General features: G+C 72.4%; 52 protein-coding genes, 2 tRNA genes and 1 pseudogene (1 of these 55 cut by a window edge). 31 read left to right on the forward strand and 24 right to left on the reverse strand.

The features are described from left to right. Positions 1-580: 580 nt before the first annotated feature. Complete coding sequence (locus tag ACZ470_RS14700; protein WP_468427263.1) at positions 581-1123, reverse strand: ATP-binding protein; 543 nt, start codon at positions 1121-1123, stop codon at positions 581-583. A gap of 183 nt (positions 1124-1306) precedes the next feature. Further along, positions 1307-1630, reverse strand: coding sequence for a hypothetical protein (locus tag ACZ470_RS14705; RefSeq protein ID WP_468427264.1), 324 nt, complete (start codon positions 1628-1630; stop codon positions 1307-1309). A gap of 333 nt (positions 1631-1963) precedes the next feature. Here ACZ470_RS14705 and cds1 point away from each other — a divergent pair, with 333 nt between their 5' ends. Beyond that, positions 1964-3118 carry an L-cysteine desulfhydrase Cds1 gene (cds1, locus tag ACZ470_RS14710; RefSeq protein WP_468427265.1) on the forward strand — a complete coding sequence of 385 codons (1155 nt, stop codon included), beginning with the start codon at positions 1964-1966 and terminating at the stop codon, positions 3116-3118. A gap of 43 nt (positions 3119-3161) precedes the next feature. On the opposite strand, the gene ACZ470_RS14715 is transcribed toward cds1, so the two are convergent. Continuing rightward, positions 3162-4001 carry a DeoR/GlpR family DNA-binding transcription regulator gene (locus ACZ470_RS14715; protein ID WP_468427266.1) on the reverse strand — a complete coding sequence of 280 codons (840 nt, stop codon included), beginning with the start codon at positions 3999-4001 and terminating at the stop codon, positions 3162-3164. 290 nt (positions 4002-4291) lie between these two features. Here ACZ470_RS14715 and ACZ470_RS14720 point away from each other — a divergent pair, with 290 nt between their 5' ends. Then, positions 4292-6643, forward strand: coding sequence for a hypothetical protein (locus ACZ470_RS14720; protein WP_468427267.1), 2352 nt, complete (start codon positions 4292-4294; stop codon positions 6641-6643). Positions 6644-6653: 10 nt separating this feature from the next. Here ACZ470_RS14720 and ACZ470_RS14725 read toward each other — a convergent pair whose 3' ends face one another. From ACZ470_RS14725 to ACZ470_RS14735, 3 genes are all read right to left on the reverse strand, one after another. Further along, entirely contained in the window at positions 6654-9092 is a 2439-nt protein-coding gene (locus ACZ470_RS14725; RefSeq protein WP_468427268.1) for a right-handed parallel beta-helix repeat-containing protein, read from the reverse strand. Positions 9093-9215: 123 nt separating this feature from the next. Beyond that, entirely contained in the window at positions 9216-9821 is a 606-nt protein-coding gene (locus tag ACZ470_RS14730) for an Rv1733c family protein (RefSeq protein WP_468427269.1), read from the reverse strand. A gap of 372 nt (positions 9822-10193) precedes the next feature. Then, positions 10194-10622, reverse strand: coding sequence for a DUF6643 family protein (locus tag ACZ470_RS14735; protein ID WP_468427270.1), 429 nt, complete (start codon positions 10620-10622; stop codon positions 10194-10196). Positions 10623-10917: 295 nt separating this feature from the next. On the opposite strand from ACZ470_RS14735, the gene ACZ470_RS14740 reads away from it, so the two are divergent. Continuing rightward, positions 10918-12216, forward strand: a complete 1299-nt coding sequence (locus ACZ470_RS14740) for a TerD family protein (RefSeq protein ID WP_468427603.1) — start codon at positions 10918-10920, stop codon at positions 12214-12216. A gap of 24 nt (positions 12217-12240) precedes the next feature. Here the strand turns inward: ACZ470_RS14740 and ACZ470_RS14745 are convergent, their stop codons facing one another. Further along, positions 12241-13458, reverse strand: a complete 1218-nt coding sequence (locus tag ACZ470_RS14745; protein ID WP_468427271.1) for a glycosyltransferase — start codon at positions 13456-13458, stop codon at positions 12241-12243. 16 nt (positions 13459-13474) lie between these two features. Here ACZ470_RS14745 and ACZ470_RS14750 point away from each other — a divergent pair, with 16 nt between their 5' ends. Continuing rightward, positions 13475-14269 carry a glutamate racemase gene (locus ACZ470_RS14750; RefSeq protein ID WP_468427272.1) on the forward strand — a complete coding sequence of 265 codons (795 nt, stop codon included), beginning with the start codon at positions 13475-13477 and terminating at the stop codon, positions 14267-14269. Positions 14270-14319: 50 nt separating this feature from the next. Further along, positions 14320-14865, forward strand: coding sequence for a phage holin family protein (locus ACZ470_RS14755; protein ID WP_468427273.1), 546 nt, complete (start codon positions 14320-14322; stop codon positions 14863-14865). Between the two features lie 124 nt (positions 14866-14989). Here the strand turns inward: ACZ470_RS14755 and ACZ470_RS14760 are convergent, their stop codons facing one another. Further along, positions 14990-16018 (reverse strand): O-antigen ligase family protein, encoded by a 1029-nt coding sequence (locus ACZ470_RS14760; RefSeq protein WP_468427274.1) that lies wholly within the window; start codon positions 16016-16018, stop codon positions 14990-14992. A 267-nt stretch (positions 16019-16285) separates the two neighbouring features. Between ACZ470_RS14760 and lnt the strand changes: the two genes are divergently transcribed. The 4 genes from lnt (at position 16286) to ACZ470_RS14780 (ending at position 21387) form a co-directional block, all read left to right on the forward strand. Next, complete coding sequence (gene lnt / locus ACZ470_RS14765) at positions 16286-17899, forward strand: apolipoprotein N-acyltransferase (RefSeq protein WP_468427275.1); 1614 nt, start codon at positions 16286-16288, stop codon at positions 17897-17899. A gap of 65 nt (positions 17900-17964) precedes the next feature. Continuing rightward, a complete protein-coding gene (locus ACZ470_RS14770; protein ID WP_468427276.1) occupies positions 17965-18444 on the forward strand; it encodes an NUDIX hydrolase in 480 nt (159 codons plus the stop codon). A gap of 54 nt (positions 18445-18498) precedes the next feature. Beyond that, positions 18499-19299: a 3-hydroxybutyrate dehydrogenase gene (locus tag ACZ470_RS14775; protein ID WP_468427277.1), complete on the forward strand. Its 801-nt coding sequence runs from the start codon at positions 18499-18501 to the stop codon at positions 19297-19299. 87 nt (positions 19300-19386) lie between these two features. Further along, the gene (locus ACZ470_RS14780) at positions 19387-21387 is read left to right on the forward strand and encodes a helix-turn-helix domain-containing protein (RefSeq protein WP_468427278.1); all 2001 of its coding nucleotides are present in this window, start codon (positions 19387-19389) and stop codon (positions 21385-21387) included. Between the two features lie 43 nt (positions 21388-21430). Here the strand turns inward: ACZ470_RS14780 and ACZ470_RS14785 are convergent, their stop codons facing one another. Next, positions 21431-22819, reverse strand: coding sequence for an MFS transporter (locus ACZ470_RS14785; RefSeq protein WP_468427279.1), 1389 nt, complete (start codon positions 22817-22819; stop codon positions 21431-21433). A 311-nt stretch (positions 22820-23130) separates the two neighbouring features. On the opposite strand from ACZ470_RS14785, the gene ACZ470_RS14790 reads away from it, so the two are divergent. Then, entirely contained in the window at positions 23131-23613 is a 483-nt protein-coding gene (locus ACZ470_RS14790) for a hypothetical protein (RefSeq protein WP_468427280.1), read from the forward strand. Between the two features lie 401 nt (positions 23614-24014). Here ACZ470_RS14790 and ACZ470_RS14795 read toward each other — a convergent pair whose 3' ends face one another. Next, positions 24015-25493: an aldehyde dehydrogenase family protein gene (locus tag ACZ470_RS14795; protein WP_468427281.1), complete on the reverse strand. Its 1479-nt coding sequence runs from the start codon at positions 25491-25493 to the stop codon at positions 24015-24017. Positions 25494-25570: 77 nt separating this feature from the next. Here ACZ470_RS14795 and ACZ470_RS14800 point away from each other — a divergent pair, with 77 nt between their 5' ends. Further along, complete coding sequence (locus ACZ470_RS14800) at positions 25571-26173, forward strand: TetR/AcrR family transcriptional regulator (protein ID WP_468427282.1); 603 nt, start codon at positions 25571-25573, stop codon at positions 26171-26173. A gap of 49 nt (positions 26174-26222) precedes the next feature. On the opposite strand, the pseudogene ACZ470_RS14805 reads toward ACZ470_RS14800, so the two are convergent. Both ACZ470_RS14805 and ACZ470_RS14810 read right to left on the reverse strand, forming a co-directional pair. Continuing rightward, a pseudogene (locus ACZ470_RS14805) lies at positions 26223-26537 on the reverse strand (helix-turn-helix domain-containing protein); the annotation flags it as partial. 197 nt (positions 26538-26734) lie between these two features. Further along, entirely contained in the window at positions 26735-27562 is an 828-nt protein-coding gene (locus ACZ470_RS14810; protein WP_468427283.1) for a helix-turn-helix transcriptional regulator, read from the reverse strand. A 121-nt stretch (positions 27563-27683) separates the two neighbouring features. On the opposite strand from ACZ470_RS14810, the gene ACZ470_RS14815 reads away from it, so the two are divergent. From ACZ470_RS14815 to ACZ470_RS14845, 7 genes are all read left to right on the forward strand, one after another. Then, positions 27684-28448, forward strand: coding sequence for an SDR family NAD(P)-dependent oxidoreductase (locus ACZ470_RS14815; RefSeq protein WP_468427284.1), 765 nt, complete (start codon positions 27684-27686; stop codon positions 28446-28448). A gap of 32 nt (positions 28449-28480) precedes the next feature. Continuing rightward, entirely contained in the window at positions 28481-29479 is a 999-nt protein-coding gene (locus ACZ470_RS14820) for an SDR family NAD(P)-dependent oxidoreductase (protein ID WP_468427285.1), read from the forward strand. An 11-nt stretch (positions 29480-29490) separates the two neighbouring features. Next, on the forward strand, positions 29491-30783 hold the full coding sequence (locus tag ACZ470_RS14825; RefSeq protein WP_468427286.1) for a M24 family metallopeptidase: 1293 nt from the start codon (positions 29491-29493) through the stop codon (positions 30781-30783). A gap of 41 nt (positions 30784-30824) precedes the next feature. Then, the gene (locus tag ACZ470_RS14830) at positions 30825-31112 is read left to right on the forward strand and encodes a hypothetical protein (RefSeq protein ID WP_468427287.1); all 288 of its coding nucleotides are present in this window, start codon (positions 30825-30827) and stop codon (positions 31110-31112) included. Between the two features lie 260 nt (positions 31113-31372). Beyond that, the gene (locus tag ACZ470_RS14835; RefSeq protein WP_468427288.1) at positions 31373-32746 is read left to right on the forward strand and encodes a cellulase family glycosylhydrolase; all 1374 of its coding nucleotides are present in this window, start codon (positions 31373-31375) and stop codon (positions 32744-32746) included. A 307-nt stretch (positions 32747-33053) separates the two neighbouring features. Beyond that, positions 33054-35195, forward strand: coding sequence for a cellulose binding domain-containing protein (locus ACZ470_RS14840; protein ID WP_468427289.1), 2142 nt, complete (start codon positions 33054-33056; stop codon positions 35193-35195). A 178-nt stretch (positions 35196-35373) separates the two neighbouring features. Continuing rightward, positions 35374-35766, forward strand: a complete 393-nt coding sequence (locus ACZ470_RS14845) for a VOC family protein (RefSeq protein WP_468427290.1) — start codon at positions 35374-35376, stop codon at positions 35764-35766. Between the two features lie 14 nt (positions 35767-35780). On the opposite strand, the gene ACZ470_RS14850 is transcribed toward ACZ470_RS14845, so the two are convergent. Next, a complete protein-coding gene (locus ACZ470_RS14850) occupies positions 35781-36782 on the reverse strand; it encodes a HEAT repeat domain-containing protein (protein WP_468427291.1) in 1002 nt (333 codons plus the stop codon). Next, positions 36769-37425, reverse strand: coding sequence for a HEAT repeat domain-containing protein (locus ACZ470_RS14855; RefSeq protein ID WP_468427292.1), 657 nt, complete (start codon positions 37423-37425; stop codon positions 36769-36771). Before ACZ470_RS14855 ends, ACZ470_RS14850 begins: the two co-directional genes overlap by 14 nt. Positions 37426-37581: 156 nt before the next feature. Between ACZ470_RS14855 and ACZ470_RS14860 the strand changes: the two genes are divergently transcribed. The 8 genes from ACZ470_RS14860 to ACZ470_RS14895 all read left to right on the forward strand — a co-directional run bounded on the left by ACZ470_RS14860 (position 37582) and on the right by ACZ470_RS14895 (position 43802). After that, on the forward strand, positions 37582-38166 hold the full coding sequence (locus ACZ470_RS14860) for a helix-turn-helix domain-containing protein (protein WP_468427293.1): 585 nt from the start codon (positions 37582-37584) through the stop codon (positions 38164-38166). Beyond that, a complete protein-coding gene (locus ACZ470_RS14865; protein ID WP_468427294.1) occupies positions 38163-38708 on the forward strand; it encodes a GNAT family N-acetyltransferase in 546 nt (181 codons plus the stop codon). Before ACZ470_RS14860 ends, ACZ470_RS14865 begins: the two co-directional genes overlap by 4 nt. Positions 38709-38738: 30 nt before the next feature. Continuing rightward, positions 38739-39098 (forward strand): MmcQ/YjbR family DNA-binding protein, encoded by a 360-nt coding sequence (locus ACZ470_RS14870; protein ID WP_468427295.1) that lies wholly within the window; start codon positions 38739-38741, stop codon positions 39096-39098. 187 nt (positions 39099-39285) lie between these two features. Beyond that, a tRNA-Pro gene (locus ACZ470_RS14875) sits at positions 39286-39359 on the forward strand. 226 nt (positions 39360-39585) lie between these two features. Beyond that, positions 39586-40851 (forward strand): ABC transporter substrate-binding protein, encoded by a 1266-nt coding sequence (locus ACZ470_RS14880; protein ID WP_468427296.1) that lies wholly within the window; start codon positions 39586-39588, stop codon positions 40849-40851. Continuing rightward, positions 40848-41765 (forward strand): carbohydrate ABC transporter permease, encoded by a 918-nt coding sequence (locus ACZ470_RS14885; protein WP_468427297.1) that lies wholly within the window; start codon positions 40848-40850, stop codon positions 41763-41765. The genes ACZ470_RS14880 and ACZ470_RS14885 overlap by 4 nt, the downstream gene beginning before the upstream one ends. Continuing rightward, positions 41765-42598: a carbohydrate ABC transporter permease gene (locus tag ACZ470_RS14890; protein WP_468427298.1), complete on the forward strand. Its 834-nt coding sequence runs from the start codon at positions 41765-41767 to the stop codon at positions 42596-42598. The genes ACZ470_RS14885 and ACZ470_RS14890 overlap by 1 nt, the downstream gene beginning before the upstream one ends. Positions 42599-42623: 25 nt before the next feature. After that, positions 42624-43802, forward strand: a complete 1179-nt coding sequence (locus ACZ470_RS14895) for an ABC transporter ATP-binding protein (RefSeq protein ID WP_468427299.1) — start codon at positions 42624-42626, stop codon at positions 43800-43802. Positions 43803-43815: 13 nt separating this feature from the next. Here the strand turns inward: ACZ470_RS14895 and ACZ470_RS14900 are convergent, their stop codons facing one another. From ACZ470_RS14900 to ACZ470_RS14915, 4 genes are all read right to left on the reverse strand, one after another. Further along, positions 43816-44352 carry an NUDIX hydrolase family protein gene (locus ACZ470_RS14900; RefSeq protein ID WP_468427300.1) on the reverse strand — a complete coding sequence of 179 codons (537 nt, stop codon included), beginning with the start codon at positions 44350-44352 and terminating at the stop codon, positions 43816-43818. A gap of 239 nt (positions 44353-44591) precedes the next feature. Next, positions 44592-45248 (reverse strand): HhH-GDP family DNA glycosylase, encoded by a 657-nt coding sequence (locus ACZ470_RS14905; RefSeq protein WP_468427301.1) that lies wholly within the window; start codon positions 45246-45248, stop codon positions 44592-44594. Between the two features lie 2 nt (positions 45249-45250). Then, positions 45251-45583, reverse strand: a complete 333-nt coding sequence (locus ACZ470_RS14910; protein ID WP_468427302.1) for a DUF3140 domain-containing protein — start codon at positions 45581-45583, stop codon at positions 45251-45253. A 42-nt stretch (positions 45584-45625) separates the two neighbouring features. Beyond that, complete coding sequence (locus ACZ470_RS14915; RefSeq protein WP_468427303.1) at positions 45626-46117, reverse strand: Dps family protein; 492 nt, start codon at positions 46115-46117, stop codon at positions 45626-45628. 189 nt (positions 46118-46306) lie between these two features. Between ACZ470_RS14915 and ACZ470_RS14920 the strand changes: the two genes are divergently transcribed. Both ACZ470_RS14920 and ACZ470_RS14925 read left to right on the forward strand, forming a co-directional pair. Then, positions 46307-47494 carry a thiolase family protein gene (locus ACZ470_RS14920; protein ID WP_468427304.1) on the forward strand — a complete coding sequence of 396 codons (1188 nt, stop codon included), beginning with the start codon at positions 46307-46309 and terminating at the stop codon, positions 47492-47494. 78 nt (positions 47495-47572) lie between these two features. Then, the gene (locus tag ACZ470_RS14925) at positions 47573-48346 is read left to right on the forward strand and encodes a sulfite exporter TauE/SafE family protein (RefSeq protein WP_468427305.1); all 774 of its coding nucleotides are present in this window, start codon (positions 47573-47575) and stop codon (positions 48344-48346) included. Here ACZ470_RS14925 and ACZ470_RS14930 read toward each other — a convergent pair. Next, on the reverse strand, positions 48332-49804 hold the full coding sequence (locus ACZ470_RS14930; RefSeq protein ID WP_468427306.1) for a diacylglycerol/lipid kinase family protein: 1473 nt from the start codon (positions 49802-49804) through the stop codon (positions 48332-48334). The two genes, ACZ470_RS14925 and ACZ470_RS14930, sit on opposite strands and share 15 nt — an antisense overlap. 121 nt (positions 49805-49925) lie before the next feature. On the opposite strand from ACZ470_RS14930, the gene ACZ470_RS14935 reads away from it, so the two are divergent. Beyond that, positions 49926-50675: a cobalt-precorrin-6A reductase gene (locus tag ACZ470_RS14935; RefSeq protein ID WP_468427307.1), complete on the forward strand. Its 750-nt coding sequence runs from the start codon at positions 49926-49928 to the stop codon at positions 50673-50675. A 104-nt stretch (positions 50676-50779) separates the two neighbouring features. Here ACZ470_RS14935 and cobF read toward each other — a convergent pair whose 3' ends face one another. Next, positions 50780-51553, reverse strand: a complete 774-nt coding sequence (cobF, locus tag ACZ470_RS14940) for a precorrin-6A synthase (deacetylating) (protein WP_468427308.1) — start codon at positions 51551-51553, stop codon at positions 50780-50782. A 55-nt stretch (positions 51554-51608) separates the two neighbouring features. Then, positions 51609-52136 (reverse strand): DUF309 domain-containing protein, encoded by a 528-nt coding sequence (locus ACZ470_RS14945; RefSeq protein WP_468427309.1) that lies wholly within the window; start codon positions 52134-52136, stop codon positions 51609-51611. A 100-nt stretch (positions 52137-52236) separates the two neighbouring features. Here ACZ470_RS14945 and ACZ470_RS14950 point away from each other — a divergent pair. Beyond that, a tRNA-Pro gene (locus tag ACZ470_RS14950) sits at positions 52237-52310 on the forward strand. 70 nt (positions 52311-52380) lie between these two features. Here ACZ470_RS14950 and ACZ470_RS14955 read toward each other — a convergent pair. Further along, the gene (locus ACZ470_RS14955; protein WP_468427310.1) at positions 52381-53394 is read right to left on the reverse strand and encodes an endonuclease/exonuclease/phosphatase family protein; all 1014 of its coding nucleotides are present in this window, start codon (positions 53392-53394) and stop codon (positions 52381-52383) included. Positions 53395-53544: 150 nt separating this feature from the next. Here ACZ470_RS14955 and ACZ470_RS14960 point away from each other — a divergent pair, with 150 nt between their 5' ends. Beyond that, complete coding sequence (locus tag ACZ470_RS14960) at positions 53545-54525, forward strand: aldo/keto reductase (protein WP_468427311.1); 981 nt, start codon at positions 53545-53547, stop codon at positions 54523-54525. Between the two features lie 17 nt (positions 54526-54542). Here ACZ470_RS14960 and ACZ470_RS14965 read toward each other — a convergent pair whose 3' ends face one another. After that, on the reverse strand, positions 54543-55328 hold the full coding sequence (locus tag ACZ470_RS14965) for a GntR family transcriptional regulator (protein ID WP_468427312.1): 786 nt from the start codon (positions 55326-55328) through the stop codon (positions 54543-54545). Between the two features lie 42 nt (positions 55329-55370). Continuing rightward, positions 55371-56321 carry the 3' portion of a 3D-(3,5/4)-trihydroxycyclohexane-1,2-dione acylhydrolase (decyclizing) gene (gene iolD, locus ACZ470_RS14970; protein ID WP_468427313.1) on the reverse strand. 921 nt of this gene lie beyond the right edge of the window, so 951 of the gene's 1872 nt are visible here — the last part of the coding sequence; the start codon falls outside the window, past its right edge; the stop codon is at positions 55371-55373.

Consider the following 56321-nt stretch of genomic DNA (forward strand, 5'->3'; position numbering starts at 1 on the left):
AGCCGCGCCGCGGGGCGGCGGCGCGGGACGGCGTGACGCTCCTCCGTGGTCGCCTCGGGGTAACCGCTGCCCCGGCTCGGTGTGCCGCTCTCCGCGGGCAGTCGTGCCGCAGGGCGGCGGCGCCGGACGGCGCGACGCTCCTCCGTGGTCGCCTGGGAGTAGCCGCCGCCCCGGCTCGGTGTGCCGCTCTCCGTGGGCAGTGGTGCCGCGGGGCGGCAGCGCGGGACGGCGCGACACCCCTGGCTCTCCGCGGGCAGTCGTGCCGCAGGGCGGCACGGGTGGGCGCGACGGCACCCCGCTGGCGCCGGGTTGCGCAACGCCCTCCGGTCCACTCGCGCACGGGTGCGGTCCGTGGGGCGGTACGGCCCGCACTCGGCTGGTGCCGGGGCGGCAACGCCCTCCGGTCCACTCGCGCACGGGTGCGGTCCGTGGGGCGGCAACGCCCTCCGGCCCACTCCCGCACGGGTGCGGTCCATCGGGCGGCACGGCCGCACCCGGCAGGCGCCGGGCCGGGGCCGTGCAACGCCCCCGCCCCGCGCACGCACAGGTGCCCTGGAGAGCCGCCGCCACGGCGTGACGCTCAGCCGGGAACGGCGGACCGCGCCGGCGCCGGCTCGGCCCGGTGGTCCTCGGTGGCGTGTTCCACCAGGGCGACCTCCGCGAACCGATCCACGTATTCACCGTCCGTGAGCCGGGGCCGCCGGTCCCGGACGGGCGACGCCGTCACGGACGGCGCCGGCAGCGTGAACCACACGACCTTGCCGGACTCACCGTCCGGCACCGCGCCCCAGCTCTCACTCATCGCGGCCACCATCGCCAGCCCGCGCCCACAGGTGGCGAGCGGGCCCGCGTCCGCCACGACCGGCAACCGCGGGTCGTGGTCGTGCACCGAGACCTTGAGCCGGTCGAGCAGCAGCTCGATCTCGACGGTGCACGTCTTGTCGGGCCGGGCGTGCCGGTGGACGTTGGACAACAACTCCGTCACACCGAGCGAGGCCCGGTCTATCAACGGGTCCATATGCCAGTAGCGCAACTGCGCAGATACGATTCTGCGGACCTGGCCGATCCGCGACGGCAGGGCTTGGAGCTCCACCGTGCAGTGCCTGCTTGGGTGACTGATCACGGCTGCGACTCCCCGACGTGAGGTCCGGAAGAACACGGAAGACGGATCCAGCAGGGCGCCCGCGTGACGCCGGCGCCCGCTGTCGTGGCCGGCGGGCTGGTTCGCAGCGTTATCGCCGGTAAACCCAGAGTTACGTGAGACCAGCGTGACGTAAGAGGTGAAGTGACGCAAGTCACGGACATCTCAGGCGCCGCGCCCCGAAGCCCGGCGTACGGCCTCGATGAAACGGCGGGCGGCCGGCGGGCCGGGTTCACCCGGCGCGGGGTCGTGGTCGCCCAGGGTCAGCAGGTAGCGCGTGCCGTTGAGGTCCGCCAGCGCCCGGTCCTCGGGCGCGAACCAGGGCCTGGACGCCCGTACGGCCTGCACCGGCGCGCTGTCGATCTCACTGCCGTAACTCGTGAGCAGCTCCAGCCGGCCGCCGCTGATCCGGACCTGGCCGGCCCGGGTGAGCGAACGCAGCCGCTTGCCGATCCGCACGCCCGTGGCCGTGAACTCGGGCTCCGCCATGCCACCCGCCCCCTTGTGCGCGTCGGTGTGCCGGACCGTGCTCCACGGGCCGGCTCCTGCCCAGCTCCAGTGTGCCCCCGTACGGGGCGCTGCTCACGCCGGTGCAGTCTGCCCCCACCCGCCGCCGAGCACCAGTACGCGCGCCCTCGTTCCCCGGTGCGCGGGGAGCACTCGCGCCAATGCGCCCCCATGTCGCCACCACGCGCGCCCCAGGGGTGCCTTTGAGCCGCTCAAAGGTGTGTTTATGCAGGTGAGAGGCGGTGTGGATGGTGCTTATGATCGGGGTACCGGCCGCGCGGGACGCCGTCGGCGCTCAGCGTAAGGAGCCCTGCCGTGAGCACCCCACCACAGACCCTGACCGGCGCCACCCTCGACGTCGACCACAGCGACGCCGCCTACCGGGCCTGGCTGAAAGAGGCCGTCCGCAGGGTGCAGGCCGACGCCAACCGCTCGGCCGACACCCATCTGCTGCGCTTCCCGCTGCCGGATCGGTGGGGAATCGACCTCTACCTCAAGGACGAGTCGACCCACCCGACCGGCAGCCTCAAGCACCGGCTGGCCCGTTCGCTCTTCCTCTACGGGCTGTGCAATGGCTGGATCCGCCCGGGCCGCCCGGTGATCGAGGCGTCCAGCGGCTCCACCGCCGTGTCCGAGGCGTACTTCGCGAAGCTGATCGGCGTGCCCTTCATCGCCGTCATGCCGCGCACGACGAGCGCCGAGAAGTGCCGCCTGATCGAGTTCCACGGCGGACGGTGTCACTTCGTGGACGACCCCCGCACGATGTACGAGGCGTCGGCCGCCCTCGCGGCGGAGACCGGCGGCCACTACATGGACCAGTTCACCTACGCGGAACGGGCCACGGACTGGCGGGGCAACAACAACATCGCCGAATCCATCTTCCGCCAGCTGGAGTTGGAGCGGTTCCCGGAGCCGGCGTGGATCGTCGCCACGGCCGGCACCGGCGGCACCTCCGCGACCCTCGCGCGCTACGTCCACTACATGCAGTACGACACCCGCATCTGTGTGGCCGACCCGGAGAACTCGTGCTTCTTCCAGGGCTGGACCACCGGCGATCCGGACGTCGCCTGTGACCGCGGTTCCCGGATCGAGGGCATCGGCCGGCCCCGTATGGAACCGAGCTTCGTGCCCGGCGCGATCGACAGGATGATGAAGGTGCCCGACGCGGCCAGTGTCGCCGCGGTGCGCGCCCTGGAGGGAGTCATCGGCCGCAAGGCGGGCGGCTCCACCGGCACCGGGCTGTGGAGCGCGCTGAAGCTCGTCGCGGAGATGGTCGCGGAGGGACGGCACGGGAGCGTGGTGACGCTGCTGTGCGACCCGGGGGACCGCTATCTGGACAAGTACTACTCGGACGCCTGGCTGGCCGGACAGGGCCTGGACATCGCGCCGTACACGGCGGCGATCGAGTCCCTGCTGCGGACCGGCGTCTGGCCCGACGGAGGGCCGCCCCGCGAGCCGGCGGTCCCGTGAGGTCACCGCGACGCGGAACGCGCGTCAGCGTGCCGACGTCCGGTCAGACGTCGGCGGCCTCCGCGGAGTCCTCGGGTTCGCCCGCCACCACCAGGCGCCGCAGATGCTCCGACACCTCCGCGCGGGCCCCCTCGGGCAGCCCGGAGTCCGTCACCAGGGTGTCGACCTGATCCAGGGAGGCGAACGAACTCAGCCCCACCGTGCCCCACTTGGTGTGGTCGGCGACCACGACCACCCGCCGGGCCGACTGCACCAGCCTGCGGTTGGTCTCGGCCTCCGCGAGGTTCGGCGTCGACAGCCCCGCCTCGACCGATATCCCGTGCACGCCGAGGAACAGCAGATCGAAGTGGAGCGCCGCGATCGCCTGGTCGGCCACCGGCCCCACCAGCGAGTCGGACGGCGTGCGCACCCCGCCGGTCAGCACGACCGTGGCCGTGCCCTGTCGGTTCCCCGAGGTGCGCTGCGCCGCGTGGAAGACATCGGCCACCCGCACCGAGTTGGTGACCACCGTGAGGTCGGGGACGTCGAGCAGTCGGTGCGCCAGCGCGAAGGTCGTCGTACCGCCCGAGAGCGCGATCGCCGCGCCGGGGGAGACCAGCTCGGCCGCCGCCCGGGCGATGTCCTCCTTGGCGGTGGGCTCCAGACCCGACTTGGCCTCGAACCCGGGTTCGTGCGTGCTCGCCTCGACCACCGGGACCGCGCCGCCGTGGACCTTCTCCAGCACGCCCTGCCGGGCCAGCGCGTCGAGGTCGCGGCGGACCGTCATGTCCGACACGCCGAGCTTGCGGGTCAGCTCGTTGACCCGGACCCCGCCCCGGCGCCGGACCTCGTCGAGGATCAGGGTGCGCCGCTGCTCCGCGAGGAGGTTCTGATTCTCGCTCACGTACGCTCCGGTCCTTTCGCCGCAAAGCCGTCCGACACACCTCGCGCACCCACCGCGACAAGCGGGTTCACGCCCGTCATCGGTGCGCGGAGGTCCCATCCTCGCATGCCGCGCCCCCGGCGGCGCCACCGGTGGTTCGTCGCGCTCATGTCACTGATCTCCCGTATGTTGCTTGCTTGTCACACGGATCGGGGAGATTACGTGACGAGAGGTGCGGGCCGTCCCGTCACGGGAGATCCTGTGCCCGCACGGACGGAGCCGACGGGGCGTCACGGGGGAAGTGCGAATCAGTGGAGAGCGCGCAGCAGCACAGGCCGGCCGAGGGCGCCGAAGGCCCCGGCACACCGGGCGGGGAGCCGGGGACCGCCCTGGAACTCCTGGTGCACGGGGTGGGCGGCACCACCCCCGAGGAGATGCTCGACGACCCGCGCACGGTCCGGGTCACCGGTGACGACACCGCCGCCGTGTTCCGCCGCGCCGACGACGTCGACGCGGAGCGGGAGCCCGCCGGCCGCCGCGAGGGGCCCGTCCCCGAGGCCTACGTCTGGTGCAACCTCACCTCCGGGAACGGCTCCCGCGCCCTGTGGCTGCTGCTCCTCCCCTTCATGGTGGTCAACCTCGCCCACTGGATGCGCCCCACGGCCCACGGCCGCCGGCGGGCGGTCCGGCTGTACGGGCTGCTGGTGCGGCTGGCCGGACTCAGCCTGACGGTGCTGCTCGTCGCCGCCGCCTGCGAGGTCGCCCTGGACCTCGCCGCCTGGCAGTGCGCGGGCACGCTCGCGTGCGCCGAACGGCACTCCTGGCTCGGCTTCCTCTCACCCGAGCTCTCCGACGGCGGCTGGTGGAGCGCTCCCGGCCGCCGGCTCGCGCTCGCCGCCCTGGTGCCCGCCGCCCTCACCGGCCTGCTGTGGTTCCTGTCCCTGCGCACCTGGAGCGCGTACGAGTCCCAGCAGCCGATGGGCCACGACCCCGAGCCCGAGGAGGACGGCGGCCGCACCGCACTGGGCCGACCCGGCTTCTGGTACGGCCGCCGCCTGGGCGCCCGGCTGCGCGCCGCGCACACCGCCGCCGGACTGCTCACGGTCGCCGCCGCGGTGGGCTCCGCCGCCGCCCGGTACGACCGCGAGCCGGGCGGCCCGGCCGCCCTGGCCGTCCTCGGTGTGCTGATGGAGGCCGCGCTGGTCGCCGGAGCGTGTGTCGTGGTGTGGGTGGTCTGCCGCCGAGGCCGCGCCGAACGCCGGCTGGACGGCGAGCTCGACCTGCACGTGGTGCGGTACCTGCCGCTCGCCGCCCTCGTCCTGCTCGCCCTCAGCCTGCTCTACGCCGGGTGGCGGCGCCCCGGCTGGGAGTCCGCCGGACGGCTGCCGGGCGACGCCACCTTCGGCGCCGTCGCCCTCGCGCAGGGGCTGCTGGTGATCGTCCTCGCCGGCGTCGCCCACAGCCTGCACCGCACCCATCCCGACCGGCGCGCCGCGATGCGGGGCCTCGCCGGGCCTGCCGTCGCCATGCTCGCCTGCGCCCTGGGCGGCGTGATGTCCGGCGGCGTCTCCCAGCGGGTGTCCGACTGGCTGGACGGCACCGGCACCTCGATCCCCGGGCCACCGGTACTGCTGACCTGGCAGGCGTCCGTGATCCCGCCCCTGCTCGTCGTGGTGCTGGTGCTGTGCGCCCGGCTCGCCCGGCGCGCCTGGCGGACGGCCCGCGCGGAACGCGCCGCCGTGGAGCGCGAGTACCCCGGCGAGACCGGCGACCCCGGCCGCACCCGCCGCATCGCCTCCGTACGCGCCATGGCCGCCCTCACCGACCGCGGACCACGCGTCCTCGCCGTCACCGCCACCGCGACCCTGCTGCTCGGCGCCGGCGCCCTGGTCGGCGCCCTGACCACCGACAAGACCCCCGGCGAGGCGGCGCAAGGCTCGTACGCCGTCGTCCACGGGGCCGCCGAGACCGCGCAGGCGCTGGGCTCCTGGCTGATCGGACTGGGCTTCATACTCTTCGTCACCTGGGGCCGCCGCGCCTACAAGGACGCCTCCGCGCGGCGCACCATCGGCATCCTGTGGGACGTCGGCACCTTCTGGCCGCGTGCCGCGCACCCCTTCGCGCCACCCTGCTACGCCGAGCGCGCCGTACCCGATCTGACCTGGCGGATCGCCACCTGGACCCGGGCCACCGGCGGGCGCCTGGTGATCTCCGGCCACTCCCAGGGCAGCGTCCTCGCCGCCGCCGCGGCCTGGCAGCTGGCCCCCTCCACCCGCAGACGCGTCGCCCTGCTCACCTACGGCTCGCCGCTGGAGCGGCTGTACGGCCGCTGGTTCCCGGCCCACTTCGGACCGGACGCGCTCGGCTCGCTGCACCGCGAGGTCGACTGCTGGCGCAACCTCCACCGGCGCACCGACCCCATCGGCGGCCCGATCCGGCTGCCCGGCGACGGCGGCCCCGACGTGGACCGTCCGGCGCTCAAGGACCCCCTCGCCTACGGCCGCACCGAGGACCATCCGCTGCCCGCGCCGATCCTCGGCCACTCCGACTACCAGGCCGACCCGGCGTTCGCCGAGGAGCGCGCCCGGCTCCTCGCCCGGCTCCGCCCCGGGGTGCCGGCACCTCGGCACACCGGGGAGCCCGGCGGCGGCCCCCCGGCGTGAGCGGCCGCGCTCACGGCAGCGCGGGCAGGTCCTCGGCGTAGAGGAGGGTCAGGTCGTCGGTGGTCGGCTCGTCGAGCTGGGCGACACGGCTCGCGTGCCGTTCCACCATCGCCTCGAAGGTCTGCCGCGCGGTCCGCCCGTTGCCGAACGCGGGCCCCTTGGGTATGTCGGTGAAGTACCTCAGCACGGCCTCGTCCGCGCCCGGCGCCAGCCGGTACTCGTGCTCCTCGGCCTGCTGCCGCACGATCCGCAGCAGTTCCTCGGGCCCGTAGTCGCCGAAGGTGATCGTCCGCGAGAAACGCGACGCCACACCCGGGTTGACCGACAGGAACCGCTCCATCTCGGCGGTGTAGCCGGCCACGATCACCACCACCGCGTCCCGCTGGTCCTCCATCAGCTTCACCAGGGTGTCGATGGCCTCCTTGCCGAAGTCGCGCCCGGCGTCCTCCGGGGAGAGCGCGTACGCCTCGTCGATGAACAGGACCCCGCCGCGCGCCTTCTCGAACGCCTCCTGGGTGCGGATCGCCGTGGAGCCGATGTGCTCGCCGACCAGGTCGACACGGGACACCTCGACCAGATGACCCTGCTCCAGCACCCCGAGGGAGGCGAGGATCTCGCCGTACAGGCGGGCGACGGTGGTCTTCCCGGTGCCGGGGGACCCGGTGAACACCAGATGCCGTTTGACCGAGGCCGCCTTCAGGCCCGCCTGCTGCCGGCGCCGGCCCACCTCGATCATGTCGGTGAGGGCGCGCACCTCGCGCTTGACGCTCTCCAGGCCGACCAGCGCGTCGAGTTCGCCGAGCACGGCCTTGGAGGTGCGGGCCTCCCGCTCGGGTTCGGGGGCGGGCGGGGCAGGCGGCGCCGGCTCGTTCGTCCGCGCGGCGGGAAGCGCTCCCAGGAGGCCGGTGGAGTGGCCCGTCGTCTGCACGGCCGGCTCCGGTGCGGCCGGCGGCCTCAGGCCCCCGCTCTCGTCGCTCGTGCAGTCCTCCACGACGGGACCGCCCGAGCCGGACGTCGCGTCGCCCTCGGCGAACTCGTAACCACCGCGGGCACAGCGCTCGGTACGGCACTTCCGCAGCGTCGTCCGACTGCCGTCGATGACATGGAAGCCGTAGCCGCCACTGCCCGTGACACGGCAGTGCTCGAAGGTGCCGCGGCCGCCGGCGGAGACGTACACACCGGCCTCCGCGGGGGAGTCGACCGTGCAGCGCTCGACCGTCGGATCGGCGCCCTTGGTGACGATCACACCGGTCTGTACGCCGTCCAGGGAGCAGTTGTTGAGGGTGCCGCCGCTGCCGTGGTCGCGGAACCAGGCGCCCGTCGCCGCCTCCCGGATCCGGCAGTCGTCGAGCTGCGCGGTGGCGCCGTCGCTCACCGACACGGCCGTGTTGCGCACCTGCGAGAGGTCGCTGTCGACGACGTCCGCGCGGGAGCCGCGGTCGAGGACGAACAGGGCGTCCGGTACGTCGTGCACCCGGCAGGAGTCCAGTACGGCGGTGGCGCCGTCACTGACCCACACCGCCGGGTAGTCGCCGGTGCTGTCGAAGATCTCGCACTGGTTGGCGTCCACGCGCGTGCCGGGGTCCCACACCGACAGACCGTTGCGGCCGAACCGCCGCACGCTGGTGCGGGTCAGGGTGAGCACCGAGCGGGACCGGAGGTCGACCGCGTTCTCCGGGATGTCGTGGATCCGGCAGTCGGCCAGCGTCAGCACCGCGTCCGTGTCGAGCGTGACCCCGTCCCCGGTCGTACGGCGCACATCGCAGTCGACGAGATGCGCGGTGGCGCGGTTCGTCACCTGGACGCCGCTGCCCCGCACCTCGTACACCTCGCAACCCACGGCCTCCAGCGCCGAGTTCTCCCCGGTCGCGGTCAGTCCCGAGCCCGAGGCGTGGTGCACCCGGCAGCGCTCGAGCCGGGGGTGGGCGCCACCGCGCACCGCGACCCCCGCCTGCCCCGCGGCGACGACCTCGCAGTCCTCGAACACCCCGCCCCCGCCGTCCAGTACGGCGATGCCCACGCCCGCCGGATTGTCGACCGTGCAGCGGCGCACCGTGGGCCGGGCACGCCCGCGCACCTCGATGCCGGCGGCCGACCGTGTCACCACGCGTATGTCGCGCAGCTCGGGGGTGCCCTCCTCGACCAGCACGGCCGGGGCGGTCGCGTCCTGGCCCTCCACGTGCAGGTCCTGCACCACCGCCGAGGCGCGCACGGTCAGCGGAACGCCGTCCACGGGCGCGATTCGCACCGAGCCCGGTGACCCCTCGGGGCCGCGCAGGGTCACCGCACGCTGGACCACGAGGTTCTCCCGGTAGGTCCCGGGAGCGACGGTGAGGACGTCCCCCTCGGCCGCGGCCTCCAGGGCGGCGGCGAGCGAAGCGTACTCACCCGTGCGGCGCCGCCACCTCGATGTGCCGGTGTGCGTCACCTGGACCGTGCCCTGTGCCATGGCGTAGCTGTGCCCCCACCCTGTCGTACGTGGCCATTTCGCGCGCGTGCTGCCGCTGATCGGTGCGGCCGGACCACCGTAGCGTGCGTACGGGCACCGGGTTGACCGGAGAGCCGGAACGTCCTAGCTCCCGGCCCCGGTCCTGCCCCAGTCCGGGCCCGCCTTCTCCCATGCCCGGTCCCAACGGGCGTATCTGCGGCGGACCATGCGCCAGACGACCAGCCGTCTGAAAACCTCGACGAGGGCCGCGGCCACGACCGCGGCGCCGACGCCGGCGAGCACGGCGTGCGTCGTGGCCGTCGCGGCGTCCAGGGGGCGGGCCACCGTGCGTCCGTGCCCGTCGGTCCATATCCGCACGTGGTCGCCCGGCTGAGGGTCCTTCAGCCGCGTCGGCACCGGTCCGCTCCGCTCGGTGCCGTCCGGCGCGGTCCAGCGGGCGAGGACGCGGTGACGCGGATGACCGCCGGCCGATATCTCGGGATCGGCGTTCACCGGGGACGGGTCGAGCCTGCGCACCACCGTGGCCGTCAGCAGGTGCCGGTTCTGGTGCTGTGCGCGGACGGAGCGCTGGAGGGCGTCCTGGGCGGCGCTCCCGACGAGGACGCCGACCACCGGGGCGGCGACGAGCACGAGCAGCAGCGCCGTGAACGCGACCCAGGCCTCGGCCAGGTCGGTCCCGCGGCGCAACGGGTTGTGCCGCCAGCGCCAGAGTCCGCTGATCGCCCGCACGGTCCGCGCCCCCTTCCCCCCGCCGGTCCTCTCATGAACCGCTCATGAAAGGCCAACGCGCGAATCCGGGCACCGGTTCCCGCGCTCGCGACGGAGTGCGCGACGTGAGGACCTCCACGGTGACACCGACGGCCGCGTCGCGGCGCGGACAGCGCGACGCCGCCGGTCGGCAGTCCGGCGGCGTCGATGCGAGGCGCCACGGGTGGCGCCGTTCGAGACCGAACCCCGTTCCCTGCCCCGCTGGGCAGAAGTCCGATTCCCTCCCCGGGGGCAGCCGGAAGCGGCCTCGGGGCTTCCGGCGAATCGGGTGCGGACGAGCGAGCACGCCCGTGGGGCTGTCGTGCCGTCCGGCACCGACAGCCCCGGGCGGGCTCAGTAGCCGCGGTACTGCTGGTTGTTGTACGGGTCCTGGTACGGAGCGGGGCCCGGACGGGGAGCCGCGGGGCGCATCGCCTCGTAGCCCGCCGGCGGAGCCGGGCGCGGCGGCTGCGGCTGGGGGCCGGGGTAGCCGCGCGGCGCGGTCGCCTGCTGCGGGATGTACGCCGCGGGCGCCTGCTGGAGCGGGGCGGGCTGCGGCATCTGCGGGTAGCCGTAGGAGGGCTGGGACGGAGCCGCCGGGAGGGCGGGCAACGCCGAGGGGAGGGCGGGCAGATGACTGGCCGGCGCCTCGTACGCGGCGGGGACCCGGATCGGGGCGATCTGCGGGGTGCCCCGCTCGGCCACGAGCGAGTCGTAGATCGGTGTGTCCGGGAAGGCAGCGGAGTAGTAGCCGCCGCCATAAGTGGAGCGGGGGGAGGTCATGGCACATAAGTTAAGCCCACGATGTGCTGGTTGGGGAGACCGATAAGAGGGTTGTTTTACGTGCCCGGCGTGACTGGGGATCCCCAATACGAGCGAACTTGTGGAAAACGGGCACTTCGACGGGCGTATTTCGTGTAAAGGCCGAGTTCCGGGCCGGTTACCGCCGGTTGGCCACCGATTCCCGCACCCTCCCCGTGTGAGTTCGGCGCGCGGAAGAATAGGTTGTGCGGACGACAACCGACGGATGCCGGGACCTGGCCTGGCGCGGCGACCCGTGATGGGGGCGGACATGTCAATGCCGAAGGGATCGAACACACCGGTGCCGGCCACGGCGCTGCGGGTGGACGTGGGCTGGCGCTCCGGCCCCGGCGTACCCGACGCGGACGCCTCGGCCCTCCTGCTGGCCGGCGGGAAGGTCCGCTCCGACGCGGACTTCGTCTTCTACAACCAGCCCGTCCACTCCTCCGGCGCCGTCCGGCACGACGGCAAGCGCGACGTGGGCGGCACGGTCACCGACACCCTGCTCGTCGACCTCACGCGCGTGGAGCCCGGCATCGAGACGGTGATCCTGGCCGCCTCCTGCGACGGCGGCACGTTCGGACAGGTCCCGGACCTGCACATCGAGGTCAAGGACGCCGCCAACGGCACCGTCGCGGCCCGCTTCGACAGCGCGGGAGCCACCACGGAGACCGCGTTCGTCCTCGGCGAGTTCTACCGGCGCCAGGGCGCCTGGAAGTTCCGCGCCGTCGGCCAGGGCTACAGCAGCGGACTCGAGGGCCTCGCCACCGACTACGGCATCACCGTGGACGAGCCGCAGCACGCCGCGCCGGCCCCTGCCGCCCCCGTGGCCCCGGCGGCGCCCGTGCCGCCCGTCGCGCCCCCGGTCACCACGCCCCCGACACCGGCGACGCCTCCCGTCGCGCCGCCTCCGCCGGCCGCGCCCCCCGCGCCGGTCCGGCTGACGAAGGTGACGCTCACCAAGGCGGCCCCCTCCGTCTCGCTCACCAAGCAGGGCGGCACCTCGGGCGCCCTGCGCGTGAACCTCAACTGGGAGGTCCGCAAGCAGTTCTCGGGCTGGGCCGGCAAGCTGGGCCGCCCGGTCGCCATGCACTCCGACCTCGACCTGGACCTGTGCGCCCTGTTCGAGCTCACCGACGGCCGCAAGGGCGTCGTCCAGGCCCTCGGCAACGCCTTCGGCGCACTGCACCAGCCCCCCTTCATCCACCTGGACGGCGACGACCGCACCGGTGCCGTGTCGAGCGGTGAGAACCTCACCGTCAACCTCGACCACAAGCACCACTTCCGGCGCATCCTCGTCTTCGTCACCATCTACGAGGGCGCCCGCTCCTTCGCCGACCTGCACGCCACGGTGACCCTCCAGCCGGAGCACGGCGCACCGATCGACTTCTCCCTCGACGAGTGCACCGTCCCCTCGACGGTGTGCGCGCTCGCCCTGATCACCAACACCGGCGGCGGCGAACTCGTCGTCCAGCGCGAAGCCCGCTACCTGGTCCCGGAGCGGGGAGTCAGCCCGCAGCGCACCGTCGACTACGCCTACGGATGGGGCATGAACTGGACCCCCGGCCGCAAGTGAGGGTCGCTCAGCGGTGAGGGCCGCTCAGCCCTCGTCCGGCACGGCGTCCGGGCGCGCGTAGGTGCGGCCCTTCCAGGCCGCACCGCGCCCCCGGTAGTGCCGCACCGCGGAATCCACCGTCATGAGGAGGTAGAGCGACGCGGTGAACGGCAGCAGGGGAGCGAGCCACAGTGGCTGCCGGTAGTAGCGGAGCATCGGCACGTACGTCCCCGACATCACGAGCCAGGCGGCCGCACCGAGGACCACCGCGACCCCGCCCCCCGTCACCACGCCCAGGACCACCGCGACGGGCGGCACCAGATACACCAGCGCCAGCCCGGCGACCGTACCGGCCAGCAGCACCGGACTGTGCCGCAGCTGCGCGTACGCGCTGCGCGCCACCATGCGCCACAGATCGTCCAGCCGCGGATACGGACGCACGCTGTCCACCCCGTCCGCGAGACCCAGCCAGACCCGTCCGCCGCTCCGCTTCACCGCGCGGGCGAGCGCCACGTCGTCGATCACGGCCCCCCGGATGGCGTCCGGGATCCGCGCCCGCTCCGCGGCCTCGGCGCGCAGCAGCACACAGCCGCCCGCCGCCGCGGCCGTCCGGGTCCCCTCCCGCCCGATCCGGCGGAACGGGTACAGCTGCGCGAAGAAGTAGACGAACGCCGGCACGACCAGTCGCTCCCAGGAGCTCTCCACCCGCAGCCGGGCCATCTGCGACACGACGTCGAAGCCCCCGGTACGGGCCGCCGCCACCAGCCGGCGCAGACTGTCCGGGGCATGCGCGATGTCGGCGTCCGTGAGCAGCAGGAACTCGGGGGCACGCGCGCGTGCCAGCGCGATGCCGTGCCGCACCGCCCACAGCTTGCCGGTCCAGCCGGCGGGCGGTTCACCCGGAGAGCCCACGGTGAGCGGCAGCCCGCCCAGCCGGCGCGCCAGCTCACGTGCGAGCTCCCCGGTGCCGTCGGTGCTGCCGTCGTCGACCAGGAAGACCTCGGCCCGTCCCGGATAGTCCTGGGCGAGCACCGAGGGCAGGCTCGCGGACAGCACCGCCGCCTCGTCCCGCGCGGGGACGACGACGCACACCGACGGCCACTCCTCCGGGTCGCGGGACGGCGGGAGCCGCACATCCGTGCGCCAGAAGAAGCCCTGGCAGAGCAGCAGCCACAACCAGGCGGCGAGTGATCCGGCGGCACTCCACTCAATGGCGCTCACGTGCCGCAGTCTGCCCCACGGGACGGGCGCGAAGCGGCTCATCGTCTATCGTGGCCGGGTGAAGATCGCGCTCATGGACTCCGGAATCGGGCTGCTGGCGGCCACCGCCGCGGTACGGCGTCTGCGCCCCGACGCCGATCTCGTCCTCTCCCTCGACCCCGACGGCATGCCCTGGGGACCCAGGACCCCGGAGGACCTCACCGAGCGCGCCCTCGCCGTCGCCGAGGCCGCCGCCGCACACCGGCCCGACGCGCTGATCGTCGGCTGCAACACCGCCACGGTGCACGCCCTCACCGCGCTGCGCGCCCGCCTCGAGCCCGGCCTTCCGGTCATCGGCACCGTCCCGGCGATCAAACCGGCCGCGGCCGGCGGCGGACCGCTGGCGATCTGGGCCACACCGGCCACCACGGGCAGCCCGTACCAGCGGGATCTGATCGAGAACTTCGCCGACGGCGTCGCCGTCACCGAGGTGCCGTGCTGGGGACTGGCCGAGGCGGTGGAGCGGGCGGACGAGACGGCGATCGACGCCGCCGTCGCCGCGGCGGCCGAACTCACCCCGGACGACGTGACGACCGTGGTCCTCGGCTGCACCCACTACGAACTGGTCGGCGAGCGCATCCGGGCCGCCGTCCAGCGGCCCGGCCGCCCGCCGCTCGCGCTGCACGGATCCGCCGGAGCGGTGGCCGCCCAGGCCCTGCGCCGCGTGGGCGAGCGACCCGCTCCCGAGGCGGCGGCGAGCGGAACCCTGACCGTGCTGCTGAGCGGACGCGAGGGCGCGCTCCCCGCGGCCGCCCTCACCTACGCGGAGGGCAGGCTGCTCCGACAGGTCGCTTCCGCCCGGACGGCGCAGTAACGCTGTGCTACGCGGTACCTGCTGAGCGAATCCTGAGTAACCTCGAACGTATGAGGGACCACCGCCACGGCGAGCATGCCCCGTACCCCGAGGTCTGGACCGGTCGCGCGACCAACCGGCTCCAGTGGTTCCTTGCGCTGATCGGCGCCGCCTGCCTGGCACTCGGCATCGCGCTGGCCGTCGACTCCGCGTGGACGTCCGGCGTCGCGCCGCTGGTCATGGCCGTCGTCGGGTGCATCGCCGCCGGGCTGCTGGTCCTGTTCGGCACCCTCGCCTTCGTGCATGTCGCGCTGCGGGTCGACGAGGACCATCTGGAGGTGCGCTGCGGCCACATCGGGGTGCCGCGCCGCCGCATCCCGCTCTCGCACGTCGCGGGCGCGGAGTTCGCCCCGCACGTCACCCCGCGTCACTGGGGCGGCTGGGGGTACCGCTGGCGGCCCGAGAAGGGCACGGCGGTCGTCGTACGCCGTGGCGAGGGCATCATCCTGCGCCTGTGGGACGGCCACACCTTCACGGTCACGGTGGACGACGCGGAAGCAGCGGTCCACGTCATCCGCGACCGCCTACACCCCCACAAACCAGGCACAACCCACTGATCACACCCCCGCAACTGCGGGCAGTCGTGCCGCTGGGGCGATGGGGGAGGGTGGGCGCAGCGGCACCCCGCGAACGCCGGGCTGCGCGACACCCCCCCGCGAGCCGCAAACACCGCTCACCGCGTCACGCCCGCCGCGCCCCCTCTTCACTGAACGGCCGCGCCGTAGCCAGCCCCGCCAACAACCCCCCACCCACGGAAACCGCCGTGAAGCTCAACGCGTTGCCCACTGCGGCAACCCCCGCGAGAACCGTCAACGCCACCCCCGCACTCAGCACCACCGGCGTACCCCGCGGACTGCACCACAGCGCGTACAGCAGCCACCCGAACGCCAGCACCAGCAGCACCACCCCGACAACCCCCTGCTCCGCCGCCAGCTGAAGCGGCGCGGAGTGCGGCTTGCCGTCGGACAGCGGCGACTGCCCCGACGTCGTACTCAGCTCCCCGAACCGCCCCGGCCCCACCCCCAGCCCCGAGTGGTCCCGCACCATGCCGAGCGCGTCCCGCCACAGACCCACGCGGTGCGGCGTCAGCCGCCCCTCCAGCGAGGCGGCGAGTCCCTCCGGCACGGCATCCCCGGCCACCGCCCAGACCAGCCCCGTCGCCCCGGCCGCGGCCCCGGCCAGCCCGGCGAGGACGGGACCCCGGCGCCGTATCCGGCCCACGGCGAGGGAGAACAGCAGCACCACCGCCCCCGCCACGCATCCCGTGACGGAGCCCAGTACGGCCGCCGTCACCACGACCCCCGCGGCCAGCAGGCGCAGCGCGAACCGCACGGCCGGTGACGAGGCCGCCCAGGCCGCACAGCAGGCGGCACCGGCCGACAGGGCCAGCACCGCGGTCGTCGCACCGGCGTGCCCCAGGGGAGCGGTGATCTGCGGCCCCGGCGCCAGATGCGGCACCGCCACCGTCAGGGCCACGCCGGCCAGGGCGCCCGCGCACGGCGCGGCCACCGGCAGCAGCGCCCCGCCGATCCGGCCCGCCGCGTAGCCCGCCGCCACGGCGAGGACCGCGAGCAGCATGCCCTCGGGGCGGCCGCCCCCGGCCGCCGCCGTGATCAGTGGCCAGGCCGCGCAGGCCCCCAGCACCACGACGGCCGCCGCGTCCGGACCGATCCGTCTCTCGCCGTCCGTATCCGGCTCGGCGGAAGCCATCCCTGTGGAACCCACCCCGCACCCCGCACCACGTCGTCGCCCCCGACCTGTGACGGGCCCCGGCCGCCGACGCCGCGACGGGCCGCACGACTGGGGCACCGGCACACCGTAACGGCTGGTGGCCGGTTTGGGGATGTGTGGTGACACGTCCCGCGGAAACGATGCGGCAGACCGCCCGCCCCGGGGCGGGCGCGGGCCCCGCCCGTCGTCCTCCGCCCCTCCCGACCGCCCTGTCCGCCGCCAGGTCACGCGCCGTAGACTCCCGGAGTGACCGTCACCGCAACTTCCGTCGACGAGTCGGACCCGATGCCGCCGCCGACCGCGCCCCCGGCGCGGGGCAGTCGGCTCGTGCGCCTCCTCCCGGTCGCCGCAGCCGCGCTCTCGGGCCTGCTCCTCTACGTCAGCTTCCCGCCGCGCACCCTGTGGTGGCTGGCCCTGCCCGCCTTCGCCGGCTTCGGCTGGGTGCTGCGCGGCCGGAGCTGGAAGGCGGCACTCGGTCTCGGCTACCTCTTCGGCCTCGGCTTCCTGCTCCCGCTGCTGGTGTGGACGGGTGTGGAGGTCGGCCCCGGCCCGTGGATCGCCCTCGTACTCATCGAGGCGGTCTTCGTCGCACTGGTCGGCGCCGGTGTCGCCGCGGTGTCGAAACTCCCCGGCCGGCCGGTGTGGGCGGCGGCGCTGTGGATCGCGGGGGAGGCGGTTCGCGCGCGCGTGCCGTTCAGCGGCTTCCCCTGGGGCAAGGTCGCGTTCGGTCAGGCGGACGGCGCCTTCCTGCCGCTCGCCGCGCTCGGCGGCACGCCGGTGCTCGGCTTCGCCGTCGTCCTGTGCGGCTTCGGTCTCCACGAGCTCGTGCGCCTGGCCGTCCGGGCCCGCCGCACCGGAACCCTGCGGCGCGGCGCCGCGGTCGTGGCCGTGCTGAGCGTCGTCGTGCCGTTGGTGGCGGCCTTCGCCTCCCGGTCGCTGGTCAGCGACAAGGCCGAGTCCGGCACCGTGACCGTCGCCGTCATCCAGGGCAACGTGCCCCGCCTCGGCCTCGACTTCAACTCCCAGCGGCGGGCCGTCCTCGACTACCACGCGCGGGAGACGGAGCGCCTGGCCGCCGAGGTCGCGGCGGGCCGGGCCGAGCACCCCGACATCGTGCTGTGGCCCGAGAACTCCTCCGACATCGACCCCTTCGCCAACGCCGACGCGCGCGCCGTCATCGACAAGGCGGCCAAGGCCGTCGACGCGCCCATCTCGGTCGGCGGCGTGGTCGGCAAGGACGGCAGGCTCCTCAACGAGCAGATCCTCTGGGACCCGGTGAAGGGCCCCGTCGACACCTACGACAAACGGCAGATCCAGCCGTTCGGCGAGTACCTCCCGCTGCGTTCGCTCGTGGGGGCGATCAACGACGAGTGGACCTCGATGGTCCGCCAGGACTTCAGCCGGGGCGGTGAGCCGGGCGTCTTCCGTATGGGCGGTGCCGGGGTCGGCCTGGTCACCTGCTACGAGGCCGCCTTCGACTGGGCGGTCCGTGACACGGTCACCGCGGGCGCCCAGCTGATCTCCGTGCCCAGCAACAACGCCACCTTCGGCCGCAGCGAGATGACCTACCAGCAGCTCGCCATGTCCCGGGTGCGCGCCGTGGAGCACAGCCGCGCCGTCACCGTCCCGGTGACCAGCGGGGTCAGCGCGATCATCATGCCCGACGGCGAGATCACGCAGAGGACCGGCATGTTCGTCGCCGACTCGCTGGTGCAGGAGGTGCCGCTGCGCTCCTCGCAGACCCCCGCCACCCGCCTCGGCGTCCTCCCGGAGATCGTCCTCGTCCTGGTCGCCGCGGGCGGACTGGGCTGGGCCGTCGCCGCCGGTGTGCGCGGGCGACGCGCCGGTGACGTGCCGTAGTACGCCCGCCGCACACCCCCTGAAGTGCCGGGGAGGGCCCTGACCGGCCGGTTAGGGTCGAGGGCATGGCTACTCCAGACTTCATCCGCACCCTGCGCGCCTCCGCCGGTCACCAGCTGCTCTGGCTCCCCGGGGTCACCGCGCTCGTCTTCGACGACGAGGGCCGGGTCCTGCTGAACCGCCGGACCGACACCCGCAAGTGGTCGGTGATCGGCGGCATCCCCGACCCCGGGGAGCAGCCCGCCGCCTGCGCCGTGCGGGAGGTCGAGGAGGAGACCGCGGTGCGCTGCGCCGTCGAACGGGTCGTACTGGTCCAGGCGCTGGAACCGGTGAGGTACGGCAACGGCGACATCTGCCAGTACATGGACATCACCTTCCGCTGCCGTGCCCTCGGCGGTGAGGCGCGGGTCAATGACGACGAGTCGCTGGACGTCGGCTGGTTCGCGGTGGACGCGCTGCCGGAGCTGAACGAGTTCGCGCGCTTCCGGATCAAGCAAGCCATGTCGGACGCGCCCACATGGTTCGACCCCACTGGAACTGGCTGAACTGTAGGGCCTGGCCACATGGGGCGCGGTAGGGGTGCTGCCTAGGGTCGAGACATGACCGCGTCCCGTGCCCTCCCGGCCCCCCACGCCACCCCGCTCGACCTCGGTGGCCGTACCGCCCTCGTCACCGGCGCCGCCGGCGGCATCGGCCGCGCCTGCGCGCTGCGGCTCGCGGCCGCCGGGGCCAAGGTCAGAGCCGTCGACCGGGACGCCGCCGGCCTGGAGACGCTCGCCGAGACGGCCCGGGACGCCGGGGGCGCCGTCGAGCCGCACGTCCTCGACCTCACCGACCTGGACGCCGCCGAGCTCGCCGCCGCCGGTACCGATGTGCTGGTCAACAACGCCGGTATGCAGCTGGTCCGCCCCATCGAGGAGTTCCCGCCCGACGTCTTCCACACGGTGCTCACCGTGATGCTGGAGGCACCCTTCCGGCTCATCCGGGGCGCCCTGCCCCATATGTACGGGCAGGGCTGGGGCCGCATCGTCAATGTGTCCTCGGTCCACGGACTGCGCGCCTCGGCCTATAAATCCGCCTATGTGGCCGCCAAACATGGCCTGGAAGGACTCTCCAAGACCACCGCCCTCGAAGGCGCGCCCCACGGCGTCACCTCGAACTGTGTGAACCCCGCCTATGTGCGCACCCCCCTGGTGGAGAGGCAGATCGCCGATCAGGCCCGGGCCCACGGCATTCCCGAGGAACGTGTCGTGTCCGAGGTGCTGCTGCGGGACAGCGCCGTCCGGCGGCTCATCGAACCGGAGGAGGTCGCCGAGGCGGTGGCCTATCTGTGCGGCCCGCAGGCGTCCTTCGTGACCGGCACGTCACTGGTCCTGGACGGCGGCTGGACCGCCCACTGAGGCATCGGCCGTCGGCGGCCGGCCGTCGGCCGACAGAGTTGTCCACAGGCCTGACGGGGCGGCCGCGGGATGAGGAATCCTGTGAGCATGTCCCGCGATCACGTGCAGTCCGCCGAGCGTCCCGCCTCCGCCGCCGCGGCGCCGGGCCGCGACCGTCCCGGCGCCGGCCCCGCGTCCGGCGGTGTCCCCGGCAGCGCCGAGACGCCGTTCCTGGAGCTGCTGGCCCGCGGCGCCGCCGCCGAGGCCTACGAGCAGCCGGTGCTGCTCGCCCGCGCCGAGGGACTGCCCGCCGAGCGGATCGCCGCGCTCCAGCAGGCGAAGGTACTCGCCCTCCGGGTGCGCGCGGAGCTGGAGGGACGCCGCCGCCGGGAGGCCGAGCTGTCGGCCCTCTTCGAGACCGCCCACGACCTCGCCGGACTGCGCGACCTGGACGCCGTGCTCCAGGCGATCGTGCAGCGCGCCCGCTCCCTCCTCGGCACGGATGTCGCCTACCTCAGCCTCAACGACCCGGCCAGGGGCGACACGTACATGCGGGTCACCGAGGGCTCGGTCGCCGCCCGCTTCCAGCAGCTGCGCCTCGGCATGGGCGAGGGACTCGGCGGCCTGGTCGCCCAGACGGCCCGCCCCTACGTCACCGACGACTACTTCCGCGACGACCGCTTCCAGCACACCCACACCATCGACACCGGTGTGCGGGACGAGGGACTCGTCGCCATCCTGGGGGTGCCGTTGATGCTCGGGCACCACGTCATCGGAGTCCTGTTCGCCGCGGACCGGCGCGCCCGGGTCTTCGAACGGGAGCAGATCGCCCTGCTCGGTTCGTTCGCCGCCCTCGCCGCGGCCGCCATCGACACCGCCAACCTGCTCGCCGAGACCCGCTCGGCCCTCGCCGGACTGGAACGGGCCAACGAGATCATCAAGGACCGCAGCGCGGTCATCGAACGTGCCTCGGACGTCCACGACCGGCTGGCCGAGCTGGTCCTGCGCGGCGGCGGCGTGCACGACGTCGCCGCCGCCGTCTCCGAGGTCCTGGACGGCACGGTCGAGTTCACCGAGGCCACCGCGGCACCCGGCCGGGCCCTGGAGTCCTCGCGGGCGGAGGGCCACGCGGTGCGGCACCGGGACGACTGGATCGCCGCCGTGGCCGCCGGCGACGAACTCCTCGGCGCGCTCGTCCTGCGCGGACACCCCGGCCTCGACCCCGTCGACCAGCGCACACTGGAGCGCGCGGCCATGGTCACCTCACTGCTGCTGCTCGCCCGCCGCTCCGCCGCCGAGGCCGAGCAGCGCGTCCGGGGCGAGCTGCTCGACGACCTGCTCGACGCCCGTGACCGCGACCCGCGCCTGCTGCGCGAACGCGCGGCCCGGCTGCACGCCGACCTCGACGCCACCCACGCCGTGCTCGCGGCCCGCCTGGAGGGCGGCACCGCCGACGCCGACCAGGAGGCGGACGCCCGCAGACGGCTGTGGGCCGCGGCCTCCCACCTCGCCGCGACCCGGCAGGGCCTCGCCGCCGCACGCGACGGCGGCACCGTCCTCCTGCTGCCCCTCGCCCCCGGCGACACAGCCACCGAACTGGCCCGACGCACCGCCCGGCACCTGGGCACGGCCGTCCACGAACCGGTCACCGTCGGCGCGTCCGCCCCGGTCGAGCACCTCACGGCCCGCTCCGAGACGGTGGCGTCGGCCTACGCGGAGGCCCGGCGCTGCCTCGACGCCCTGCGCCTGCTCGGCCGCTCCGGTGACGGCTCCGCCGCCGAGGACTTCGGCTTCCTGGGACTCCTGTTGGCCGGCGAGCGGGACATCGCCGGCTTCGTCGAACGGACCGTCGGCCAGGTCGTGGAGTACGACGAACGGCGCGGCACGGAACTGCTGCGCACCCTCGACGCCTACTTCGCCTGTGGAATGAGCCCCGCCCGTACCAAGGACGCGCTGCACGTCCATGTCAACACGGTCGCCCAGCGGCTGGAACGCGTCGGCCGCCTCCTCGGCGACGACTGGCAGAGCCCGGCCCGGGCCCTGGAGATCCAGCTCGCCCTGCGCCTGCACCGGCTGTCCGGGGGCACACCGTCCCCCGGACGGCACTGACCCCCGTACGCGGGGCGCGTACGGGGGCCGACGCCCCGCCGGATCAGACGGTGCGCGCGTCCTGGGCCGCCGGAGCCGCCTCGACCGGTTCGCCCGCGTCACCCGACGGGGCCACGTCCGCCAGGTCCCGGTGCCGGGTCTCCTTGGCCGCCGCCACGGCGACGATCGTCAGCAGACTCGCCGCGATGACATAGAGCGAGATCGGGGTGGAGCTGCCGTAGTCCGAGAGCAGCGCGGTGGCGATGAGCGGTGCCGGCGCGCCCGCGGCGACGGAGGCGAACTGGGCGCCGATGGAGGCACCGGAGTAGCGCATCCGGGTCGCGAACATCTCGGAGAAGAAGGCGGCCTGCGGCGCGTACATCGCCCCGTGCAGCACCAGGCCCACGGTGACCGCGACGAGCAGATTCGTGAAGCCGCCGGTGTCGATCAGGGCGAAGAACGGGAACATCCACAGCCCCACACCGGCCGCACCGATCAGATACACCGGACGCCTGCCGATCCGGTCCGACAGCGCGCCCCACGCGGGGATGACGGCGAAGTGGATCGCGGAGGCGACGAGCACCGCGTTGAGCGCGGTCTGCTTCGAGACGCCGGCCGAGGTGGTGGCGTACACCAGGATGAACGCGGTGATCACGTAGTAGCTGATGTTCTCCGCCATGCGCGCGCCCATCGCCACCAGCACGTCGCGCCAGTGGTGCCGCAGGACCGCCACGATCGGCATCCGCTCCGCGGCGGCGTCCGTCTTGCGGGCCTCGGCCCGCTCCAGCGCCTGCTTGAACACCGGCGATTCATCGACAGAGAGACGAATCCACAAACCGACGATCACCAGCACCCCGGACAGCAGGAACGGGATCCGCCAGCCCCAGGCCTCGAAGGCCGAGTCCGACAGCACGGCGGTCAGCAGTGACAGCACACCGGTCGCCAGCAGTTGCCCGGCCGGGGCGCCGGTCTGCGGCCACGAGGCCCAGAACCCGCGCCGCCGGGCGTCCCCGTGCTCGGACACCAGCAGTACGGCACCGCCCCACTCGCCGCCCAACGCGAAGCCCTGGACGAGGCGCAGCACGGTGAGCAGGACGGGCGCGGCGCTGCCGATGGTGGCGTGCGTGGGCAGCAACCCGATCGCGAACGTCGCGCCGCCCATCATCAGCAGGCTCAGCACCAGCAGCTTCTTGCGCCCGAGCCGGTCCCCGTAGTGCCCGAAGACCAGCGCGCCCAGCGGCCGCGCGGCGAACCCGACCGCGTAGGTGAGGAACGACAGCAGGGTACCGACGAGCGGGTCGGAGTCAGGGAAGAACAGCTTGTTGAAGACGAGCGCGGCGGCGGAGCCGTAGAGGAAGAAGTCGTACCACTCGATGGTGGTCCCGATGAGGGAGGCGGCGACGATGCGCTTGAGCTTGTTCGGGGCTGGTGGAGCGGTTGCGGGCGACGACATCGGCACCACTTCCTGGGGCGTGACGGGGACGTTTGCGTGTCGCCACACCGTAGGAATCCGCAGGTCAGGCGCACATGTGGCGGGACAACATAGTTCGGGGGTCGGCTATGCGCGCGGCCACCATGCCGGCTTGTGGAAAGGCGGTTCAGGTGATCGATGGTGGTCGAAACGAGTGCCGTCCGGGACGCGTGGTTCAGCACGATTTGACCGGTGCCGTGCTGACTCCCGTGCTGGTTTGGTGCTGACCAATTGACTTGGTGCTGACTACGCTCCGTTGAACTCGAGCATCCGGGATTGATCGACTCGGTGCGGTGGTACCGGACTGCCTCCAGAGTGTCGATGTCGGTCACGCCGCCGGCGGCGGCGTCCTCAACGCTGTCGGGGAGCCAGTTCTCGCGGGTGAGCTCCCCGATGCGGTTCTCGGTGCGGCGTGCAGTGGCCATGGCATCGAGTGCGGCGGCCGGGCCGTCCGGCTGGAAGCTGCGAAACGCGCCGCCTGGGTTGACGGGAACGACCACGCCGACAACCTTGATGCGGTGATCGGTACGGGCGGTATGTACCGCGTAGCCCCCGCCCGCGCAGACGCCGAGGACGCCAGTGCGCTCCGGATCGACGCCGACGATCGTGCTGAGCGCGTCGAGTGCGTAGCTGATGTCTTCCCCGCGGCGGTACGGGTCCTCGAGGTCCCGCGGCTCGCCGCCGCTGCGGCCCTGGTGGGCGGGGTCGGACACGAGCGCCGCGATCCCCCTGGCGGCGAGCCTGGAGGCGTAGTTGGCGCCGACTGCGCCCGGTAGGGCCCGAAGACCATCGTCGCCGCTGACGGCGATGAAGTGATCTCGCATGCCGCGTCCTGGCTACTTGCCGAGGCCGCCGACCGAACGACACTGAGCGGAGAGGTGTCGCAGACGTTCGGCGGGCTGCGCCGGTCGAGGGCCCCAACCCGACCCGCAACGCCACCGCCTGGACCTGGCGGGCCCGGCGGTGGCCAACTCTACGGTTCGGGGACGGAGTTGGGCTCGGTCGCCCGCTTCGAGGAGAACCGGCGGGTCGTGGAAGTCGTACCCGCGACCCCGGCGTCTCCCTCGACATGCCCGAGGCGGCGCCCTCCGATGATCTGCTTGGAGGCGGGGACGGCAGGGATGAGGCTCTCGACGCCGAGGGGTCCGGGAGAGCACACAACCACCGGCCGCACCGGTCAGGTGTTGATCATCACTGTCTTGGCCTCGGTGTAGGCGTTGAGAACATCGGTCCCGTGCTCCCGTCCGATGCCCGAGCCCTTGAACCCGCCGAACGGCACTGTCCCGGTGCTTATGTCGCCGAACGTGTTGAACCAGACGGTGCCCGCGCGTATGCCACGCGCAACACGGTTGATCCGTCCGATGTCTCGGGTCCACACCGAGGCGGACAGGCCGTACTCGGTATCGTTGCCCCGGGCGATCGCGTCTTCGACGTCGGTGAAGGACATCAGCGCCGAGACCGGACCGAAGATCTCCTCCCGGACAGAGCGCATACCGGGATCGACGTTCTCCAGCAGGGTGGGTGGGATGAACCGCCCGTCGGCTTCCCAGTCCGCGACCCTGGTCACGGTCGCCCCCTCCTCGCGAGCAGTGTCGATCCAGTCGCTGACCCGTGCATAGTGCTCGGGAGCCGCGAGGGGACCCATCATCGTGCCGGGCTCGAAGGGGTCGCCGGCGACGTACTTCCCCATCTCCTCGAGCAGCAGCTCGCGGAACCGGTCGTAGATCGTTTCCTGGACCAGGATCCGGCTGCCGGCCACGCATCCCTGTCCACTCCCCATCGCGAATCCGGCTACCGCCGTCTGCGCGGCCGCGTCGAGATCGGCATCGTCGAACACGATCGTCGGCGACTTCCCGCCCAGCTCCAGGGTGACCCGCTTGAGATCGCGAGCGGCGGTCTCCTGGATGTGGCGGCCGACGGCCAGTGAGCCGGTGAACGAGATCTTGTCGACGTCGGGATGGCTGATCAGCGCCTCCCCTGTGATTCCGCCGTCCCCGGTGACGATGTTCACGACACCCGGGGGCAGGTCCGTCTCCGTGAGCAACTGGCCCAGCCGAATCGCCGAGAGGGAACTCCAGAGGGCGGGCTTGGCGACCACGGTGTTGCCGGTGGCCAGCGCGGCGCCGATCTTCCAGACCAGCTGCTGCAGCGGGCCGTTCCACGCCGTGATGGCGGCGACGACGCCGAGCGGTTCACGCAGAACGTAGTGCAGCTTCGAGGGCTCGGAGGGCGCCGCCTGCCCGTAGATCTTGGTGGGCCAGCCCGCGTAGTGACGCAGGACGTCGACGCACTGCCCCGCCAGCCACCGCATGGTCACCAGGGCGCCGCCCATGTCCAGCGAGTCGAGCACGGCCAGTTCCTCGGCGTGCTCCTCCAGCACGTCGGCGATCTGCAACAGCAGACGCCCCCGCTCCTGGGGCGTGATCGCTGACCAGGACGGGGACTCGAAGGCCCGGCGAGCGGCAGCGACGGCACGGTCGACATCCTCGGGGCCCGCCACCGCCACTTCGGTCAGCACCTGCCCGGTGGTCGGGTCCGTGGTCGGCGCCACCTTGCCGGACCGTGCCGGCTCCCAGTTCCCGCCGATCAGGAGACGGAGCGGCCCCTCGGTCAGCAGGGCCGGCGCTAGGCGTTCTCGCTCCGAAGTCGCATTCATGATCTCTCCTAGAAGTACCAGTTGGTCCATCTAAGCTAACACGGAGATGGACTGGCTGGTTCATCTAAGATGGAGGGGTGACCGAAGAACGAGAGCGACGGGTACGCAGCGACGGACAGGCCACCCGCCGAAGGCTGCTCGATGCCGCGGTCCGGGAGTTCGCCGACCACGGCATCGCCGGAACCAGGGTGGATCGCATCGCGAAACAGGCACGGGCGAACAAGTCCCAGCTCTACTCCCACTTCCCGAGCAAGGAGGCGCTGTTCGACGCGGTGCTGGCGGAACACGTCGATGCGCTGACCGACGCCGTCCGGCTGACCCCGCACGACCTGCCCGGCTATGCGGTTCGGCTGTACGACGCCTACCTGGCCGATCCGGCCCTGGTGCGGCTGGCGACCTGGAACCGCCTGGAGCGCAGGCCCGTCGGAGCACTGTTCCCGAACAACGACGACTCGGCGAAGATCGCCGCGCTCGTCGAGCGCCAGGAGGACGGCACCCTCACCTCCGACATCGACGCCCAGGACATCCATTCGATGGTCATCGCGATGGCCATGACGTGGTCAGCCGCCAGCATCACCACCACGGGAACCGCCTCGGAGGGACAGCAGATCCACCGCCGCCGCCGCGCCTCCCTGCGCGAGGCCGTGCGCCGCGCCTTCGTCGACCGACCCGACGTGTGAGACAGCCGGGCGCATGCGGTAAGCGGACGCCGCGACTCTCAGAGGGCGCTGTACCGTCCAGCAGGACGTACGCCTTCGTCGAAGCCGTCCGGGCCGCCTCGGCCAGGGTCGGGGCGAGCGCGGCCAGGAGGTCAATGGCTTCGGTGATGTAGCGGTGGGCGGTGGTGGTGCCGATGCCGAACCCGGCCGCGAGTTGGGCGTAAGGGTGTCCGTCGCGGAGGTGGGCGAGGGCGAGCAGGGCCTGTCGGCCGGCACTCAGGCGCCGCCATCGGGTGCCGCCCAGTCGGCGGTGCTCTCGCAGGCGAGTGGTGAGGAAGCGGAGGGCAGAGCTGGACGGGTCCAGCCCGGACGGGCAGACAAGCACGCGAAGCCTCTGGTGGAGACGGTTCTTCTTGGTCGAAAACCCATCTACCAGGGGGCTTCGCTATGTTGTCAGCCCAACCCCCGCATTCTGCAGGCAGGTTGGAAAAGGCTCACTGTGGTTCCGGCACAGCAATTCACCGCCATGCAGGCGGGGCGGCAGCGGGGTGGCCTGCCCGCTCCCGGCATCGCAGAGATGTGTCAGTGCGCCGTCGTGGCACGGAGCTTGTCGAGGGCCGCGGCGCCGGGTGAGCCCGGTGCCGCGGAGAAGACGATCATTGATTGTTCGGTGTCGGGCAGCAGCAGGGTGTCGCAGTCCAGGGTGAGTGTCCCGAGGTCGGGGTGCTTGATCGTCTTGCGCATGGACCGGGATGTCGTGGAGCGTCCTTCCTCCCACATGCTCCAGAACTGCTCGCTGGCATTGAGCAGGTTCTCGATCAAGGACCGGAGGTCCGGATCGTCCGGGTAGCGCGAGCGCGCGGTGCGCAGCCACCCCACGTACTGCTGGGCCGTCGTTTCGGCCTCCTCCGGGTTGGATACGTGAGTGACACCTGCGCCGAGAAACCGCTGCCAGATGATGTTGCGTTGCCCATCGGGCCAGCACATGAAATCGCCGAGGAGCGCGCAGGCTATGGAGTTCTGTGCCAACACATCGCCTTTGGCCGACAGGACGAGCGCGGGAAGGTCGCTGAGGCGTTCGAGAAGGCGTAGCACGCTCGGCCGCAGCGACATCTCGATCCGGCCGGGCAGCGGTGGCGAGCTGCCGGCCAGCCGGAATACCTGTTCGCGCTCATCGCGGTCGAGCCGCAGTGCTCGGGTCAGGGCCGTGAGTACCTGGTCGGACGGCTGCGGCCCGCGGCCCTGCTCCAGGCGGACCACGTACTCGACGCTGAGCCCGGCGAGCTGGGCCACCTCTTCGCGGCGCAGGCCGGGCACTCTTCTTCTGGGGCCGGCCGGGAGGCCGACGTCCTTCGGTGAAGTGCGCGCACGGGCAGCTTTAACGACGCGGGCGAGCTCAATGCGGTCCATTCATTCATTCTCTTCCCCACAGGCGCGGACTTCCGGCTTTGCGGCGCGGGCATCCTGGTACGGCCCATACCACCCTCGGGCGTACCTGGATGCCTCTTCTCGTGCTGCTTAGCGTCGAAGCATGAACGCATCACAAGGAAACCCGAACCACACCAGCCCCACCACCGCCCTGGTCACCGGCGCCAACAAGGGCCTCGGCTACGAGACCGTCCGCCGGCTCGGCGAGCTCGGCTGGCGCGTCTTTCTCGGCGCACGTGACGAGGCCCGAGGCAAGGAGGCTGCCGCGCGGCTTGCCGCCCAGGGCGCGGACGTGATTTTCGTGCCGCTGGACGTGACCTTCGACGATTCCGTCGCCGCAGCTGTCGAAGCCGTCAGGGAGCACACCGACCGGCTCGATGTCCTGGTCAACAATGCCGGGATAACCGGCGAGGAGGTCGGCCCGCTGGACAAGGTGATCACGCCGGAGGAGACCCTGCCGCAGCACCTCGTCCCCGTCTTCCGCGTCAACGTCCTCGGCCCGGTCCGTGTCACCCACGCATTCCTGCCGCTGCTGCGGGCCGCGGACGATCCGCGGGTGGTGATGGTCTCCAGCGGCGCCGGATCACTGACAGGCGCGACGACGGCCGGCTCCGACCACTCCGGGTCCGCCCACTTGATGTACCCGACGTCCAAGGCGGCCCTGAACATGCTCACCGTCCAGTACGCCAACGGCATCCCCGATGTCCGGTTCAACCTGGCCGACCCCGGCTTCACCGCCACCGACCTCAACCACCACCAGGGCACCCAGACCGTCACCGAGGGCACCGACGCCATCGTCGAGCTCGCCACCACCTCACCCGGGCCGACCAGGCAGTACCGCAACCGCAACGGCAACGTCCCGTGGTGAGGGGGGACGACACGAGCGACGAAGGAGCGACGATGTCGAAACATCCGACGGGCAACGCCCGGACTGTCGTCATCACCGGGGGGAACAGCGGTCTCGGCTATGCGTGCGCGCAAGCGATCCTCGGTTCCTCCGCCGGGTCATGGCACGTCGTGATCGCCTCCCGCGACGCAGCCCGCTCGCGGGCCGCCGCCGACGCGCTGGCCGCCGGCGCCGCCGCCGGCAACTCGGTGGAGGCGATGGTGCTGAACCTGGGATCACTCGACTCGATCCGGTCCTTCGCCGCCGAGCTGACAGACCGGCTGAACTCGGGCGCGCTGCCGCAGCTGCACGCCCTGGTGTGCAACGCGGGCGTGCAGATGGGAGCGAACGATGCCAGGACCGCCGACGGATTCGAGGCCACGTTCGGGATCAACCACCTGGGTCACTTCGCTCTCGTCCACGCACTGCTGCCCGTACTGAAGGCGCCGTCGCGTGTGGTCGTGGTCTCAAGCGGCACCCACGACCCTGGCCCCAAAGGCGGACTTGCCCCGGCCTGGAACGACCCGCATGCCCTCGCCCGCGGCGAGCTCGGACCGGCGGCGGCCAAGGACAATGCCCTGCTCAGGGGGCAGCGCCGCTACTGCACCTCCAAACTCGCGAACATCTATTTCACCTACGCCCTGGCCCGCCGGCTGCCTGACGGCGTCACCGCCAACGCGTTCGACCCCGGGATCATGCTGGATACCGCGCTGGGGCGCTCGATGCCCGCTCCGGTCCGGTTCGCGTTCCAGCACATCGCGCCCCGGTTCACGTGGCTGCTGCGCCGGGTCATGAAGGACAGCATCCACACCGCCCAGGAATCGGGCCGCGCACTCGCCTGGCTCGCCACCGCGCCCGAGCTGGGCGGCACCACAGCCAGGTACTTCGACGGGCGCCGGGACGTCCCCTCGTCCGACGAGTCCTACGACGCCGCCCGCGCGGAGCAGCTCTGGAAGGACAGCTCGATTCTGACCGGCGCGGCCACCACCCGCCAACGCAACAGCGAGACATGAAGGAGGACGAGATGAGCAACATCACGGAGGAAACAGCGGTGCCCACATTCTCCATGGCCGAACGTGATCGCCGCTGGGAGCTGGCGCGGGAGTTCATGAGCCGTGAGGGCCTCGACGCGCTGCTGGTCTTCGGCGAGCACGAGGACGCCGGCCCGGCACCGTTCAACTACGACACCTGGTTCACCAACGGCCGGGCCGGCACCACCGTCATCTTCCCGCGCAAGGGCGAGCCGGTCTCGCTGCTCCCGATGGAGATGTTCACAAAGGGCCACCTCGAATCCACCCGCCGAGGTGACACCCTCTGGGTGCCGCCGGAGAACCTGCGCATGTTCCGCGACTCCCGCGTGGTCACCGCCACCCTGAACGAGTTGGGGCTTGCGAAGGCGACGGTAGGGGTCGTCGGCCTGGAGGGCTTTCCGCCCTGGCACCCCGAGGGCATCGTGCCCTACCGGTTCTGGATGAACATACTGGCCGCCTTCCCCGCAGCCGAGTTCACACCCGTGGGGATGGCTCTGAGCCGACTCATCATGCCGCTGGGCCCCGAGGAGATCGCCGTAGTACGCCACTCGGCGCGCATCGGTGACGCCATGGTGCGGGCCATGGCGCAGACCGCCGCCGCCGGTGTACCGGAGAGCGAGGTGTACGCGGCCGGGATGGCTGCGGGCTACGCCCGCGGGACCACCCCCTCGGCCATGCACTTCTGGACGGGCCCCGACCCGCTCGCACGGGGCCTGCCGCCGTGGAGCTACAGCCCGCAAGCTCCTCGTGTCCTGCAGGACGGTGACGTCATCTCCGCCGAGGTGTTCAGCAATGCCGCCGGCCGCCACACCCAGCACCAGGTCACCATCACCATCGGTGAACCGCACGAGGATCTGCTGCGTGCCGCCGACGTCACCCGAGCAGCGTACGACGCCGGATTGGCAGCCCTGCGCCCCGGCCGGACGTTCGGCGAAGCCGTCGCCGACATCCGCAAGCCCTACGCCAACGCCGGCGGATGGGAATTCGGCCCCGCCATCCACACACTCAACCCGACGATCGCCGTCAGTGGCTTCCCCAACGATGCCAGCCGCCGCATGGCCGGGGCCGACGCCTATCCCGCCGAAGGCGAGCATCACCCCACCATGGCCGCCGACATGGAACTCGAACCGGGAATGACCTTCGCCCTCGAACCCAACTACGCCTACGGACGCCACCTTGCCTACCTCGGCGGCACAGTGATCGTCGGCGACGACGGTGCAATCGAGCTCAACCCGTACACGGCGCAGATCCTCCGCGCGGAAGGCAGTCCGGGCCGCTCGGCTTGATACCTGCTATCTGAGAGGTCGTCAAGTCCGCGGTGGGCGCCATGAAGGCCGCGGAGGAACAGCAACCGCACATCGCCGACATCGGCGACCGCCTCGGCGGCCACGGCGTGGGCACCTCCCTCACCGTTTCCCTGATCACGGCCGTGATCGCGCTGGTGCTCCGCGCCTTCGCCCGCCACGACCTGGGCGCCCACGCCCGCCACTACTCGAAAGCGGCCGCGAACGCGGTGAAGTCGCTGTCCTCGACGGCGAAAGTGCTGGCGATTCCGGTACTCGTCCTCGGGATCCTGATGGCGATCGCCTACTCGATCATCGACAACTACCTCTGACCCCCGACGGCAGACCAGGGCCCGCACGGCAGCAGCACCAGGGGGCCGAGGGCCTCCGCCGAGGCACTCCGAGAGCGTCGGCCTCGTCTCAGTCCACTCGCTCCGTGACCGGAGGCCGGTCTCCTTTCGCCTCCCCCGGCTGTCGAACGCGTCCGTCGAATGCCTATACGCACCTCCACACACCGGTGTACGGTCTCGGACCGACAGATCTTTGGGAGCGCTCCCATTGCGTGTTTCCGCTTCACAAGAGGAGGAACGCTTTGAAACGCTTTTTAGCTCTGCTGGCGGCCGGCGCGATGGGTCTCGGTCTTACGGCCCTGGTCAGCCCCCAAGCGGCGGCCGCTGCCGGCTGCCGGGTCGACTACACCGTCACCAGTCAGTGGCAGGGCGGCTTCCAGGCCGGGGTGAAGGTCACCAACCTGGGTGACCCCGTCTCCGGCTGGACCCTGAAGTTCACCATGCCGGACGCCGGGCAGAAGCTCGTCCAGGGCTGGAACGCCACCTGGTCGCAGTCCGGCACCACGGTCAGCGCCTCCGGTGTCGACTGGAACCGCGCGCTGGGCTCCGGCGCGTCGGCCGACCTGGGATTCGTGGGGTCCTTCACGGGCGCCAACCCGACACCCGCGTCCTTCACGCTCAACGGCGTGGCCTGCACGGGCTCCGTCACCGACCCCCCGACCGACCCGCCCGAGACCGGCACCCCCGTGGGGATCAACGGGCAGCTGAAGGTCTGCGGTGTGAACCTGTGCAACCAGTACAACCGCCCCATCCAGCTGCGCGGCATGAGCACGCACGGCATCCAGTGGTTCAGCAAGTGCTACAACGACGCGTCCCTGGACGCGCTGGCGACGGACTGGAAGTCGGACCTGTTCCGTGTCGCCATGTACGTGCAGGAGCAGGGCTACGAGACCGACCCGGCCGGCTTCACCAGCCGGGTGAACAGCCTGGTCGACATGGCCGAGGCCCGCGGCATGTACGCGGTGATCGACTTCCACACCCTGACGCCGGGTGACCCGAACTACAACCTCGACCGCGCCAAGACGTTCTTCAGGAACGTGGCCGCCCGCAACGCGGGCAAGAAGAACGTGATCTACGAGATCGCCAACGAGCCCAACGGTGTGAGCTGGACGGCCATCAAGAACTACGCCGAGCAGGTCATCCCGGTGATCCGCGCCGCAGACCCGGACGCGGTGATCATCGTCGGCACCCGCGGCTGGTCCTCGCTGGGCGTCTCCGACGGCTCCAACGAGAGCGAGATCATCAACAACCCGGTGAACGCGACCAACATCATGTACGCGTTCCACTTCTACGCCGCGAGCCACAAGGACAACTACCGCGCCGCGGTGAGCCGGGCGGCCTCTCAGCTGCCGCTGTTCGTCTCGGAGTTCGGCACGGTGAGCGCCACCGGCGGCGGTGCGGTGGACCGGGCGAGCAGCATCGCGTGGCTGGACCTGCTCGACCAGCTGAAGATCAGCTACGCGAACTGGACGTACTCGGACGCCAACGAGGGCAGTGCGGCGTTCAAGCCGGGCACCTGCGACGGCACCGACTACAGCAGCGGCGGCGTGCTCACCGAGTCCGGCGCCCTGATCAAGAGCCGGGTCAGCACGGCGGACAACTTCCCCACCAGCTGACGAAACGTACGGGGCTCCGGTGTCGCCGGAGCCCCGTACTCCGCACCACGATTGGGAGCGCTCCCAGATCTCCCTTCCCGCCGGTGACGGAAGATGGTGCCGGTGCGGGTGGAGGGGTTGTCGAATGACGCCATTCTGTTGACAGGTCATCACATCACTCCCATCATGGGAGCGCTCCCATGGGCGGGATCCGGCCGCGCGCCGCCCGTGCACCACCGCACGCCGCACCGACGCACCGCAACCACGCACCGTTCCCTGTCACCGGCACGGAACAGCCGTGCCGCCGGACCCCGAGGGAGGACCCCGCATGCCCCTGTCGCAGAGACCCGGCCGGCCGGCCCCTACCGGCACCCGCCGTCTCGCACGCGGCGCCGCCGCCCTGGCCACCGCGCTCGCCCTGCTGTCCCCACTGCACGCCGCCGGTGCCGCGTCGGCCGCCGCACCCGACACGCCCACCGCGGACGTCGCGGACGTCGCCGTCCGGGTCAACACACAGGCATCGCTGGGCCGCATGACCGACGTCGCGCGCGGCGTCAACGCCGCCATCTGGGACTCGCACATGAACGACCCGGAGGTCGCCGACCTGATGAAGGCGGCCGACGTGGGGGCGATGCGCTACCCCGGCGGCTCCTACGCGGACATCTACCACTGGGAGACCCACACGGCGCCCGGCGGATACGTCGCCCCCGGCACCGGCTTCGACGCCTTCATGGGTACCGTCCGGGCCACCGGCGCCCAGCCGATCCTGATCGCCAACTACGGCTCGGGCACGCCCGAGGAGGCGGCCGGCTGGGTCCGGTACGCCAACGTCACCAAGGACTACGACGCCAAGTACTGGGAGATCGGCAACGAGATCTACGGCAACGGCCACTACGGCAGCGGCTGGGAGCACGACGAGCACCCGGACAAGAGCCCCAAGGAGTACGCCCGTCAGGTCCGCGCCTACGCCGAGGCCATGAAGGCCGTCGACCCGACCATCAAGATCGGCGCGGTGCTCACCACCCCGGGCCACTGGCCGGACGGCGTGGTCGGAGCGGGCGATCCGGGCGACTGGAACCACACCGTGCTCTCCCAGGTCACCGACGTCATCGACTTCGTGAGCGTGCACTGGTACGCGGGCGGCGCCGACACCACCGCCGAGGCCGCCATGAACCGGCTCACCAGGCTCCCCGGCGAACTGCGCGAGGTGCGCAACCAGTTGGACCGGTACGCCGGCCCCGACTCGCCGCGCATCGGCATCGCCCTCACCGAGATCAACACCAACACCGGCGGCGCCATGCTCACCGCGCGCCCCAACGGCCTCTTCGCCGCAGACGCGTTCATGACGGCGCTGGAGAACGGCGTCTTCACCGTCGACTGGTGGGACACCCACAACGGACCGGGCCGGATCACCACCGTCGACGGTGAGACCGACTTCGGCGACATGGGCATGCTGTCCAGCGGCGGCTGCACCGGCGACGTGTGCGAGCCGGCGCCCAACACACCGTTCCACCCCTACTACGGCATGAAGATGACCAGCGAACTCGGCGGCGCGGGCGACACGTTGGTCGCCGCCGCGTCCTCCGCGCAGGACGTCTCCGCACACGCCGTGCACCGCCGCGACGGCCGGCTGAGCGTGCTCCTGATCAACAAGGACCCGGACGCCGCACGGACCGTGGACCTGGAGTACGCGGGCTTCACCCCGTCCGCCGCCGCACCCGAGGTCAGCCGCTACGCGCGCGGCGACAGCGACATCACCGACGTCGCCGCCGACCCCGCCGCCGCCTCCCAGGTCACCGTGGAGCCGTACGGGATGCTCGCCGTCACTCTCACCCCGAAGGCCGGCACCGGGCCCGCCGCCTCCGCCGCCGGCACCCCGGGAACCCCGCGCCTGGAGTCGGTGACCGACACCACCGCCCGCCTGTCCTGGCAGGGCGCGCCCGGCGCGGCCCGCTACCTGGTCCAGGCACGCGACGGCGCCCACACCCGGCTGATCGGCGAGACCACCGGCACGTCCGTCACCCTGCGGAACCTGCCCCCGGGCAGCACCCACACGGTCAACGTGCTCGCGGCCGACGCCTCGGGCCGCCCGTCCGCCCCGTCCGATCCGCTCACCTTCACCACCGGCACCCCGGGGGAGGCTCCCTGTGCGGTGACCTACCACCGCGACACGAGCTGGGGCAACGGATTCGTGGCCACGGTCACCGTCCGGAACCTCTCGGACACCCCGATCACCGGCTGGACCGTGGACTGGGACTGGCCGACCGACCGTCAGTCGGTGTCCAACGGCTGGAACGCCACATTCCAGCAGACCGGCCGGCACGTCCGGGTGACGGCGCCCGACGGCGCCGGAGCGCTCGCCGCGGGCGGCGCGTCGTCGGCCTCCTTCGGCTTCGTCGGCGCCAACGACGGGCCCAACCCCGATCCGACGGCCTTCCGCCTCAACGGCGCCGTCTGCTCGGCCGGCTGACGCCCGGCCCGCCCGGGACCGGCCGCGGGGGAACCCGCTCCCGGGCGGGGCCGTTCTCCCCACGGGTGAAGGGCACACCACCATCCGGCCGCCACCCGCGTGGCGCGCCGGACACGGGGGAGCTCGTGGTGTGGCCTGGGGCGCACAGGTCGGTCACCCCGCGGAGGAGACACGGAGCATGTTCGGTCAGGCGCAGGCGTTCAGCGGCTTCTCGGTCGACGATCTCGGCAAGGCCCGCCGGTTCTACGGCGAGACCCTCGGCCTCCAGGTGGAGGAGAGCGGGGAGGGGGACATGCGGGTGCTGACCCTCACCCTCGGCGGCGGCACGCGGGTCTTCGTCTACCCGAAGGAGACGCACACCCCCGCGACGTTCACGATCCTCAACTTCCCCGTCGACGACATCGAGGCAGCCGTCGCCGAACTGGAGCGGCTCGGGGTCACCCTGGAGCGCTACGAGGGATTCGACCACGACGAGAAGGGCATCGTCCGGGTCGGCGGCGACGGCCCCGAGGCGATCGCGTGGTTCACCGACCCGGCCGGGAACGTGCTCTCCGTGCTCCAGGAGCGCTGACCGGGGGCCGGTCGTCATCGCGCGGTGCGCAGTTCGAGAACATAGGCCGCCGTGAGCGCGACGCCACGGTCCTCGTCGTGCGACAGCTCCGCGAGGGCACGCGACGCCGCGGCCCCCGGGATGTCCGCGAGCGCCTGCGCCAGCCGCCGACGCGCGGACGACGCGGCGGCGTGGGCGAGACGGTCGACGAGCCCGGTGACGATCCGGTCCGCCCATGCCGGATCACTCGCCAGCGCGCTCAGCGCGTCCGCCGCGTCGACGTCGTTCGCCTCCTCGACGACCATGTCGACGAGCGTGGGGACCGCGTCGGCCACGCCGCGTGCGCCGAGCGCCAGCGCCGCGCACCTGCGCACCGCGATGTCCGAGTGCGTGAGGGCGTCCCGCAGCAGGGCGGTCGCCCCGCCGTCCGGAATCTCGGCGAGCGCCCGCACCGCTCGTTTCCGTACGTCGGCCACGGGTGAGCCGAGGCCCTCCGCCAGGAGTGCCGATCCGTCGTCGCCCGCTCGCGCCAGGGCCCATCGAAGGGCTCCGGCGACGTTCGGGTCCGGCTCGCTCAGCGCCGCCTCGACCAGGGCCTCCACCGGCACCGCGACCTCATCCACCGAGGACAGGGCCGCCCGCTGGCGCTTCCCGGCGCTCTCCGACCCCAGGCCCTGGAGGAGCGCGACGGTCCGGAGGACCTCCTCCCAGCCGGCGGGTTCCGCCGCGCCGATCCGACGCAGCCGGGTGAGCAGCTCCGTCTCACTCGCGATGCGTTCTCGCGTCCGGCGGACGAGGTCGTCGACGAGTTCCGAGGGCCTGAAGGCGGGATCGTCCAGCGCGCGCCCGACCTCACGCAGCGACAGCCCCAACGACCGCAGGCTCTCGACATGGAAGATCCGCCGGATGTCCTCGCTGGAGTACTCCCGGTAACCGCCCTGGGTGCGGCCCGTGGGCCGCACCAGGCCGAGCGACTCGTAGTGCCTGAGCATGCGGGCGCTGACCCCGGACCGTCGCGCCACCTCACCGATCAACACTGTCCGTCACCCCTCCTGGCCGGTCGCCGAGGGCCACGATGCGCTTCGCCTCCTCGATCGCCCACTCGTAACCGGCGTCCGGGTCGCGCAACAGCCGTTCCACGGCGATGGCGTGCTGCCGCACCCGAGGGTCATGATTCTTCATCGCGGCGCGCAGAGCCGGCACGATCACCTCACCGAGCGCGATCAGTGCCCGGCCGAGGCTCAGCTGCGTCTCCCGCCCGCCGCGCCCCAGCTGTGTCGCCAGCGCCCCGGCCAGGTCGGATTCCCCGCCTGCGGGCACGAGGACGACCGCCGCCCGCCAGGCGCTCCGAGCCACCTCGTCGTCGGCGTCGGTCAACAACGCCCGGGTGATCGCCGGCCAGGCCCGCCGGTCCCCGACCTTGGACAGGGTGTGCAACGCCTGGCTGCGCGCCTGTGCCCGCCGCGAACCGAGTTCATTGACGAGCCTCGGGACCGTCACGGACGGTGGGTGGCGGGTGAGTGCCCAGGTCAGCATGTCCCGCACGTGGAAGTCGGGCTCGATCGCGCAGCGTTCGATGAGCTTGCCGACGAATTCGGGGTCCGGGGTCGTGCCGACGGTCAGCGCCGCCCGCAGCCGCACCGACGAGTCGTCGGCCTCCAGCCCTCGCAGAGCTCGCATCGTGTTCGTCTCCTCTTTCGGCATGGTCGTGGGAAGCGCTTCCTCTTCCTCGGCCGCAGTGAAGACCTTGTCACCGTGTCAAGGTCAAGCGGAGCCGTGCCGTGATCGGTCGGGCACCCCTCGTCGCTGTCTCGAATCTGGGATATCGTCCCCCATATGAGAGAAGGTGAGGCCGGACGGGTCCCGGACCCCGTCGATGTGCGGCTCGGCGGGCGGCTGGCCGAGCTGAGGAGCGAGCACGGCTGGTCCCTCGGGGAGCTGGCGGAGCGCAGTGGGATCAGCAGGTCCACCCTGTCGCGGGCCGAGCGCGCGGAGACCAGCGCCACCGCCTCCCTGCTCAACCGGCTGTGCGCCGTCTACGGACGGACGATGTCCCAGTTGCTCAGCGAGGTCGAGGCGGAGCCCGCGCCGCTGGTGCGGGTCGCCGACCAGCCGGTGTGGGAGGACAAGGCGTCCGGTTTCGTGCGCCGGTCGGTGTCCCCGCCGCACGGCGGGCTGCGCGGCGAACTCGTCGAGGGGCGGCTCGTCGCCGGTGCGGACATCGCCTACGACCGGCCGCCCGTGCCCGGCCTGGAACAGCACATCTGGGTCATGGAGGGCGCCCTCGCCGTGACGGCCCAGGACGTCGAACACCGTCTCGGCGTCGGCGACTGTCTGCGGCTGCGCGTCTGGGGACCGACCCGGTTCCGCTGCCCCGGCCCCGGCGACGTGCGGTACGCGCTGGCGGTGGTGCGGCCATGAGGACCGTCCTGCTGGACGCCGCGCAACTGGACGACAGGGCCGAGGAGTTGGCCGAGCTGCTGGCCGACACGGTGGACGGCGGCGCCTCCGTCGGCTTCCTCGCGCCGCTCGACCGCGCGGAGGCGGCCGCCTGGTGGCGGGAGCGGTCCGGGGCCGTCGCCGCCGGCCGGCTCGCGGTGTGGGTGGCGCACACGGACCCCGGCAGGGTGCTGGGCACCGTGAGCCTCGCCCTCCCCGACAAGCCCAACAGCGCCCACCGCGCGGAACTGGTGAAGCTGATGGTGCACCGCGAGGCCCGCGGCCGGGGGCTCGGCCGGAGGCTGCTGGCGGTCGCGGAGCGGGCGGCCGCCGCGCGGGGCATCACCCTGCTGCACCTGGACACCGAGACCGGCAGCCCCGCCGAGCGCCTCTACCGCTCCTGCGGCTGGACCCCCGTCGGCGCCATCCCCGACTACGCGGCCGACCCGGCGGGCGTGCTGCGGCCGACGACGATCTACTACAAGCGTCCGGTCGCGGGCGCCCAGCAGCCCGCCACCGGGTGACTGTCAGAGCCGGCCGCTACGGTGCCTGCCATGCCGGATGCCGAAGACGTACGACGGATCGCCCTGTCCCTGCCGGACACCACGGAGAAGGAAGCGTGGAGCATGCCCACGTTCCGGGTCGCGGGGAAGATGTTCGCCACCCTGCCCGAGGACGAGACGTCCATCGCCGTGCGCTGCCCCAAGGAGGAGCGCGACGAACTGGCCCTCGCCGAGCCGGAGAAGTTCTGGATCGCCGACCACGAGGCACAGTTCGCCTGGGTCAGGGTCCGCCTGGACGCCCTGGAGGACGAGGGCGAGCTGCGCGACATCCTCGCCGACTCCTGGCGCCAGGCCGCCCCGACGCGGCTCCTGGAGGCGCACCCCCGGCTGGGCCTGCCGCCCGCGGACTGACGGCCCCCGGGCGTTGTCAGTGCCCCGTGGCATGATCCCGGACGGTGGGTGGCAGCCGGGGCCGGAGGGGGGCCCCGGCCGCCACGGCACCGGTGAGCGGCCGTAAACGGGTGCGCGATCACCGCCCCGAGTGCGGTATGGTTTCCATGCGCGTTCGGCCGGGGGAATCCCCAGGTCAGACGGGCAACGGGACGTGGCGCAGCTTGGTAGCGCACTTGACTGGGGGTCAAGGGGTCGCAGGTTCAAATCCTGTCGTCCCGACTTGTCGAACAGCAGGTCGGAGGCCGTATCGGGGACACCCGGGACGGCCTCTTCGTCGTTCCCGGTGAGCGACGGCCGCCCTCTCCGTGTCACCACCGGAGCACCCGGCGCCCTGGGTAAGTCATTGTCAAATGTCCTTGATGTCGCCCTATGTCCTGTTTAACGTTCGCCGGGTAGGCGCCGCCGCGGGGGTCGGAGACCCGCGCCGCGATCCCGGAAGCGAGGTGTGGAGCGCGTGCTGCGACGGACGCGGTTGCTGGCCGCGCTGACCCTGCTGGCCTCGACGCTCGCCGCCTGCGGCGGTGACGAGGACACCTCCCGGCCCACGCTCAACTGGTACAACTTCCCCGACGACTCCGGCGCCCTCCAGAAGGCCGCCGACCGCTGCAGCCGGGAATCCGGCGGCCGCTACCGGATCAGCTACAACAAACTGCCCCGGGCCGCCGACGGCCAACGCCAGCAGATGGTGCGCAGACTCGCCGCCGAGGACGACTCCCTCGACATCCTGGGCCTGGACGTCACCTGGGCCGCGGAGTTCGCCGAGGCCGGCTGGATCCGCGAATGGACGGGCGAGGCGAAACGCCGGGCCACCGAGGGCACGCTCCGGGTCCCCCTCCAGACGGCCACCTGGAAGGGCCGGCTCTACGCCGTCCCGTACAACACCAACACCCAGCTGCTGTGGTACCGCCGGGACCTGGTGCCCACCCCGCCGAAGACCTGGTCCGAAATGATCGCCATGTCCCGCGACCTCGCCCGGCAGGGCCGACCGCACTACGTGGAGATCCAGGGCGCCCAGTACGAGGGCCTCACCGTCTGGTTCAACTCGCTGATCAACAGCGCGGGCGGCAGCATCCTCGACCCGAGCGCCACCGAGCCGTCCCTCGGCCCGCCCGCCGTACGGGCCGCCTCGATCATGCGCGACCTCGCGAACTCACCGGCCGCCGACCCCTCCCTGCCCAACCAGATGGAGGACCAGAACCGCCTGGCCATGGAGTCGGGCGTGGCGGCCTTCGAGATCAACTACCCGTTCGTCTATCCGTCGATGAAGGCGAACAACCCGCGGCTGTTCGAGAACTTCCGCTGGGCGCCCTACCCCCGCGTCGACGCCGGCCGCCCGTCCCGCCCCACCATCGGCGGCATCGACCTCGCCGTCAGCGCCTACTCCCGCCACCCCGCCGCGGCCTACGAGGCGGCCCTGTGCCTGCGCGACCGGGAGAACCAGCTCACCGCCGCGCTCGAGGGCGGACTGCCGCCCACCCTGCGCGCCCTGTACGACGAGCCCGCCTTCATGAAGGAGTACCCCTTCTCCAAGGAGGTGCTGTCCGCCCTGGAATCGGCGAGCGTACGGCCGCTCACCCCCGCCTACCAGAACGTGTCGATCGCCGTCTCCCACACCCTGTCCCCACCGTCCGGCATCCAGCCGGAGAGCGCGGTCGACACCATCCGGGAGCAGATCGACCAGGCCCTGCGATCCGAGGGTGTGATCCCGTGACCACGACGGCGGACCCGCCGAAGGGCAGGAAGGCGCCCTCGGCCGGCGCCCGGCAGGAACGCCGCCTCGGCCTGCTGCTGTGCGCGCCGGCCGTCATCGTCATGACCGCCGTGACCGCCTACCCCATCGGCTACGCGGTCTACCTGTCCCTCCAGCGCTACGACCTGCGCTTCCCGGACCGGGCCGAGTTCGTGGGCCTGAGCAACTACGGGGCGGTGCTGTCCTCGCCGTTCTGGTGGGACGCCTTCTGGGTCACGGTGTTCCTCACCGCCGTGTCCGTGGCCATCGAACTCGTCCTCGGCATGGGCCTCGCCCTGGTGATGCACCGCACGCTCTTCCTGCGCGGCACGGTCCGCACCGCGGTCCTCGTCCCGTACGGCATCGTCACCGTCGTGGCCGCCTTCTCCTGGCAGTACGCCTGGACCCCCGAACTCGGCTACCTCGCCGAGCTGCTGCCCAGCGGTGACGCCCCGCTCACCGAGCAGTGGCCCGCGCTGTGGCTGATCGTCCTCGCCGAGGTGTGGAAGACCACCCCGTTCATGGCGCTGCTCCTGCTGGCGGGCCTCGCCCTGGTCCCCGAGGAGACCCTGAGGGCGGCCATGGTCGACGGCGCCACCCCCTGGCAGCGGTTCACCAAGGTCATGCTGCCGCTGATGAAACCGGCCATCCTGGTCGCCCTGCTGTTCCGCACCCTCGACGCGTTCCGGATCTTCGACAACATCTACGTGCTGACCGCGGGCGCGCAGGGCACCGGCTCCCTGTCGATCCTCGGCTACGACAACCTGTTCACCGCGCTGAACCTGGGCATCGGGTCGGCGATCTCGGTCCTGATCTTCCTCTGTGTCGGGATCATCGCCTTCACCTTCGTCAAGCTGTTCGGCGCCGCGGCACCGGGGGCGGAGGTGAAACGCTGATGGCCGCCGTCGGCAAGTCCCACGCCACCCGCTGGGGCGTCGTCAACGTCGTGGTGGTGCTGTACGCCCTGTTCCCGGTGTGGTGGATCGCCGCGCTGTCGTTCAAGGACCCGGGCACCCTCACCGACGGCAACTACATTCCCCGCGACTGGACCCTGGAGAACTACCGGGGCATCTTCGAGACCTCCGAGTTCACCCGGGCACTGATCAACTCGATCGGCATCGCCCTGATCGCCACGGTGATCGCCGTGCTCCTCGGCACCATGGCCGCCTACGCCGTGGCCCGGCTGCGGTTCCCCGGCAAACAGGTGCTGATCGGCATGTCGCTCCTCATCGCCATGTTCCCGCCGATCTCCCTGGTGTCCCCGCTGTTCAACATCGAGCGGATCATCGGGATCTTCGACACCTGGATCGGGCTGATCATCCCGTACATGACCTTCTCGCTGCCGCTGGCGATCTACACCCTGTCCGCGTTCTTCCGCGAGATCCCCTGGGACCTGGAGAAGGCCGCCAAGGTGGACGGGGCCACCCCCGCACAGGCCTTCCGGCTGGTCATCGTGCCGCTCGCCGCGCCCGGCGTGTTCACCACCGCCATCCTCGTGTTCATCTTCTGCTGGAACGACTTCCTGTTCGCGATCTCGCTGACCTCCACCGAGTCCGCGCGCACGGTCCCCGCGGCGATCGCTTTCTTCACCGGCAGCTCGCAGTTCCAGCAGCCCACCGGGTCGATCGCCGCCGCCGCCGTGGTGATCACCGTCCCGATCATCATCTTCGTCCTGCTCTTCCAGCGGCGGATCGTCGCCGGACTGACCTCCGGGGCGGTCAAGGGATGAGAACGACAGCAAGGAGGCGCAGGCCATGGCCGAGATCGTCCTAGAGGGAGTCACCAAGCGCTATCCCGACGGCTCCCTCGCCGTGCGGGACGTGAACCTCGACATCGCCGACGGCGAGTTCGTGATCCTGGTCGGCCCGTCCGGATGCGGCAAGTCGACCACCCTGAACATGATCGCCGGCCTCGAGGACATCACCGAGGGCGTCCTGCGCATCGGCGGCCGGGTCGTCAACGACCTCGCTCCCAAGGAGCGCGACGTGGCCATGGTGTTCCAGAGCTACGCCCTGTACCCGCACATGAGCGTGCGGGAGAACATGGGGTTCCCGCTGCGGCTGGCGAAGGTCGACAAGGCCACCGTCGACAGCAAGGTCGAGGAGGCCGCCCGGGTCCTCGACCTGAGCGAGTTCCTGGACCGCAAGCCCGCCAACCTCTCGGGCGGCCAGCGGCAGCGGGTGGCCATGGGCCGGGCGATCGTCCGCGACCCCAAGGCGTTCCTCATGGACGAGCCGCTGTCCAACCTCGACGCCAAGCTCCGCGTGCAGATGCGCACCCAGATCTCCCGGCTCCAGCGCCGCCTGGGCACCACCACCGTGTACGTCACCCACGACCAGACGGAGGCGATGACCCTCGGCGACCGGGTCGTGGTGATGCGGCAGGGCCTGGTCCAGCAGGTCGGCACCCCCGCCGAGCTCTACGACATGCCGCGCAACCTGTTCGTCGCGGGCTTCATCGGCTCCCCGGCGATGAACTTCGTCAACGCCTCCCTGTCCGGCGGCATCCTGCGCACGCCGCTGGGCGAGCTGCCGCTCGACGACCGCATGCGGCGGGTGCTGGAACGGCGGGAGACGCCCCGCGAGGTCATCGTCGGGCTGCGCCCCGAGGCCTTCGAGGACGCGAGCCTGGCCCGTGAGACGGGCGGTCCCGTCGTCACCGCCACCGTGGACGTGCTGGAGTCGCTGGGCTCCGACGCGTACGTCTACTTCAGCGCGGAGGGCGGACCGGTGACCACCGCCGAACTGGAGGAGCTCGCCACGGACTCGGGCCTGCGCGACACCGGCGCCGGACCGGCGCCGCAGATCGTGGCCCGGCTGAACGCCGCCACCCGGGCCCGCGAGGGCGCACCCGTCGACCTCCGGGTCGACATGGGCAAGGCCCATGTCTTCGACCCGTCGAGCGGAAGCAACCTCACCCACCCGGAGGGCTAGTCCGCCTCCCGCGTCAGATCACGCAGCCGGCGTGGGCCAGTGCCTGCTTCAGCAGCACGCCGTGTCCGCCGGGCATCTCGCTCTGCACCGCCCGCGACACGGCCTCCTGCGGGCTGAACCAGACCAGGTCCAGCGCGTCCTGCCGGGGCCGGCAGTCACCCGTCACCGGCACGATGTACGCCAGCGACACCGCGTGCTGACGGGGGTCGTGGAACGGGGTGATGCCCTGCGTGGGGAAGTACTCGGCGACCGTGAACGGCTGGAGCGAGGCCGGGACGCGGGGCAGGGCCACCGGGCCGAGATCCTTCTCCAGATGGCGCAGCAGGGCGTCCCGGACCCGTTCGTGGTGCAGCACCCGGCCGGAGACCAGGGTCCGGCTGACCGTCCCGTCGGGTCCGATGCGCAGCAGCAGGCCGACGCTGGTGACTTCACCGCTGTCGTCGACCCGCACGGGCACGGCCTCTACGTACAGGATCGGCATCCGGGCCCGTGCCATCTCCAGATCGTCGGAGGACAGCCAGCCCGGCGTGGTTTCTGTCATGTCAGACATTGCTTGATCATACTTTCAGCGTTCAGGACTTCACGGCCACCGCGCCGTACTTCCGACGCGGCTCGGCACTCACCCCCCAGGGGCGCGGGGAACTGCGCGACCAGCCACCCACCGGCCCGCACCCGGCATGCGACAGTCCCGTTGGCTGCAGGGGGCGTTGCGCTGCTCGGCGCTGGCGAGGTGCCGCCTGCGCCCACCCGTGCCGCCCCAGCGGCACGACTGCCCGCAGACTGCGGGGTTCAACCGGTGTCGGCGCGTTGCAGGGAGTCCTCGGCTACGGCCTTGTCGATCGCGGCGCGGACCAACGCCGCCGCGAGGACGGCCGGTTCGGTGCGTCCCGCGAGGCCGAGGAGCCGGTCCTGGTCCTTCGGCAGCTTGAGCCGCTCCGCGCCCTGGAGCGCCTTGGCGTCCAGCCGCGGGGCCGCCTCCGGCCAGACGCGCTGGACTTCACGCAGGAAGATGTCGGCACCGGCCGGTCCCATGCCGGGGAACTCCTGGAGCAGACGGCGCAGTTCGCCCGCGTCACCGTCCGCCTCCTTGCGGAGCCTGCGCAGGTCCCCGCCCCAGCGCTCGGTCAACAGCTCGGCCGCGTCGCCCAGTTGGGTCGCGGTGCGCTCGTCGTAGCGCCGGTAGCCGCCCCGGCCGAGGGCGTCCACCCGTTCCTGCCAGTCGGCGTCGGCCATGCGGCGGGGATCGCGCAGCCCCGCCTCGTACAGCGCACGGGCGGAGGCCACGGCGATCGACCCCTTGATGCGGGCGCTGAGCAGATGGGCCAGCACCAGCAGCCGGTACAGCGGCTGCGGGGTGTCCTTGAGCGTGATGCCGGCCTCTTCCGCGTACGTCCGCCCGTGCGCGTCGACGAGGGCGCGGACCACCTTCTCGTCCCGGCCGGCCACGGCTACGCCTTGAGCGGGTCGTGGCCGAGGGTCATGAGGTGGTGCCGACGCGCCGTGTCCTCGGCCGCGGGCTCGTTCTCCGGGTCGGTCTGCGCGGTGACGGTGTCCACGACCTCCTCCATCACCCGCAGGTCGTCCTCGGTGAGGTCGGTGCGGCGCTTCTGGAGTATCGCGAGGACGTGCTGCCCCGTCTCGGTGCCCGCCTGGTCCGGCAGCGGCTCGGTGGTCTCGTCGGCGTCGCTCACCCGCAGCCAGGCCGCGAGTTCCGCCGAGGTCATGTTCACCACGCGGTGGAAGTCGTCCCACAGCGCGTCCATCTCTAGGGCGTCGCTCATGATGTGCCCCTTACGTGCGTGTGTGTCCCGGTGCCGGGGCGGTCAGGAACCGCCGGAACCGCCGGGGAAGTTCTCCGCCTCGAACATCCAGCGCTGCTTCTCCAGTTCCGCGGTGATCGTGATCAACAGGTCCTGGGTGACCAGGTCCGCCTTCTCGGTCGCGTCGATGCGCTCCCGCAGGCGCGTGACCGCCGCGCCGAGCGCCTCCGTCATCACCTCCACGGCCTCCGAGTCGCGCAGCCAGCCCTCCTTGGGGGCCGGCAGCGAGAAGACCTGGGCGATGGTCTCCGGGCGGCCGTCCGGCGGCACGCCGAGCGCCGCGGCCCGCTCCGCCACCGTGTCGGCGTGGGTGCGCGCGGCCGAGACCACCTCGTCCAGCTGGAGGTGGATGGAACGGAACCGCGGACCCACGACGTTCCAGTGCGCCTGCTTCCCGATCAGTGACAGCCCGAGCAGGTCCACCAGGGTGTCCTGGAGGGCCTCGCAGGAAACCCGGCGGGCCTCGTCGGGCAGGGTGCTCCTCACAACGGTCATGGGGTGCCGCTCCTCCTTCTCGCATCGTCCGTGGTCCACGAACGCGCGGGTGCCCCTGGCCCTCGGGCACAAACACCACCCCCGGACGGCGACGCGAGCCGCGCGACCGGCCGGGATCTTCCCAGGGAGCCGCCCGGCGGTCTATAGTCCAAAACTAGCGGTGCTAATTAAGAGGTCAGGAGTCCTGTCGTGCGTCCCGTCCACTTCGCGGCCGCCCGCCGCACCCCCATCGGCAAGCTGCGCGGAGCCCTCTCCACCGTACGTCCCGACGACCTCGCCGCCGCCGTGATCCGCGGCCTGGTCGCCGACGTGCCCGCGCTGGACCCGGCCCGTGTCGACGACGTCTACTGGGGCGCCGCCAACCAGGCCGGCGAGGACAACCGCAATGTCGCCCGCATGGCCGCGCTGCTCGCCGGGCTCCCCGAGTCCGTTCCGGGCGCCACGGTCAACCGGCTGTGCGCCTCCGGCCTCGAGGCCGTCACCACCGCCGCCCGCACCATCGCGGCCGGCGAGGCCGACATCGTGATCGCGGGCGGCTCCGAGTCGATGAGCCGCGCCCCCTTCGTCCTGCCCCGCCCCGACGAGGCCCTCCCGCACCGCATGGAGACCGCCGACACCCGCCTCGGCTGGCGGCTGGTCAACCCGGCGATGAAGGAGCTGCACGGTCTGCTGGCCATGGGGGAGACCGCCGAGGAGGTCGCCGCCCGGTACGGCATCCCGCGCGAACGTCAGGACGAGTTCGCGCTGCGCAGCCACCAACGGGCCGCCGACGCGCGCAAGAACGGCCACTTCGACGACGAACTCCTGCCCGTGACCCGCCCGGACGGAGTGGTCGTCGACACCGACGAGTGCGTCCGCGAGGACACCTCGATCGAGAAGCTGGCCCGGCTGAAGCCGGTGTTCCGCGCGGGCGGCTCGGTCACCGCGGGCAACGCCTCCCCGATGAACGACGGAGCCGCCGGCCTGATCCTCGTCAGCGAGGAGGCCCTCAACGACCTGGGCCTGGAGTCGCTCGGCCGCTATGTCGCCGGTGGCTCCGCGGGCGTCCACCCGGACGTCATGGGCATCGGCCCCGTCCCCGCCACCCGCAAGGTGCTCGCCCGCGCCGGCTGGGACATCGGCGACCTCCAGGAGGCCGAGTTCAACGAGGCGTTCGCGGCCCAGGCCCTGGCCTGCGTCGACCAGCTCGGGATCGACCCCGGCCTGGTCAACCCCAGCGGCGGCGCCATCGCCCTCGGCCACCCGCTGGGCTGCTCCGGCGCCCGCATCCTCACCACCCTCCTCCACCGCATGCGCCGCACGGGCGCCGAACGGGGCCTGGCCACCATGTGTGTCGGCGTCGGGCAGGGCAGCGCGGTGCTGGTCGAGAGGCACTGACCGGCACGGCACCGGGTGCCGTCGGGTGAGACGGTCCTTACGGGCGTCGATTGCTTGCGCATAGCATCGGTTCCCGCAATGAACATGATGACGCTGTGGCACCTCAACGGCTGGGAATTCGCCGCGCTCGCCTTCGCGGCCCTGCTCGTCGGCTTCTCCAAAACGGCCGTCAGCGGGGCCAACACGGTCAGCCTCGCCCTCTTCGCAGCCGTGCTGCCCGCCAGGGCCTCCGCCGGAGTCCTGCTGCCCATCCTGATCGCCGGGGACGTGCTCGCCGTCCTCACCTACCGCCGGCACGCCCACTGGCCGACGCTGTGGCGGCTGTTCCCGGCGGTGGCGGCGGGAGTCGTCGCCGGGACCCTGTTCCTGGCCCGGGCGGACGACGGGGTCGTACGGATCTCGATCGGGGCGATCCTGCTGATGATGGCCGGGGTGACGGTGTGGCGGCGGCGGACGGCCGGCGCGGGGGAGGAGCCCGACGGGGTCACCACCCGGGCCGGCCGTGCCAAGGCCCGCTCCTACGGCGTCCTCGGCGGCTTCACCACCATGGTCGCCAACGCGGGCGGCCCGGTGATGTCGATGTACCTGCTCTCCGCGGGCTTCCGGAAGCTCGGCTTCCTGGGGACCTCCGCGTTCTTCTTCCTGATCGTCAACACCTCCAAGCTGCCCTTCAGCGTCGGTCTCGGCCTGATCGACGCCGACTCGCTGCTCCTCGACGCGGTGCTCGTGCTGTTCGTGGTGCCCGGCGCGTTCCTCGGCAGATGGGCCGTGAACCGGATCAACCAGCGGCTCTTCGAGCAGCTGGTGATCGCGGCGACGGTCGTGGGCGGCGTGCAGCTACTGGTGCCCTGAGCGGGGTCCGGCCGGCTCGTTCCGCCCGGCCGGGCCACCGGGGTCCGCCCCGTCCCCGTCGTGCGGTCCGGCCGACCGGTGCGTCTCGTGCGGTGGGTGGGGTGCCTCGTACGGGCGGTGCAGCCGGCTCGGCGCGGCGGTACGGCCCACCGTCGCCGCCAGCTTGCGCAGCCGCCGCCAGTCCATGCGCGGCGGAGCCTGTGCGACGCCCGGCCGCTTGCGCGGGACCCGGACGCGCAGCGCGCCGGGTGCGATGCGGCAGTGGACGGGGGCGGGCAGGACCATGGCCTCCCCGTCGACCCCGGCCTCGATCTCCGCGCGGTCCGCCTCGATGACGACCTCGGTGGCGGTCACGATGGTGAGCCCGCCCGGCTCCGGGTTCAGCAGCAGCGCGGCGGCACTGATGGCGCCCTCCAGCTTCACACCGAGGACGCCGAGCGCGGCGGAGTCGAGCCGTTCGCGCCGGCCGAGTCCGAAGGGGTCGCCGGTGCGGTAGGGGTTGTTGCTGACCAGGACGGCCTGCGGGGCGATGAGCGTGGTGCTCCCCGTGCGGGCGACCAGCCGGGGACCCTGCTGGCCGGTGAGCAGATCGGGCAGCATCTCCAGACTGGTGCCGATCTTGTCGTCGCGGTACGCGGGGCTCTGCACGATCGCCGCGTACGCGCCGAAGGAGGCGTTGTTCACGAACGGCTGGTCACCCGCGAAACCCAGGTCGACGCGGAGCTCGACACCGTCGGTGAGCGCGTCGAGGCAGGCGGCCGGGTCGCCGCGGTCGAGGCCCAGGTCCAGGGCGAAGTGGTTGCGCGTACCGGCGCTGATGACCAGGAACGGGATGTCGTGCTCGGCGGCCACGGCCGCGACCAGCGCCTGGGTCCCGTCGCCCCCGGCGGCGCCCAGCAGGTCGGCGCCGTCCGCGACGGCCGCCCGGGCCAGCGCGGTCACGTCGTGCTGCTTGCCGGGTTCGAGCAGCACCACCCGGGCACCCATGCGCTCCGCCTTCTCCCGCAGCCGGAACCGGCCCACCTTGCCGCCGCCCGACCGCGGATTCATGATCAGGACGGGCTTCCGGGGCGGCGGCAACCGCCGCTCCCGCACAGGGGCCCGCCCGCCGCCCGTTCCGCGCAGCGCGAACCTGCCGCTCCACACCGCCAGCCCCCACAGGACCAGGGACACCAGCAGCGCCCAGAACAGCGTCACGGCGAACAGGGCGATCAGACCGGCCGGCACGCACACGGCGATCAGCGCGGACACCCAGCGCAGCGGGCCCCGCAGGGTCAGCGTCCACCACACGGCGGCCGCGCTGAGCCCCAGCCCCGCCGCCCCGCACACCAACAGCAGCAGACCACGCAGCCCGCCGTACACCAGGGGGGTCGCCACCGCGAGAGCGGCGGCGGCCAGCGCCCCCCGCGCCGCCCACCGCTGGGCGTGATAGCCCTGCCTGCTCCAGTCCACGGCCATGACTCCTCCAGTCGCCCGGCGTCATCGTAGGACGTGAGCGCACGTGTGTGCGGCCGGATGGCGATCATCGGCCGACGGGCCGGTGCCGGACGCGCCGTGCGGGCCTCGTACCCTCGGCGCCATGTCCCCTCACGTGCTGGTCCTCGGCGGCACCACCGAGGCACGCGAACTGGCCGCCGAGCTCGCCGACCGCCCCGGAACCAGGGTCACCACCTCCCTCGCCGGACGGGTGAGACGGCCGGGCGAGGTCGTCGGCGAGGTGCGCGTCGGCGGTTTCGGCGGGGCCGAGGGACTGGCGGACTGGCTGCGCGAGCAGGGCGTGGACGCCGTGGTCGACGCCACGCACCCGTTCGCCCGGACGATCACGGCGAACGCGGCACGGGCCGCGGCCGCCACCGGCCTGCCCCTGGTGGTGCTGCGCCGCCCCGGCTGGCGCCCTGGCCCCGGGGACCGCTGGCACCCGGTCCCGTCACTGGAGGCGGCGGCCGACCTGCTGCCCCGGCTCGGACAACGGGTGCTCCTCACCACCGGCCGCCTCGGACTCGGAGCCTTCGCCCACCTGACGGACCTGTGCTTCTTCGCCCGGTCGGTTGAGCCGCCCGAGCCGCCCCTGCCGCCGCAGACGCACGTCCTGCTGGCCCGCGGCCCCTTCACCGTGGCCGACGAGACGGCCCTGCTGCGCGGCCACCGCGTCGACGTCCTGGTGACGAAGGACAGCGGCGGCGCGGCCACCTCCGCCAAGCTCACCGCTGCGCGTGACCTCGCGCTCCCGGTCGTCGTCGTACGCCGCCCGCCCCTGCCGGACGGGGTGACGGCAGTCCCGGACGTGTCGACGGCCCTGCACTGGCTGGACGCCCTCGGCCGACCGTGACCGGGCGGTTCGTCCCCCGCCCGGCCGCCCGCTCCAGGCTCTGCTGCTCGGCCCGCGGCAGACCGCGCCCCGGCGGGTGGTCGTCGGCCGGCCGGACCGTCAGCTCAGCCCTCGGCCGGTCTGCGGCGCAGCAGATACGTGTCCATGATCCAGCCCTTGCGCTCGCGCGCCTCCGCCCGGAGCCGCTCGATACGCGGAGCCGCCTCGGCGAGCGGCCCGGAGACGAGGATCTCGTCGGGCGTGCCGATGTAGGCGCCCCAGTAGATGTCCATGTCCTGGTCGGCGTACGCGCGGAAGCTCTGATGGGCGTCCAGCATCACCACGACGTCGTCCACGCCCTCCGGGAACCCCTCGGCGAGCCGCCGACCCGTGGTGATCTGCACCGGGCGGGCGACCCGGTTGAGCCCCGTACGGTGCCGGGCGACCAGCGCCGAGACGCTGCTGATGCCCGGCACGACGTCGTAGCCGAAGGCGACACCGCCGCGCTCCAGAATCTCCTCGAGGATGCCGATCGTGCTGTCGTACAGCGCCGGATCCCCCCACACCAGGAAGGCCCCGGTCTGGTCCTCGCCCAGCTCCTCGGAGATCAGCCGCTCGTAGATGTCCGCGCGGGCACTGCGCCAGTCCCCGACGGCGGGGGAGTAGGCCGACCCTCCGGCCGCACGGTCCCGCTCCGGGTCCCGCGCCTCGACGACACGGTAGGTGCCCTCCGGTATGTGCGCGTCGAGCATGTCCCGGCGCAGCCGGGTCAGATCCGCCTTCGCCTCGCCCTTGTCCAGGATGAAGAACACGTCCGTGCTCCGCAGTGCCTTGACCGCTTGCAGGGTCAGCTGGTCGGGGTCGCCCGCGCCGATACCGATGACATGAATCTCTCGCACGCCCCGAGTCTGCCGCACGCCACTGACAGCGCGTGCACCGCACCCGACCCCTCCGTCAGGAGACGGCCCCCCGCAGCCGGGGCGCCCGCGCCCCCGCGTCCACCGGAACGCCCGCCTCCACCTCGGCGGCCAGGTCCCGGGCCCATCCGATCACCCCGGGAAGATCGATCCCGTGCGGCCGGTGAGACGCGCCCGCGGCCCACGCCTCCACCGCGCCGGCCCCGCGCCGCAGCAGCCGTGCCCCGCCCGTGACGTTCCCACGCGCGGCATGGGTGAGCCCCACGGCGAGCTGGGCCAGCCCCCGCCACAGCTCGCGCTCCTCCTCCGGCCCCGACTTCCAGGCGTCCTCGAACACCTCGTGCGCGTGGAACGGCTTCCCCTCGTCCAGCAGGCGCTGCGCCTCCGCGACGCTCTCCTCCGGCCGCCGCACCACCCCCTCGGGCTGCCGGGGCACGCCTTCCGTGCCGTACGGCAGGGGACGCCCCAGCCCGTCCCGCGGCCGCGCGTTGCGCGCCCGCCCCTCGGTGTCCCGGTCCCGCGCGGCGGCCGTCCGGCCCGAGGAAGTGCTCTCCGTGCTGCCCATACGCCGATTGTCCCGCGTCCGGTCCCGCTTCGGCGCGGCCCGGGGCGTGAGGTAAAGTGCTGTTCGCGCGCTTACGCGGTTCACCCGCGCAGGAGCGCACCGGGACGTGGCGCAGCTTGGTAGCGCACTTGACTGGGGGTCAAGGGGTCGCAGGTTCAAATCCTGTCGTCCCGACTTGCGACAGAGCAGGTCGTCGGGCCGTATCGGAACTCTCCGGTACGGCCTTTCCGCTTGCGCCGCTCCCTCAGCGCAGCCTGATCCGCGCGGCGACCGGCAGATGGTCACTGCCGGTGGCGGGCAGGGTGCGGATGTGGGCGACGGTCGCCGAGCGGGCCATCACCTGGTCGATCCGGGTCAGCGGCAGCGCGGCGGGGAAACTGAGGGCGAAACCACGCTTCGCCGCGCTCAGCCGTGAGGTCAGCGGGGCCAGCCCGCGGTCCTCGACCGTGCCGTTGAGATCGCCCAGCAGGATCACCCGGTCCAGGGGCTCGGCGGCGACGGCCTCGCCCAGCAGCCCGGCGCTCTCGTCGCGCCGGGAGGAGGCGAGACCGCTCGCCCCCACGCGCACCGACGGCAGGTGTGCCACATACGCCGCGACCTCGCCGTGCGGCGTGTGGACCACGGCCCGCAGTCCGCGATTCCACGGCTCCGTGATCGCCCGCGGTTTGATGTCGAGGGGCCGGGCATCCGTGAGCGGATGCCTCGACCAGAGGCCGACGGTGCCCCGGACCACGTGGTACGGGTAGTCCCGGGCGAGCGTCCGCTCGTAGACCGACAGCGCGGGGGGCACCAGTTCCTCCAGCGCGAGGAGATCGGGTCCCGGTGCGGCGAGGGCGCGGGCCGTGCCCGCCGGGTCGGTGTTCTCGTCGCTGACGTTGTGCTGCACCACGACCAGGTCGTGCGGGCCCGCCTTCCCCCCGGGCAGGAGCAGCCCGCCGAAGACGTACGTCCACGCCGCGGCCGGCGCGAGCAGGGCCACCAGGGCGACGGCCGAACGGCGCAGCAGGGCCAGGCCGAGCAGCGGGACGATCGCCGGCCCGAGCCACGGCAGGAACGTCTCCAGCAGACTGCCCAGGTGCCCCGGCGAGTTGGGCACCGCGCGGTGGAACGCCAGCAGCCCGGCCGTCAGCACCGCGAACCCGGCGAGCACCCGCCCCCGCGTCCGGTCCCACCAGCGCCGCCCCGGCCGGGGCACCGCCGCCGCTCCCGCCGAAGTCACACCGCTGTCCTGCTCCCGCTGTTCCACCCGGTTTCCCATCCGCTCCACTCGTCCTTCAGGACGAACGGCCGAGTGGATCAGTTCCGATCCGTGAAGTGCCCTGGCCGGCGCTTGACTTGAAGCGCTCTTCAAGCGGAAGACTCCCGTGCCGTGCCCCGACAACGGGGAACGAAACGGGAGGGATCACCCATGAAGTACCGCACCATCGGCACCGGCCCGCACAGCCGCGAGGTGAGCGTGCTCGCGCTCGGCGCCATGCTGTTCGGCTCGGTGACCGACGAGAAGACCTCCTTCGCCCTGCTCGACCGCTATGTCGAGGCCGGCGGGAACTTCATCGACACGTCCGACAACTACGCCTTCTGGACCGACGGCGGCCAGGGCGGGCAGAGCGAGGAACTGCTCGGCCGCTGGCGCCGCAGCCGAGGTATCGGCGCGGAGATCGTCGTCGCGACCAAGCTCGGCGCCCGCCCGCTCGCCCCCGGCACGAGCTACACCGACAACCCCGAGGGCCTGTCCGCCAAGGTGATACGGGAGGCGTCCGAGCGCAGCCGGGAACGGCTCGGCATGGAGCGGCTGGACCTGCTGTACGCGCACATCGACGACCACACCGTCCCCCAGCGGGAGACGGTCGAGGGCTTCGGGGAACTGGTCGCCGAGGGCACGGTGGGCCTGCTCGGCGTCAGCAACCAGGCCGTCTGGCGGGTGGAGCGCGCCCGCGCCCTCGCGGCGGCGGCCGGGCTGCCCGGCTACGAGGTCCTCCAGTACCAGCACAGCCATCTGCGCCCCCGCACCGACGTCCCGGACGACCTCTTCCCGGACGGCAGCCTGGGCCACGCCGGCCCGGAGCTGGCCGGCTATCTGCGGGCCGAGCCCACCCTGACCCTGGTCGCCTACTCACCGCTGCTCAGGGGCGCCTACACCCGCCCCGAACGGCTGCCCGGCGACTACGACCACCCGGGCACCCCGGCCCGCCTCGCGGTGCTGCGGGAGGTCGCGCGGGAGACCGGGGCGACCGTCAACCAGGTGGTGCTGGCCTGGCAGATCGGCCACGAGCTGCCGATCCTGCCGCTGGCCGGGGTGTCGTCACTGGCGCAACTGGAGGAGAACCTGGGCGCGGTGGACCTGGAGCTGTCGCCGGAGCAGCGGGCCCGGCTGGACGCGGCGCACTGACCCGCCGGCCCGGCCCCTCACGGTCTGACCAGCAGCTGGAAGTCGAAGGAGTACCGGGACGCGCGGTAGATGTGGGTGCCGTACTCCACCGGCCGGCCGGTGTCGTCGTAGGCCGTGCGCTGCATGGTGAGCAGGGCGGCGCCCTCCTTCTCGTCCAGCCGGGAGCCCTCCTCCGCGGTGGCCGCCCGGGCGCCGACGGTCTGGCGGGCGCTGTGCAGGACGATGCCGGCCGAGCGCATCATCCGGTACAGGCCGGTCGACTCCAGACGGGCGCTGTCGAGGCCGAGCAGCCCCGACGGGAGGTAGTTGCACAGCAGGGCGACCGGCTGGCCGTGGGTGTGGCGCAGGCGTTCCAGCAGGACGACGTCGCTGCCCACGGCCAGTCCCAGGGCGGCGGCCACGTCCGCGCACGCCGGGACCGTCTCGTTGCGGACCACCTGGGTGGTAGGGCCCTGCCCGGCCGCCTCCAGGTCGTCGTAGAGACTGCTCAGCTCCAGGGGGCGCCGGACCTGACTGTGCACCACCTGCGTGCCCACCCCGCGCCGCCGGACCAGGAGTCCCTTGTCGACGAGGGACTGGATGGCCTGGCGGACGGTGGGGCGGGACAGACCGAGGCGCACCGACAGGTCGACCTCGTTGCCCAGGAGGTTGCCGGGGGCGAGGACGCCCTGCTCTATCGCCGCCTCCAGCTGCTGCGCCAGCTGGTAGTAGAGCGGCACCGGACTGCCCCGGTCCAGGGCGAAGTCCAGGGTGCTCAGCGCGGGTCGGGTCGCGGCACGTGCGGGATCACCGGTCTTCGCCATGGAGTTCCTCCCAGTTGAGAACGCGAACGGGGTCACGGGTCGCTACAGGTGCCGACGGCGGCCGGCGACCTCGGCGTCGTACCGTTCGCGGGCCCGTACGGCGGCCTCGCGGTCGGACACCTCCGCCACCGGCACGTCCCACCAGGCCTCGGCCGGGGGAGCGGTGGGGGCGGGGTCGGTCTCGACGTACACGCACGTCGGCCGGTCGGCGGCGCGGGCCTCGGCCAGCGCGTTCCGCAGCTCCCGGACGGTCTTGGCGCGCAGCACCTCCATGCCGAGGCTGGCCGCGTTCGCGGCCAGGTCCACGGGCAGCGGGGCGCCGGTGAAGGTGCCGTCGGCGGCCCGGTGCCGGTAGGCGGTGCCGAAACGCTCGGCGCCCACCGACTCCGACAGGCCGCCGATGGAGGCGTACCCGTGGTTCTGGATCAGGACCAGCTTGATCGGCAGTCCCTCCTGGACCGCGGTGACGATCTCCGTCGGCATCATCAGATAGGTGCCGTCGCCGACCAGCGCCCAGACCGGGGTGCCGGGAGCGGCCTGCTGCACGCCGAGCGCGGCCGGGATCTCGTAGCCCATGCAGGAGTAGCCGTACTCCAGGTGGTACTGGCGGGGGCTGCGCGAGCGCCACAGCTTGTGCAGGTCGCCGGGGAGCGAACCGGCCGCGTTGATCAGCACGTCGTCGTCGCCGACGACCGCGTCCAGCGCGCCGAGCACCTGCGTCTGCGTCGGTACGGCCGTGTCGTCGTCGGCGCGGTACGAGTTCTCGACGACCTGATCCCAGCGCTCCTTGCCGGCCCGGTACTCGGCCGCGTACGACTCCTCCACCCGGTGCCCGGCCAGTTCCCCGGTGAGCCGTTCCAGACCCGTCCGCGCGTCGCAGACCAGGGTGCGGGCCGCCAGCTTGTGCGCGTCGAAACCGGTGATGTTGAGGTTGAGGAAGCGCACGTCCGGGTTCTGGAAGAGGGTGCCGGAGGCGGTGGTGAAGTCGGAGTA

Source organism: Streptomyces sp. NPDC031111 (genome assembly GCF_055570675.1).

Coding starts and splice junctions, on each gene's coding strand:
- ACZ470_RS14775 (WP_468427277.1), top strand. CDS start 18,499: ATGACCGCGTCCCGTGCCCTCCCGGCCCCCCACGCCACCCCGCTCGAC.
- ACZ470_RS14965 (WP_468427312.1), bottom strand. CDS start 55,328: ATGGCGAAGACCGGTGATCCCGCACGTGCCGCGACCCGACCCGCGCTG.
- ACZ470_RS14740 (WP_468427603.1), top strand. CDS start 10,918: ATGCCGAAGGGATCGAACACACCGGTGCCGGCCACGGCGCTGCGGGTG.
- ACZ470_RS14770 (WP_468427276.1), top strand. CDS start 17,965: ATGGCTACTCCAGACTTCATCCGCACCCTGCGCGCCTCCGCCGGTCAC.
- ACZ470_RS14910 (WP_468427302.1), bottom strand. CDS start 45,583: ATGAGCGACGCCCTAGAGATGGACGCGCTGTGGGACGACTTCCACCGC.
- ACZ470_RS14845 (WP_468427290.1), top strand. CDS start 35,374: ATGTTCGGTCAGGCGCAGGCGTTCAGCGGCTTCTCGGTCGACGATCTC.
- ACZ470_RS14915 (WP_468427303.1), bottom strand. CDS start 46,117: ATGACCGTTGTGAGGAGCACCCTGCCCGACGAGGCCCGCCGGGTTTCC.
- ACZ470_RS14900 (WP_468427300.1), bottom strand. CDS start 44,352: ATGTCTGACATGACAGAAACCACGCCGGGCTGGCTGTCCTCCGACGAT.
- ACZ470_RS14705 (WP_468427264.1), bottom strand. CDS start 1,630: ATGGCGGAGCCCGAGTTCACGGCCACGGGCGTGCGGATCGGCAAGCGG.
- ACZ470_RS14755 (WP_468427273.1), top strand. CDS start 14,320: ATGAGGGACCACCGCCACGGCGAGCATGCCCCGTACCCCGAGGTCTGG.
- ACZ470_RS14935 (WP_468427307.1), top strand. CDS start 49,926: ATGTCCCCTCACGTGCTGGTCCTCGGCGGCACCACCGAGGCACGCGAA.
- ACZ470_RS14830 (WP_468427287.1), top strand. CDS start 30,825: ATGAAGGCCGCGGAGGAACAGCAACCGCACATCGCCGACATCGGCGAC.
- ACZ470_RS14785 (WP_468427279.1), bottom strand. CDS start 22,819: ATGTCGTCGCCCGCAACCGCTCCACCAGCCCCGAACAAGCTCAAGCGC.
- ACZ470_RS14855 (WP_468427292.1), bottom strand. CDS start 37,425: ATGCGAGCTCTGCGAGGGCTGGAGGCCGACGACTCGTCGGTGCGGCTG.
- ACZ470_RS14780 (WP_468427278.1), top strand. CDS start 19,387: ATGTCCCGCGATCACGTGCAGTCCGCCGAGCGTCCCGCCTCCGCCGCC.
- ACZ470_RS14930 (WP_468427306.1), bottom strand. CDS start 49,804: ATGGCCGTGGACTGGAGCAGGCAGGGCTATCACGCCCAGCGGTGGGCG.
- ACZ470_RS14960 (WP_468427311.1), top strand. CDS start 53,545: ATGAAGTACCGCACCATCGGCACCGGCCCGCACAGCCGCGAGGTGAGC.
- ACZ470_RS14945 (WP_468427309.1), bottom strand. CDS start 52,136: ATGGGCAGCACGGAGAGCACTTCCTCGGGCCGGACGGCCGCCGCGCGG.
- ACZ470_RS14725 (WP_468427268.1), bottom strand. CDS start 9,092: ATGGCACAGGGCACGGTCCAGGTGACGCACACCGGCACATCGAGGTGG.
- ACZ470_RS14865 (WP_468427294.1), top strand. CDS start 38,163: ATGAGGACCGTCCTGCTGGACGCCGCGCAACTGGACGACAGGGCCGAG.
- ACZ470_RS14810 (WP_468427283.1), bottom strand. CDS start 27,562: ATGGACCGCATTGAGCTCGCCCGCGTCGTTAAAGCTGCCCGTGCGCGC.
- ACZ470_RS14735 (WP_468427270.1), bottom strand. CDS start 10,622: ATGACCTCCCCCCGCTCCACTTATGGCGGCGGCTACTACTCCGCTGCC.
- ACZ470_RS14840 (WP_468427289.1), top strand. CDS start 33,054: ATGCCCCTGTCGCAGAGACCCGGCCGGCCGGCCCCTACCGGCACCCGC.
- ACZ470_RS14870 (WP_468427295.1), top strand. CDS start 38,739: ATGCCGGATGCCGAAGACGTACGACGGATCGCCCTGTCCCTGCCGGAC.
- ACZ470_RS14890 (WP_468427298.1), top strand. CDS start 41,765: ATGGCCGCCGTCGGCAAGTCCCACGCCACCCGCTGGGGCGTCGTCAAC.
- ACZ470_RS14820 (WP_468427285.1), top strand. CDS start 28,481: ATGTCGAAACATCCGACGGGCAACGCCCGGACTGTCGTCATCACCGGG.
- ACZ470_RS14815 (WP_468427284.1), top strand. CDS start 27,684: ATGAACGCATCACAAGGAAACCCGAACCACACCAGCCCCACCACCGCC.
- ACZ470_RS14745 (WP_468427271.1), bottom strand. CDS start 13,458: ATGAGCCGCTTCGCGCCCGTCCCGTGGGGCAGACTGCGGCACGTGAGC.
- ACZ470_RS14825 (WP_468427286.1), top strand. CDS start 29,491: ATGAGCAACATCACGGAGGAAACAGCGGTGCCCACATTCTCCATGGCC.
- ACZ470_RS14760 (WP_468427274.1), bottom strand. CDS start 16,018: ATGGCTTCCGCCGAGCCGGATACGGACGGCGAGAGACGGATCGGTCCG.
- ACZ470_RS14895 (WP_468427299.1), top strand. CDS start 42,624: ATGGCCGAGATCGTCCTAGAGGGAGTCACCAAGCGCTATCCCGACGGC.
- ACZ470_RS14955 (WP_468427310.1), bottom strand. CDS start 53,394: ATGGGAAACCGGGTGGAACAGCGGGAGCAGGACAGCGGTGTGACTTCG.
- ACZ470_RS14925 (WP_468427305.1), top strand. CDS start 47,573: ATGAACATGATGACGCTGTGGCACCTCAACGGCTGGGAATTCGCCGCG.
- ACZ470_RS14860 (WP_468427293.1), top strand. CDS start 37,582: ATGAGAGAAGGTGAGGCCGGACGGGTCCCGGACCCCGTCGATGTGCGG.
- ACZ470_RS14795 (WP_468427281.1), bottom strand. CDS start 25,493: ATGAATGCGACTTCGGAGCGAGAACGCCTAGCGCCGGCCCTGCTGACC.